Raw genomic sequence first — 57,671 nt, 5'->3', positions numbered from 1 at the left:
ATCCACAAGTTCGTCAAAATCGCCTCAATTTATTGGGCATTATCCGCAATTACAGTCGTCAGCTCGCAGACTTTAGCGCTATCTTAAAGTAAAAAACACAAAAGGACGCTTTGCGTCCTTTTGTGTTTTGGTTAAATTCCAGCAAAATACGACTAGATCTCAATTTGAATAGATTTAGGCGTTTTTAATGCTAAGTATAATTGCTTTTAATATTGGTAACTAAAGGATCGAGTAGTATCAAAAACAATTGATTAGTATCTCTGTACATCTTTAAACTATGGGCTAAACCATATGCTACGTATCCTTAATAGATGGTTTCGTAAATCCAGAACAGTTAATAATGAGCCAATCAACAAGGTCAGTTTAATTGTTATTATCTTGGTTGATATTTTTATCTTAATCAACGTTTTTACTGGACTAGCTGATATTAGTCAGTGGTATATAAATCCTTCCCTTGCCTATCCCTGTTATTCCGAATGGCAAAATTACCAAGTACAAACTATTCCAGATAAAGATTACCAAATCATTCGAGACACTCTTTTTTATCGTCAAGAGCAATCTATTAGTTTTCAAAAAAGTTATCAAGAAAATGAGATCGGGCATTTAGGCAATGTGTCGCCAACCTGTTTGCGATATGCAGATTACAAGGACAAAGTGAATGTTCTGCCTAATCAACAAATTTTGACGAAGATTACGAAGAATCAAACAGAGATTGATGCATTAAAAAGAACTAATGCAAATGTTCGCGCTCAATATGACTCAACGTTATTAGAAAAGATTGCTGATCAGCCGCGAGAGCAATCAATTAATCAAGTTGCTGCTGAAAAAGCGAAACAAACAATCGATCAAAACAATCAAAAGATTGCCGAGATTGAGAAAGAAGTTACTAAGGCAAAAACAGAACTCTTGGCAAAGCCAGAAAGCCTTAGTTTCATTGCTTTTCTCAATGAGAGTATTTCTTTTCGAGAAGTGGAATCAGTCTATAGGCAAGCTGCTTTCTGGTATCCCAGCATTCAATTTGTTTTGCAAACATTATTTCTTTTACCGCTAATCTTGATTGCTTTACTAGTCCATAAAGTTGCCCAGAGCAAGCAATATGGACTAATTTCCCTGATTAGTTGGCATTTGCTCGTCATCTTTTTGATTCCGCTAATCTTAAAGATTTTTGAGTTCTTGCAAGTCGGAATTATCTTCCAATTCCTCAGAAATATTTTGCAAGCTTTATTTGGTGGCTTGCTGTTCCTAATTAGTTATGTCTATATTCTCTTAGTTCCAGTCTTTGGCTTTGGAATAATTAAGTTTTTCCAAAAAGTGGTCTTTAATCCTAAAGTCCAAGCAGCAAAGCGCTTTCAGAAATCATGCTGTGTTAATTGTGGCAAGAAGATTCGGGAACATGATATTTACTGTACCCACTGCGGTTACAACCAGTATACGGAATGCCCAAATTGCCATAACTCAACCTATCAGGGTTTATCATTCTGTACTCATTGTGGTCATCCTCAAGATGCCCATAGCTAGATTGCGATTTTATACCAATTCACAAAAGTGTGGTTACACTTTCGTGAATTAAAAACTAAACCCAATAAGGGTTTTAAAAACAGAAAATGGCTACGCCATTTTCTGTTTTGGTATTACGAAGTAACTTTACTGGCGATGGGCATTCTCCAGCCAGAACCAAAGGCGCGATCGGTGATTTTCAGTCCGGGGGCAGCTTGGCGGCGCTTGAACTCCGCGATTTTAACTAGTCGCACTACTCGCTCTACGACAGCTTGTTCATGCCCTGACGCAATAATTTCTGTGGCAGAACGATGTTGATGGATGAGTTGATCCAAAATATCATCAAGAATATCGTAGGGAGGTAAAGAGTCCTGATCGAGCTGATCGGGCTTGAGTTCAGCACTAGGGGGCTTGGTGATAATATTCACAGGAATTACTTCCGTACTCCCTTGCTTAATTTCTAATGGGGAATTGGTGCGATTTAACCATTCGCAAATCGAGAATACTCTTGTTTTTGGGACATCAGCGATCGCAGCGAGACCACCATTCATGTCGCCGTAGAGGGTGCAGTAGCCGACTGAAACCTCGGACTTGTTGCCTGTGGAGATTAATAAATGTCCGAACTTGTTCGAGATTGCCATGAGTAGACTGCCGCGAATCCGTGATTGCAGATTTTCTTCGGTAACATCACTGCTGCGATCGGCAAACAGAGTTGCTAAACTTTGATCGAAGGCAGACATCATCGGCTGAATCGGGATGGTATGCGTTTTGATGCCTAAATTATGGGCGAGGGCGAGGGCATCGGTGATGGAATGCTCCGAACTGTAAGGGGAAGGCATTAGCACACCCAGTACATTATCTTTGCCGATTGCTTCGGCGGCGATGGCGGCAACTAGGGCGGAGTCAATGCCACCACTCAAGCCAATTACCACTTGACGGAATCGACATTTCTGAACATAGTCGCGCACACCGAGGACTAGCGCGGCAAAAATTTCGGCATCATTACTTTCATGATCTGAGGTAGCAGGAACTGCCCCACCTTTATCGAAGCGTACAATTAATAAATCCTCTGCAAAGCTTTTACCACGGGCAATTATTTCGCCTTGGCGGTTAAATGCCATACTCCGTCCATCAAAAATTAAATCGTCATTTGCACCGACCTGATTGGCATAAATCAAGGGCAAATTATGGACGATCGCACTATGTCTGAGCATTGCCTCGCGCAATTTTTGTTTGCCCACAGCATAGGGGGATGCGGATAGGTTCACCAGCAAGTCTAGTTGATGATTTTGGGTTAATTCGGCAACAGGATCATCGGCATAGTTGCGTTTTTCCCAAAATTTTTCATCGTTCCAGATGTCTTCACAGATGGTCACGCCCACCCGCAGATTTTCCCCGTCTTGAAGATGCAGTGTAAAAACTTGACTACCAGTACCCACGGCAAAATAGCGATCTTCATCAAAAACATCGTAGGTTGGCAAGAGACGCTTGTGAAAGATGTGTTTAACTTCGCCGTCCTGTAATAATGCGGCACTATTAAATAATGGCTTGCCACCCGTTTGATTTGCCAAGGGATTTGCGGAGGCAGTACCAACGATGACAGCGATTTTGGGAGGTAACTTTTGGGCAAGATTTACGATCGCAATGTCCATGTCTCGCACAAATTGCTGATTCATTAGCAAATCGCGAGGGGGGTAGCCACAGATTGATAGTTCAGGTGTCACCACTAGATGCACACCTTGAGTCGCTAATTTATTGACAGCATCCAAAATGCGATCGCAGTTTCCGACTAGATCACCAATGACTGGATTAAGTTGTGCGATCGCAAAAGTTGCAGAGTTTAGGCTCATCTCTAATTAGCGGAGGAAGCAAGCATGGAGCCACATTACCAAGAGAATGATTGCCATCTGAATAGGACTAGGAAAAAATCCATTGCTAGCCAAACGAGAGACAATCAGGATTTGATTGGTCAAAGTTGCCAAAAGTACGCCAAGGGTGACCCCTGATAGGGAAATAAGCAAAGAGCGTCCAAAACGGTTATCTTTGCGAGTGAGCCAATACACACTGGCAATTAAGCCAAAGGATAGCCAAGTGGTAACGGCGGCGGGAACAAAAAAGCTAATTGCACCAATTCCAGCGAAAATCCCTAGCGAAATATAAATATCTTTTTGACTAGGTTCATCTAGTAGTTTTGACAGCCAAGACGGCGCACGACGCTGGGCGTTACTAGGCAATGTCGGTGGTGCTGCGGTGGCTATACGTTCAGGATAGCGAATGCGATCGGGGACAGCGATTTTACCCTCTTTACGGGCGCGTAAACGATCCATAAGGATGGCATCGTAAGCTACTTCAATCGCTTCTTGCTGAGACTCATCCCCATCATATTCACGCAATAGGCGATCGCGTGCATCACGTACCTCTTCAAAAGAGGCTTCGTCGTTGACTCCTAATTTGTCGTAGGGAGTTGGTTCGCTCATTTTTCCAACTATGAATGTTTGTAAGGGGTAGTATGTATTCGCTGAGAAAGTGGCTAGGCAACTAATCAGTAAATAATATGCAGCTTAACGTTTAACCATAGTATAGCGTTTGCTTTCAAATACTTATCTAAACTTTTGGATATCCTCAAAGTTAGTCCCTTTGAGACAGACTTTTATTGATGATGGCTATATTTTTGGAGTAGCCATGCCCCAACTTCCGATTGCGATTTTTCACGGCTGAGTTTTAGGGCATCTTCAAGATCGGCGATCGCTAAACCATCCAATAAATTCGATTTGATATTCTCCCAAAAACTATACTTTGCTATATGTTATAGCCGATTGAGGCTTGAAGTTTTTCTCGGTTTGCACACAACTCTTTGCGTTGTGTTTCCAATAACGCATTTCCGATGGCGATCGCCATACAATTCTGTAGACTGTCATCAAGTATCGAATTGTTTTCTCAAAAATCTTTTACGTGGATCAGTCCCAATGGATTTAGACCTAATTGTCTCTAATGTTCTTAACCCGCCAATCCTGTTCTTTTTTCTGGGCATGATTGCGGTACTGATTAAATCAGATTTAGAAATTCCACCGCCAATCCCCAAACTATTTTCTCTTTACTTACTACTGGCGATCGGGTTTAAGGGTGGCGTTGAACTCGTCAAAAGCGGCATTAGTCAGGAAGTGGTTCTGACCATGGCAGCCGCCGTGCTGATGGCTTGTATTGTGCCTGTTTACTCATTTTTTATTCTCAAGATTAAGCTGGACTCTTATAATGCGGCGGCGATCGCCGCCACCTATGGCTCGATTAGTGCCGTCACCTTCATTACAGCTAGCTCCTTTTTGAGTCAACTAGGGATTGCCTTTGATGGCTACATGGTGGCAGCCCTTGCGCTGATGGAGTCCCCTGCGATTATTGTGGGATTGATCCTCGTGAGTCTATTTACTGCCGCCGACAAGGCTGCTAAGGGTGAAACCCGCGAATTTGCGTGGGGAGAGGTCTTGCGAGAGGCTTTTTTGAATAGTTCCGTATTCTTATTAGTCGGCAGTTTAATCATTGGGTGCTTGACTGGCGAGAGGGGCTGGCATGTGTTGTCACCCTTTACGCAGGATTTGTTTTATGGCGTGCTGACCTTCTTTTTGCTAGATATGGGATTGGTTGCAGCAAAAAGAATTAAGGATCTCCAAAAAACTGGTGTGTTCTTAATCGCTTTTGCGGTGCTAATGCCGATCTTAAATTCGGGTGTGGGCATTGCGATCGCAAAATTAATTTCGATGTCACAGGGTGATGCGTTGCTGTTTGCGGTGCTATGCGCGAGTGCTTCCTATATTGCCGTGCCTGCTGCCATGCGTTTGACAGTACCAGAAGCAAATCCTAGCCTCTATGTCTCGACAGCTCTAGCGATTACTTTCCCATTCAATATCATCATTGGCATTCCTTTGTATTTGTATGTGATCAATTTGTTTTGGGTATAGATTCGAGATCTTTTCAGTCAAATTTAAGAGAGATAAGATTATGCAAGCGGTCAAAAGAATCGAAATTGTGTCGGATTCGGTCGAATCCCACAAAATCATCAAGGTTTTAGAGAGTGTCGGCGTTTTGAATTACACCGTAATTCGTAATGTGGTTGGTAAAGGGGTAAGCGGTACTAATTCAGGCGATCTCGACATGAGTATGCTGGAAAATGATTATGTCATCGCTTTCTTTTTAGAGGACAAAACCAAGCTATTGGTGGACAAGCTGAAACCCGTCACTAAGAAATTTGGGGGAGTTTGCTATATCTCCGATGCGTTGGCAATTAATTCGTCGCAGAGCATGGCGACTTCCTAAACTAAAAAAGCTCCCCTTGGGGAGCTTTTTTGTAATCTATCGAGAAAAGCGGCGCTTGATTTGATTGGTTAAAGCCCTAATTTCAGGAATTTTCATCTGTATGGCAATCGCTCCAAAAATTGTGAAGCCAAGCCCACTTGCGATCGCAAGTCCACCCACCTTCGCGCCAAATTTGGCAACAGTGCCAAGGCTATCAAAGCTTTGACTGAGCAAATAATAGCTGCCCCAGCTCGCGCCACCTGCGATGACACTGGCGATGACTAAACCCAAGAGCGTAATCGTCCAACTTTTAAGGGGCATACCATTGAGGCGGCGATTGAGGAAATAGATCATGGCAAACATCGAGATCACATTCACACCAACCGTTGCCAAAACAATCCCTGCTGCCCCAAATCTTTGAACTAATAAATAATCAAATAGTCCATTCAAGAAAATATTGACAACGCTAATTTTAAAGGGGGTATCGCCATCACCAAGGGCATAAAACACCCGCACTAATACATCGCGCCCTAAGTACACAAACATCCCGACGGAGTAAGCCATCAGAACAACAGCAGTTAGCTGTGATGCTGCTGTATCAAAGGCATAGCGCTCATAGACCACCTGTGAGATTGGCAGAGCAAGGGCAACCATCACCGCACTAATCGGCAACATTGTTAATGCTGTGAGCATCAAGCCTTGGCGAATGCGTTGTTTCAGTTCATCCCAATTTTCAGGATCGGTGAGCTTGGATAGCACTGGAAATAACGGTACCAGAATCACATTTGACAAAATCCCTAAAGGTGTTTGTACAAGCAATCCTGCGTAGCCCATCGCGGACACTGCTGCTGCTGCATTGGGAATAAATGAAGCAAAAAACAAATCTGTCCAGACATTAATTTGCAGCATCCCCGATGAAAAGGTGGCAGGAAGCATAATTTTCATCACTTCCTTGACTTCGGGGCGTTGCCAATCAAATCTGAGTTTAAATCCACCCATGCCCGCCTTCATCTGTACAGGCAATTGCACCAGCCATTGCAAAACTGCACCCGCAAGGGTTGACCATGCCAGCACTGCACCGCCAAGCATCGCATTTTCTGGTAATAAAATTTTGCTACCCATCGTCCAGAACAAGCCACCGATGCCAATTAAGACAGTCATACTGGAAAAGATGGGGCTGACTGAGGGCAACCAATAGGCATCGGCGGCATTTAATGCACCAAAGCCAATGCCCACTAGTCCTGCTAGGACTGCCATCGGAGCCATGATCTGAAATTGTTGGATGGCAATATCTTTGGTGATCTTCAGATTTTGAATAGTTTCAGGAGTAATCCCTCTGGCTAATAATTCAGCTTCGGGGGTGAATAAACCAGGGGCAACGAGGTGCATCAATGGCTCTGCAAAAATCACGAGGGCGATGCTCACCAGCAATAAAATTCCTGTGACGATGGTGGTGATGCTATCGATGATGACGGCGACTTCTTTGCGATCGCGTTTTGCCAACACACTGACGATGGCGCTGTGAAATGGGCCATTAATCCCGCCTAGCAGGATCAATAAAAATCCCGGAATTACATAGGCAAAGTTATACGCACCATAGGCAGTACCGTTACCAAATGCTGCTGCGATCGCAACTTGACGCAATAGCCCAAATATTTTGCTGAGCAAAGTCGCAACTGCTACAATCGTCGCAATATTTAATAGCGATCGCTTAGCGGACGATGCAGGACTTGCTGATTCTGGCGTTGCGGTGACGCTATTTTCTTCTTCGTTGCCCGACAAAATTGGTACTGTCCCTTACAAATTTAGATTTTGAAAAATGTAACATCAAATCACAGCGTTATGGCAATTCCGATGCTGCTTCTATAGCTATAGTCACTTGCACTAGAACAAATTAAACCTAAAAAAGCGAGTGGCAGCGCTTTGCACCGCCACTCGCTTTTTTAGGTTTGTGTCATAACAAGACTGGCGGTAGCCATAGAAAAGCCCCGATCACTACACCTGATTAGCTAGCGATCGGAGCTTTTTCTACGCATGTACTGCTTACTTAGCAGTCATTACAAACCACAAATATCGAGAAGCTACTTAGTAAAGTTCTTCTTCTTTGTGGGTTTCGATGGTGACATCAGAGGTAGGCTTAGCAACGCAAGTTAGTACATAGCCAGCAGCGATCTGATCATCATCGAGGAAAGATTGATCCCCTTGATCAACAGAACCACTAGTTACCTTGCCTGCACAAGAAGAACAAGCACCAGCGCGGCAAGAGTAAGGAAGATCTAGACCTTGCTCTTCGGCAACATCAAGAATGTACTCATCATCAGGAACATCAATAATATTTTCAGTGCCTTCAGCGTTAATAAGCTTTACTTTGTAAGTAGCCATGTTGTTTTTAATTAAGTTTTAATAGTTTCAGCCCCAATCATAGGTGATATCTGGAACTCAAACAAGAGAAATTGATCATTAAAAAGCTCCGATCGCTGGACATAGGCAAATTGCGATCGGAGCTTTTAAAATATTTCTACCTGATATACAGAGAAGCGTTTAGTAGAGAGCTTCTTCTTGGTGGGTCAAGATTTCGCAATCAGACTGAGCATAGGTTACGCAAAGAAGAGCGTAGCCAGCTTCGATTTGCTCGTCATCCAAGAAGGACTGATCGCCTTGATCGATTTCACCCTTAACGATCTTACCAGCGCAGGAAGAACAAGCACCAGCACGGCAAGAGTAAGGAAGATCAATGCCTTGAGCTTCGGCAACGTCAAGAATGTACTCGTCAGAAGGAACTTCGATAGTCTTATCTAGACCTTCAGCTTCGTTAATTAGTCTTACTTTGTAGGTAGCCATGTATGTAATAAACCTCTTAAAGATTGCAGCCAAAAAAATAAACGAAGTCTTGAAGTTGTACCCAAGTATAGGCACTCAGCCAAGTTGCGTTTACTTTAATCACCCACAGGGGTATCAACACGCATCATATCGCTCTTGGCATCCTAGCGAACAAGTAGCTTTTTATTTCTACCATTAGTTATAGGTGATAGTTATCGATTGTTTTTTGATGTACTTAAATTAGTAAATCACTTATACAGAAAGGATTACAAGGGTTTGGATAGGTTGTAAAAATGATGAGTTTTCATTTAATTTTTGATTTGTCTAATAAGTTTTTTTTATCTTATCTGTAAGCATAATCACAGGCTCATTTTTGATATGAAAATCCAATCATTGAGCATTCCGTCTCGAATCTTAAAGATGCCCCTATTTTAACCGCCAATCTCCAAAAGACAAGCTTATAAGAACTCGCTACCAAGGGTTTTAAGCAATTTGTCTATACCTGAACCAAAAGTGTGACTGTTATACTACTGGTTCTAAAAAGATAAATGCAATTTACGAGATACTAAATTGCTAAAGTCAAACAAGCTGTTTGGATAAAAACTGTTTTTGATGAGCTAGGTTTGACGAATTCTTAGCAATTACAAGAAAATATAGGGAATGTGTTAAGCATGATACTTGTTACGGTTGGTACTGAGCAGTATCCCTTTGATGCCCTGATGGATTGGGTGAATTTGTTGATTAATGAGGGCATAATCGACGAAGAAGTGACGATTCAATATGGCTCATCAACCCGTCTGCCTGATAACGTCAAAGTTAATAAAGTTATTCCCGAAGCTATTTTTAAACGTACCGTTGAGCAAGCCAACGCAATCATTGCCCACTGTGGCGAAGGCTCTGCTCTGCTACTAGAAGAATTTGACAAGCCTTATATCTTAGTGCCACGGACAGTTAAATTCCATGAACATGTAGATGATCATCAACTGGAAATGGCAGAGGATCTAGAAAATCAGGGGGTGGCGATTGCACGTTCACCTGCGGATTTAGTGAAGTTCCTCAAATTAATCACGATGCCCCGTGCATCCCTTGAGTTTGGGAAGGATACGCCATTATGTGAATATTTACAGGCTCGCTATCCTAGCCAAGACTATCAAAAGCTATTGCTGGTTTGCTCTTCGGGCGGACATTTCAAAGGAATGCAAGGATTTCGGGAATATTGGCAAACGATTCCTCAACGTACTTGGATTACTTTCAAAACAGGGACAACCCAAGCGGAATTAAGTGGCGAAAAGGCGCTTTGGGCGCATAGTCCCACCAATCGCCATCTCCCTAATTTGGTGCGAAATCTCTTGCTTGCCATGTGGGTGATCAAACAGGAGCGTCCACAAATTGTGCTGTCAACGGGGGCAGGGGTGGCGGTTCCCTTTTTAGTGATTGCCAAGTATCTATGTAAAAGCAAAGTGATCTTTGTGGAGTCCAAGACCCGTCTCCGTGATTTGAGCCTATCGGCAAAATTATTGCGATCGTGCAAAGCTCTCGATCTTTTGATTGTGAGGGCGGAGGAAATTGCGCGGCAATATCCTGAAGCTGTCTATATTCCTACGGGGCAAGCTACTAACTCTATCCAAATGGGATTGAGAAATGTCAAAATCACTAACTTCCATGACACAGTGTTAATCAGTACACCCAGAAATATTTTCAATCCTGAAGCACGCACTCTTAAGGAAGATTTTGGACAGTTGTGCCAAGAGGAAGAAAGTTTTCGGAAGATTATTTTAGATATGTCGCAGACTGAATTTATGGATAGTTCAGGAGTTGGGGCTTTAGTTTCCTGCTTAAAGATGTTGCGTCAAGCGGACATTCAGGCTGGTAAGGAAGAACCGACGGAATTAGTGCTGTGGAGTGTTAATCCACAGGTGGTATCGATTTTAAAAATGACTAATCTCGATCAAGTTTTTAATATTGAAGTAGCTACGAATACGCACCGATCGCCCCGTCGTAGTATTCAGTCAAATAATGACCAAGTATCGCGCCTCGCTAAGGCTCTATACCGTACCTATCAGACGCTGAGACGTATACCTGTAATTTGTGCATTCGCCTATGTGATGTATTTTTTCTATCCTGCGATCGAGTTAGATCCGACTTTGCCATTGCATCCATCGGTGCGGAGTTTTCCCAAGCGACTGCTGGATATTGCTGGTGCTCTAGTTGGTTTGAGCTTCACGGCAATTTTATTTATTCCGATTGCGATCGCAATTAAATTAGAGAGTCGTGGCCCAATTTTGTTTAAACAAAGACGCGCAGGGCTGATGAGTAAACCCTTTGGGATCTGGAAATTTCGCTCTATGGTGAAAAATGCGGAAGCCCTGAAGCAAAAAGTAACCAATGAGATCGCCAACGCCGCTGATGGCACACCAAACAAGGATGATAGTGGTAAGTTTTTTAAAAATAGTAACGATCCACGGATCACCAAAGTGGGCAAATTTCTGCGTAAAACGAGTTTGGATGAGTTTCCTCAGTTTTGGAATATTCTGTCAGGGGATATGAGTCTGATTGGTACTAGACCCCCCACCTTTGGTGAAGTGGGACTCTATGAGCTAGAAAATGAATATACCGATGAAAAAATGACTGAGTGGAGTCGTTTAGATGTTAAGCCGGGGTTGAGTGGTGTTTGGCAGGTGAGTGGACGCTCGACGGTACGTAGTTTTGAGGAAGTGATGGGATTTGATCTCACCTATAAACGAAAGTGGAGTCTAAAATATGATCTATGGCTAATCTGGCGAACCGTGGCAATTTTATTTGAACGAGATAATGGTGCAGTCTAGCGATCTCAAACGCAAAATAGCGGATAAGTTTTGGGGAGTGACGATCCTTACAATTGTTGCGATCGCAATTCCTAATCATCAACCTGTCAACGCCTTACCTTTATCCCCTGGCGATCGGATTCGGCTCCTAATTCCCGAAGGCGAACTCTTTAACGGCGTATATGAAGTCAACACCGATGGCACAATTACTATTCCGTATCTTGCCCCCCTACCTGTCGTTGGCTTAGAAATCGCTGATGTTCAATCCCTGATCAAAACACAACTCATCAAGCAAAAGTATTTCCAACCGCAATTTCTTCAAGTCTCCGTCACCCCATTAGCCCTAGCTCCCGTTGCCGTTAATGTCTCAGGCGAAACCTTCCAGACGGGGCGCGTCCTCATCAACAATCGTAGCGCCGAAGTCCGCGCTCAGCAGCTTACCCAATCATCGGGAGACTATGCTCCTGATCGCTTTCTGACTACAGCCTTACGTGGTGCAGGTGGAGTCACGCCGACTGCCGATGTCACCCAAATCACCGTAATTCGTCAAGATCAAAAATTAACCGTTGATCTATTAGGAGTTTTCACAGGCGAACCCGTCGAAGATCTGCCATTGGTTGCAGGTGATATCATCATTGTTCCTAAACGCGAGACGATCGATCCTCGCATTGTCCGCCCTTCGCAAATTACGCCTCCCGGTATTACGGTTTTTATCTCCAACTTATCCAAACCTGCGGATAGTAATTCGCAGTCAGGCATTAACAAAGACTCCACAGGTTTTCCCTATGGTTCTCGTTTTTCACAGGCTGTATTTGCCGCTAACTGTGTTGGTGGCACTACTCCCACCAATACTCCCCGCCGTGCTGTTCTCATTCGTACAGATCGCGCCACAGGCGAAACCTTTGCCATTGATCGCGCCGTCGAGGATTTAGTTCGCAATTCCAAGGATCAGCCCACCAATCCATTTTTGATGCCACAGGATAGCATTGCTTGCTATGACTCCACGGTGACGGAAGTGCGCGATGTGTTGGGCTTTATCGGCGATATTCTCAATCCCATTAAATTAATTCGCGATATTTTTGGTGGGAGTAATCAATGACCAAAGAACTTAACCTAGAAAGCATTGAGCTAGAACCACCGATGCGATCGCAAAATCGGGGATGGTTGGCTTATTTGTTAATAGGAATAGTTCTGAATGGTGTGATCTGGGGTGGGGCAATCATGTACCTAAAAACCGCCAAACCCAAATATGTCAGCCGCATGGCAATTATTTTGCCAGGGGGCAATGTGGGTGCAAATGTCAATTTACCGAGCATTGGTCAAGCTTCTTCCTCTAGCTCCTCCGCTTCGGGCGGCTCATCCCTCGACCCAAGGGCAAATTATCAATATATTCTCACTGATGATCCTGTATTAGAAGAAGCTGCCAAATCCCTCAATATTAAAACCTCAGAACTAGGCAAACCCAAAAGTAAACTGATTGATAATACGTCAATTTTACAAGTGGAAATTGAAGGCCCAAGCGCTAAGGCTGCCCAAGAGCGTGGCTTTGCCCTTCATGAGACATTAATGGAAAAAGTAAATAAACTGCGTGCCGATGAAATTGCGCGACGGGATGATGGTACACAGACAACCCTTGACATGGCGAAAATTAAGTTGGCAGAGACACAACAAAAACTTGCCACCTATAAGAGCAGATCGGGACTGAGTACCAGCGATCAAGTTAAAGAAGTGGCGATCAGTTTAGAGCAACTCAGAAAACAAAGGGCAGAAATGCTAGCGCAAGACATCTTGTTGCGTGACCGTCTTCAGCAATTATCAAATAATTTAGGCTTAGACGTGAATGAAGCCAGTGATGCTTTCACGCTGCAATCCGATCCCATTTATCAGCAAAATCTCAGAGATTATAGTGACTCATCCGCAACTTTAACGGTTTTAAGTTCTAAGTGGGGCGAAAATCATCCTAATGTAGTCAAAGAAGCCGCTAGGCAAAAAAATGCCAGTTTAGCCGTCACCGCCCGCGCCAGTTTTTTGCTAAAGCGTCGTCCCAATTTACAAGAATTAGCGAGACTAAATTTGAACACAACGGGCAGTGCAGGTAAAGAAAGCCTCTATCGAGATTTAGTGGCGGTGCAAGCGGAACAAAGCGGCATCGCAGGACAAGCTGAGGAAATTAGCCGTCAGATCGAGAATTTCGATAATCGCCTCCGTGACTTAACCCAAAAACAACTAGAACTAGATCGCCTGCAAAGGGATGCTCAAGTTGCCGAAGCCGTATTTGCCTCCTCCCTTGCCAAAATTGACCTCAGCAAATCTGATATTTTTACCGCCTATCCGCTCGCTCAACTAGTGTCACCGCCAAGCCTAGCCGAGGAGCCTGCTTCGCCTCAGCCAAAGTTAGTCTTAGCAGGTGCTTTTATCGGTTCCCTATTTGTCTCCGTCGGTGCTTTTTTGCTATGGAAGCGCCAGTCGAAGAATCAAGGTGTAAAAGTCTCAGGAGATCGTAATGACATTGCCGAAGTAACGACGCTGCGGGCTATCCCTAGTAGCGATCGCAGTAAAACGGGCTAATAGTAAAACGGGCTAATAGTAAATCGGGATAACCATGATTAAGCTACCAAAATTTTTGCAGACCCCTGAGCAGTTCCGCATTACCCCAGAAAATTTTGAAGAAAAACTGGTGTGGTATTCGATTGTCTGGACTTTTGCAATTTATTTCATTGGTGGCTTGTATGTCTTAGGCGCAGTTTTGCCTTGGATTTTATGTGGTTGTCTCTGTTGGCGATGGTGGCAACAAACGCCGCATACCCCGATTAGGGAACGCCTTCGTATTCCTGTTGGGGTCTGGATGTGGATTGGGGGCATGGTGATGATGCAGGTGTCCTTAGTTGTGGGACATCTGGACTATTACTTAGATATGGGACAGATTATTAAATCTTCGATTGGCTGGGCAAAGGGATGGGCGATCTTAGCTTTATTCCCGCTAGCGGGTTGTTTACCAATTCGACCTAAATTGATGTATCGAGCCGCAGCGTTGATTTGCGCGATGGTATTTTTGTTCTCACCGATCTTCATCGCTGCATACTATGCCAAACTGCCCGAAAAATTATTTGTTTCACCATTACAAGCGATTGGGGGGCCAGGACCAGAATTTTTTGAATTCCGCCTCTATGAGATTGACCCAGGGGACAATACACCCCGCTGGCGATTGTTCACGCCTTGGGCTCCTGCGTTGGGGTTTGTGGCAAATATCTACTTTTTTATGATTTTGCGCGAGCCTTGCAAGAAATGGAAATATCTCGGCATTGCAGGTTGTATCATGATGTGCCAAATTTCTAAATCACGCTTAGCATTACTCTGCTTACCCGTTGTTTGGATTTTAGTAGAACTGCTATCACGCATTTCTCGACCACTTTCATTGATGATTACGGGGGTAATTGCGAGTACGGGGGGAGTGACTTTGCCGATGGCGCTAGAGGGTTTAGAAAAATTTTCGGAACAGTTTGCGGCGGCGCGAAAAGATTCTTCGCGAGTCCGTGCAGCTCTGGGGCGCATTGCGATTTACCGTTGGCAAACAGAAGCACCGATTTGGGGACATGGCATCGTCGAGAGTGGTCCACATATGGTGGAATACATGCCGATCGGTTCACACCATACTTGGTATGGTTTGCTCTTTGTCAAAGGGATAGTAGGTTTTGTAGCTTTAGCAATTCCGATGATCTATAGCTTTGTTGATTTGCTAATTAAATCCCAACGTAGCGATACGGCAAAATTGGGCTTAACGATGATACTGGTGATTTTTCTGTATACTTTTGGCGAAAATCTGGAAATTCTTGCTTATTTATACTGGCCGGGACTAATTGCGATCGGCATAGGATTTTTGGAAGTAACAGATCGGGACAAGTCTGAAACTACACCAATTTTAACAGTGGAAGTAGTTGAGACGATGAACAATGAAATGAAGGATGAGATTAGATCATGACAAATATTGATTTCACAGTCAGAAAGCCGAAGATTTTGCATTTGCTGAGCGATCGCAATGTTGGGGGCATTAAAAGCACTAGTAGTAGCCTGACTAATTCGCAACTTAAGGACAAATTTGAGTTTCTCTTTCTCTCCGAAACTGAAGCGCTGGCATCTTTGGCAGAGATCAAGCCTGATGTCATTATCTGGCATGATCCCTGCTCTTGGCGATCGCTAATACGTCTGTGGCGATTACGCATGAGCAGCAAATTATTAATCCATGAGCATCATTATTCTGAGAGCTTTGAAAAATGGAAAGTTCGATCGCAGTGGCGGTTTCATTGGATGCTAAGGTTTGCCTATGGTCTTGCCCATAGGGTTGTGGCAATTTCGCAAGGACAAAGAAAATGGATGCGATCGCAAAAGCTGGTCAATTCTAAAAAATTGACGATGATCACCCAATGTCGCACTTTAGATGAATTTTTAATATTGCCCTTGAAACCACTAGATACCCCGTTAGTGTTAGGAGCCTATGGCAGATTTAACCAACAAAAGGGCTTTGATACGCTCCTTAGAGCTATGCAAACAGTGCGTAATCCTGAAGTGCAGTTGCTGATTGGTGGTTATGGAGAGCAGGAAGAATTGCTCAAATCCTTGGCTGGCAACGATCCACGCATTCAATTTTTAGGTTCAATTACTGATGTACCATCGTTTCTAGAGAAATGTGATGTGGTTGTGATTCCTTCCAATTGGGAACCTTGGGGTAATGTTTGTCTAGAAGCGAAGGCAGCAGCAAAAGCCGTAATCGTCTCGAAGGTGGATGGCTTACCTGAACAGGTGCATGATTGTGGAATTGTGGTTCCTGCCCATGACCCAACCGCTTTAGCTAGCGCAATTGAGAAAGTTTACATGATGCCGCGATCGCAATTAGAAACCTTGGGGCTACATGGTCGTAACGATGTACAGGATGCGTGGGAAGAGTACATGGCGGCATGGGAGGCTCTGCTGTTTGATCTATGCAAAAAATAATTTTCTCTGCCATTGACTTTGTGAAAAGCAAACTCGCCAATCGGTTTGCCCGCAACGTTGGTTGGTTGGGCTTGTCCGAGATGCTCATTCGGATTTCAAGGCTTGCCGCCACGGTGGTACTAGCGCGATGGTTATCGGAATATGACTATGGACTGGCGGCATTGGTACTAACCACCAATGAGTTTGTGAATGTATTTACCCGCAATGGTATTTTCGATAAGTTGATTCAGGCGAAGGAAGAGGATATTGAAGAGTTATCGCAAACTGCCTACTACATCAACTGGTTTATCTGCGGTGGCTTGTTTTTGATTCAATCGCTAATTGCTTTGCCGATGTCATGGATTTACAAAGACACGCAGGTAATTTTGCCGATCTGTGCGATGGGATTAGTCTATTTGATGTTGCCGATGGGTTTAATTCAGGCGGCGCGATCGCAAAGGGAAAATCGCCTCCATGTTTCAGCCCTAGCCAACGCCTTGCAGATTTCTACCGATAATATTTTGACGATGATTTTGGCATGGCAAGGTTTTGGGATGTGGGCAATTGTTTTGCCAAAGGTGATTGTTGCGCCGATTTGGGTGATTGTGCATCGCACCAATAATCCTTGGCGATCGACAAAAGCCTTTACGCTGCATCGTTGGCAAGAAATCATTCATTTTGGACGTAGCATTCTTGGTATCCAAATGTTAGCCACCCTTCGCAATAATCTCGACTATTTAATCGCAGGACATTTATTGGGTATTAAAGCCCTTGGTTTATATTACTTTGCCTTCAATGCAGGACTAGGTATCAGTCTTAGCTTTATTACTGCTGTCGATGCGGCTCTTTATCCCCATCTTTGCGAAGCTAGAAGTGAGCCAGCCCAATTTCGAGAGCGATATCTCACTAGTTTTGCCACGATCACGAAAGTGATTCTTCCCATTGTTTCGGCACAGGTGCTACTTGCGCCGATTTATGTTCCGTTAGTCTTTGGGCAAAAATGGATTCCTGCCATTCCCCTATTAATTTTAATTTGTCTGTCGGCAGTTCCTCGACCCTATGCCAATGCTGCCTCTAAAGCACTCTGGGCAATGAATAAACCTAACTGGGATTTGCGATGGAATGTGCTGTTTACAGTGGTCTTTGCGATCGCAATTTGGATCGGCACAATTTGGCAAATCATCGGTGTCGCCGCTGCCGTCATGATTACCCATTGGGTAGCCATACCGCTATTTGTAAGTTGGGTGAAAAATTATATTACAGCGCCAAATTTGCAAGAACAAACATAAGTCAACAATCAAACTTCAAGCACCAGACAACAGTACAAAATCATGCCCAAAGTATCCGTAATTGTTCCCGTTTACAATGTAGAGCAGTTTATTCAAGAAACGATTGCATCCGTCTTGGCACAAACTTTTACAGATTTTGAATTAATCATCGTTGACGATCAATCTCCCGATCGCAGCATCGAGATCTGCCAACAATTTCAAGATCCGCGCATCAAGATTATCCGTCAACAAAATCGAGGTTTAGCAGGTGCTAGAAATACAGGTATTCGTCATGCTCAAGGGGAATATATTGCCCTCCTTGATAGTGATGATCTTTGGCATCCCCAAAAGCTCGAAAAACATATCGCCCATTTAGAATCCCGTCCGCAAGTAGGGATAAGCTTTAGTCGCTCTGAATTTATTGATGAAAATAGCAATTCCCTCGGTACTTATCAAATGCCTAAACTAACGGGAATTGATGCCCCCCATCTGCTCTGTCGTAACCCGATCGGCAATGGTTCTGCACCAGTGATTCGCCATGAAGCATTGGAGGGAATCAAGTTCCAAGATAATCTCTATGGTGAAGTGGAAGACTTCTATTTTGATGATCAATTCCGTCAATCTGAAGATATTGAATGCTGGATTAGAATCGCAATTCAAACCAATTGGCAAATTGAAGGTATCCCCGAGCCGCTAACCCTTTATCGTGTTAATTCTGGCAGTCTCTCCGCGAATATGACCAAGCAACTAGAGTCATGGGAAAGGGTGATCGCCAAAACCCGCACCTATGCACCTCAACTATTAGCGAAATGGGAATCCCTCGCTCGCGCCTATCAATATCGCTATCTTGCTCGTCGTGCCATTCGGAATAAGGATGGTAAGGCAGCTATACAACTAATTAATCGAGCTTTAGTCACTAATTGGAAAATTTTAATTTACGAGCCACAGCGTTCGCTCCTCACGATTTGTGCTGCCTATCTCATGGGCATACTACCAAGAAGCTTATATAACAGCATTGAAAATTTTGCCCTGAAACTCGCAGGTAAAAGTCAAAGCAATGCGATCGCAAAAAGTCAAAAATAAATCTCACGATTAATCTATTTTTGCTTGAGTATCAACAAAGTAATATCGTCATAGATTTTTTGAGTACCAATATGCGATCGCAGATCCTCAATCACCGCATGACGAATTGCGAGCGCCGACTCATGGACATGTTGACAAACCACCTCACAAAGCCGATCCACACCATAGAGCTGACGTGATTCATTCTCAGCTTCCGTAATTCCATCCGTATATAAAACGACCACATCCCCCGCATCAAGATGAATATGCTTATGGGATAAAAATTCCTCAATTTCTTCCTCTAGTCCAATGGGAAAACCTAAATCAACCGTATCAAATCGTTCTAAAGTGCCATCTTTTCGCACCACGATCATCTCCTCATGCTGACCACTGAGGGTAATCCTTCCTTTTTCATAATCAATCAACGATAGCGTCAAGTTTTTATCCGATGACATCCGTTGAACATTGCCATAAATAGTACGGTTGAGCGTATCAAGAAACCGCACAGGATCAGTCTCTTCATTTTGTAAAAGTGTCCGCACCGCTGTCTGCACCATGATCATCAACATCCCACTTTCCAAACCATGCCCCGTTACATCGCCAATCCCGATTTTAATCCTTCCATTCTGTTGCAATACATCATAATAGTCTCCACCCACCTCCGCCGCAGGTTCCATAAACCCTGAAATATCTAAACCAGTGATCATTGCCAATTCCTTATCCTTCGGCAAAATCATCTTTTGGAGCTTGCGGGTCACCTCTAGCTCGCTGCTCATTCGCATATTCTCCTGTTTGAGTCGTTCATTCAGCGCCAAAATCTGTTGATTAGCCTGTTCCAGTTGTAGCTCGGCAAGCTTGCGCTGACTGATATCCTCAACCGTGCCTTCATAATAGAGTAGCTGTCCTTGCTCATTCCTCAAGGCACGGACATTTTCACTAATCCAAATCGTACTGCGATCGCGCCGATAAACCTGTGATTCAAAGCCAGTAATCGTATCATTAGCTTCCATCAAATCCTGAAACTGTCGCCGCCGATTGGGGTCAACATAGAGCTGCGAAGATACATCGACAATCGCCATCAACATCTGCTCAACTGATTCATAGCCATAAATCCGTGCCAAGGCACGATTCACACTAATGTATTTGCCATCTATTGTCGTTTGGAAAATACCATCCACTGAATTCTCAAAAATCTCCCGATATTTAGTTTCCGAATCCTTTAATGCGATCGCAACACTATTAAATGAGCGCACCACCATCGACAGTTCATCTTTGCTATCTAGTCGCAACGACATTTCGCCACCCGATGTCATTTGTCGCGCTGCTATGTCCAACTGCTGTACAGTTCGCATCACCGACAAATAAAAACCAATAAATAGATAAATAATAATTGCCATGACCACAGCAACAAAATTCACAATAAATTGCTTGCGATCCTTAAAGCCTTGCACACGCTCCAGCAATAACTCATCAAGATGGTTCGATAACTTTTGCCAGAGTATAAAGCTATCCGCCAAGGTGCTTTCCATCTCTTGCTGATAAGATGCCTCATTCAAAAAAAAGTCATTGCCCTGACTCACCAATTGACTGGAATAGGAATTAATCTCACTCACGCGCACTCTAAAATTACGCAACGGCATACTTAGCGATTGACGGAGATTGTTGCGAGGGTTATTTTGAAATGCTCGTTCCATATTCAAAGACAAGTCTTCGTTATAGCCACTCAACAAACTAATTAGCGAAATCATGCCTGCCTTTTTTTCATTAGGAATTTCCTGCTTAAAAACAATCTCCGCCTCCGATTGCATCACCTTGTACAACAACTCCTGCATGGCAGGCAATTTAAATGCGATCGCATCCATTAAGTAGTAAGTATCTAAATCTGGATCAAGGATTAGATTCGATACATCAACCACATGGCGACGAAATAAGTTGATTTCATCAAGTACCGCGTCATGGGTACGAAAACCTAAAAACTCTTTGCTCGCTAATAAAATTTGCCATTTCTGCTTGACATCCTCTAACTTTTGAGTCGCCTGCATTTCTTTCCCAAGCTGACGATCCACTATTGTCAGTTTCTCAAACTCCTGCTCAATTTTTTGCTGTAAAGAATCTATTTCAGGTGAAAGTGAAGATGTCTGAGACTTCTGGGAATTTTTATAAAATTGCCGCTGCAAAAGTAACTGTCTCTGGGGAACATACTTCCACAACTGATTGATAGATTTCAAGTAAGCATTGCCATAAGATTCTTTCTGGGTAAACTCAATCCGACTATCAAGCTCTGAGATCAGAAAATTCATCACCAGCGCTAATGGCAACACAAACAATAAACTAATCAGAAAAAATTTCTGCGGATATTTCAAACGATTCATCAGTGCGATCGCAGGTTTAAATAGCGTCATATTCAGCCTTTAATCTTGTTCTAGATACAGATCCCATCGCTGGTTCAATTCTAATTGCAAAATCCTTCGTTTGCTCTGCACTATAGCAATTAAAGAGATGAAGGCATGATGTCGCGCTGTTTTCATCTCTTTGATTTTTTCATCTTGACAAAATGAGAAGATTAGTACCAACAGCTATACATCCACTAAAACTTAGGTTAAGATTGGGTTAACAAAGTTAATCAGACCAAAACACTATACCCATAGTCATCTAACTAATCACTCTGAGTTGTATTTACGAGGGAAAATAATGTCCAATGCCACCAAATGCCTGTTTCCCCAGTCCCGTTACTACGGAACTTTTACGCCAGAGAACCTAATGTTCAATGCTAATCTGCAAGAGTTCTCCCATCGCGTCAGTATCATCTGTAGTCTGGAGACAGGCGGCAAAATTTCATCTCAAGAAGCCTACCTACAAATTGCCGAGCTGTGGAATCAGCTAGAACAATCTAAACGTAATCTTCTGTGACCCAAACAAAATAAGCGTTGTGCCTATGATTTAAGTGGGGGGAATCACACGCTTATGTCTGGATTTGCCAACAATTCTTGTAATTACTGTTATAAATTCACGCTTAGTGCTAACCTTATATTTGGCTCGGATCTACGCGATCTCAACGCCCGAATCGTGTCAGGGTCGGAAGACAGCAGCACTAAGGGATGCTTGAGATAGGCGTAGTACCCGGGCTACTTTTTTAGGTTTAGCAATGGGTTTAGGAGAGATTCATGGGTCGGGCGAAAAAAGTCGTACTTGCGTATTCTGGCGGCGTTGACACATCGGTTTGCATTCCTTATCTCAAGCAAGAATGGGGCGTTGAAGAAGTTATCACCCTTGCCGCAGATCTAGGACAAGGCGATGAATTAGATCCCATCAAGCAAAAGGCTCTCGATTCAGGAGCGTCAGTCTCACTGGTCAGAGATGTCACCAAAGAATTTGTTACAGACTATGCCTTCCCTTCGATCAAGGCAAATGCACTGTATGAAAATCGTTATCCCCTCACAACGGCTCTCGCACGGCCATTAATTGCCAAAATTTTAGTAGAGGCTGCCGAAGAGTATGGCGCTGATGCGGTTGCTCACGGATGCACAGGTAAAGGCAACGACCAAGTAAGATTTGACGTATCGATTGCTGCCCTCAATCCCGACATCAAGGTGTTAGCGCCTGCCCGCGAGTGGGGCATGAGTCGTGAAGAAACGATCGCCTACGGTGAAAAATTTGGGATTGCTTCTCCCGTTAAAAAATCTTCACCCTTCAGTATTGATCGCAATTTACTTGGTCGCAGCATCGAGGCGGGCCCCCTCGAAAATGCGTGGAATGAGCCACCTGAAGAAATCTATGCCATGACCAAGGCAATTGAAAATACTCCCGATCAACCAACCTATACCGAAATTGGCTTTGAGAAAGGTATTCCCGTTTCGATTGATGGTAAAAAACTAGAGCCAGTCGAGCTAATCACTGCATTAAATGCGATCGCAGGAGACAATGGCGTAGGTCGCATCGACATGGTCGAAAACCGTCTTGTCGGCATTAAGTCCCGCGAGATCTATGAAGCTCCCGCGATGCTGGTCTTAATCCATGCCCACCGTGATCTTGAAACCCTTGCTTTGCCATCCGACCTTGCTCAATACAAGCGTGGCATTGAGGAAACCTACAGCAAAATGATCTACAACGGTCTGTGGTACAGCCCCCTCAAGACTGCCCTTGATGCTTTCATCGATAGCAGCCAAGAGCGCGTCACAGGCATTGTCCGCGTCAAATTTCATAAGGGTAATGCAATTATTGTCGGTCGTCAGTCGGTCAACTCACTCTATGACGAAGACCTAGCCACTTACACCAGCGCTGACCAGTTCGACCACAAAGCTGCCGAAGGCTTTATTTATGTCTGGGGTATGCCAATCCGTGTATGGGCGCAGAAAAACCGCTAAATTTCCCTCCAAAATTACCGCTAAAATTTAAGGGGAGCGCTTAGCGCTCCCCTTAAATTTTATTGAGTAACCTATGACAAAAGTACCTTTACCCGATGAACGCATTCTGTTCAAAGGTCATCCTGCGGTTATTGGTAGTGTAACAAGATTGCTAGTCTCTGTATTTACGTTAGGGATTGGCGCACTTTGGTATTGGCTGCGATCGATCAATACTCAATATCTCGTCACTTCGCAACGGATTGTCATTGAGAGGGGAATTTTTTCTAGAGAAATCGAAACCTTAGAAATTTATCAAATTGATGATATGCAGCTAGAAAAACCACTCAATCAGAGAATCATGGGTACAGGAAACATAAAGTTGCTCACCCGTGATATTTCTGCACCTAAGTTATTTCTAGAGCGCCTGCCCGTTGATGTCAGAGCGCTGTATGAGCAGATGCGCCCATGCATTCAGCAGGCAAGATTTCGCTTTCATGTCCGTGATGAAGAAAATCCTAGAGATGATTTGTAAATTCTAGATAACATCAAAACCCAAAAAGCGAGTGACGGTGCGAAGCACCGTCACTCGCTTTTTGGGTTTTGATGATAAATGGTGATCCCTCTAAAACTCAGGCTAAACTAGATAGAACGTCTTAACTATCGTCAAGTTTAGCCACAATGACTTCATCATCGATCTCAGTTCGTGAATTGCCTCTGTTTCCTCTACCTGAGCTAGTGCTATTTCCGGGACAGTCTCTACCACTGCATATCTTTGAGTACCGCTATCGCATGATGATTAATACGGTACTGGAAAGCGATCGCATGTTTGGGGTATTAATGTGGGACTCCGAGACAGGTAAACCTGCAAATATTGGTTGCGTTGCTCAAATCGTTCAGTATCACCGACTGCCAGACGATCGCTTTAAGGTTTTGACCATGGGGCAACAACGCTTCCGAGTATTAGAATATGTGCGGGAAACCCCTTATCGTGTGGGACTGGTGGAATGGATTGAAGATGAACCGAGCAACGACGCGCCATTTCTATTAGCCACCGAAGTCCGTGAACTGCTAAATGATGTGATCCGTTTATCGCAAAAGTTGACCGATCAAGAAATTGAATTACCAAAAATCCCCCGCAGTCCAATTGAATTGTCTTACTGGGTAGCCAGCAACTTCCAAGGCGCTAGTCTAGAGCAACAATCATTGCTAGAAACCTGTGATACGGCTGCTCGTTTGCGCCGTGAAGCCGAAATTTTATCTTCAACCAGAAGTCAGTTAGCTGCACGCACAGTTTTAAAGGATACTTTTAAAGAGTTATAGAGTCTGAGTTTCAGCTTTCCAGCACTTTTTCAAAATTTCCTCATGTGGGAAAACATCAATGAAGATCGGCGTACCAAATGAAATCAAAGACCGTGAGTTTCGTGTAGGTCTCACACCTGCGGCAGTGGAAACTCTCACTTTGCGATCGCATCAAGTTTTTATTGAGACAAATGCTGGACTTGGTTCAGGATTTAGTGATGCGGAATATGTGCAAGCAGGGGCAACAATTGTCAACACTGCCCAAGAAATATATAGCCAAGAAATGGTGGTCAAGGTGAAAGAGCCTTTGCCCAGTGAATATGAATTACTTCATCCCAATTTAATTCTGTTTACCTATCTGCATCTCGCGGCAGATCGACAATTAACCGAGGCACTGATGAAATCGGAGGCAACCTGTATCGCCTACGAAACGGTGCAACTAGACAATGGACAATTACCTTTGCTAGTTCCCATGAGCATTATTGCAGGACGCTTATCAGTGCAGTTTGGCGCACATTATCTCACCAAGCAGCAGGGCGGCAGTGGCGTATTGTTGGGTGGCATTCCGGGGGTGAAGTCGGGGCATGTGGTGGTAATAGGTGGCGGAGTGGTCGGCACTGAAGCGGCAAGAATGGCAATTGGGCTAGGGGCAAGGGTAACTATTTTAGATGTGAATCTCCATCGCCTTGGCGAACTAGAATCCCTGTTTGGGTCGCGGGTGCAATTGTTGTATAGCAATAGCAGCAATATTGCTGAGTCAGTTAAGGATGCTGATTTAGTGATTGGGGCTGTTTTAATTACGGGCAAACGCGCCCCAACCCTAGTCAAACGCGAACTTGTCAAAACCATGCGATCGCGATCGGTGATCGTTGATGTGGCAGTCGATCAGGGTGGTTGCATCGAAACGGTACGCACCACTTCACACACAAATCCTGTGTATTCTGAAGAAGGCGTTTTACATTATGGTGTGCCAAATATGCCAGGGGCCGTGCCTTGGACAGCGACTCAGGCTTTGGTGAATGCCACCCTTCCCTACATTTGCGCCCTCGCCGATTTTGGTTTGGAAGCGCTTAATCGCGATCGCAATTTGGCAAAGGGTGTAAATATCCAGAATGGCAAAATTGTTTATGGGGCAGTTGCGGAAGCTTTTCCTGATTTAGCCTGATGAATTGCTAATTTGCGGTGATTTCTTGATCAAATTAAATTTGTGTAGTGGTATTAGTTGGCTTAATGGGGCGACATATGCAGAAAAGAATAGGTGTTCAGCAACCGATCGCAAATCTTTTTAATACTGTCGCCAGAGGTTTAGCCGTCAATGCCATCAGTGGCTACCAACGATTTATCTCACCGCATAAAGGTTTTTCCTGCGCCCATCGGGTTTTATATGGCTGTGAGTCCTGCTCCCAATATTTTAAAAGAGTGATTGCAGAAGAGGGCATTACTACTGCGATCGCCAATGCGAAAGGACGCTTTCAAGAATGTCGTGAAGCCAATGAGATTTTAAAGACTCGACGTAGCCGATGCAGGCAAAATTACAATCAAAAATATAATCAAAAATATTATGCCAATCGCCTATCACCGCAACATCTGGCGATTGAATCTGGGAATCAGGAAAGTGACAATATAAATGAAAATCCTGATATCCCCGACAGTCCTGATGCCCCTGTCGATGGTCAAAGACCCAAATTAGGTGGAGCGCAGTGGGGACGCAAAACGCGATCGCAAAACGAAAATAATAATCCTAATAACAATGCCAATGATAACAACTGCAATCAATGGGATTATGTTGATTGTACTGACTGTGCTTATGGACTAGACTCCCTGTCCTGCGATGGTAGCGATCGCCAATGTGACAATCCCTTTGAATCGATGAGCTGTCCTGATCTTAATTGTGATGGTGCTGACTGCCTATCGGGAATGGATTGCAGTGGGCTAGACTGTGGCAGTCTAGATTGCCTGAGTTGTGGTGATTGTGGCAGTTGTGGTTAAAATTCACGACGCAAAATTTTGAGGAATCGAATCCTATGATTGATCATGATGTATTGATTATTGGTGGTGGACTAGCTGGCTCTAGAGCCGCCTTAGCAGTTGCCCAAAACTATCCCCATCTCAGTGTCGGGCTAATTTCTAAAGTCCATCCGATCCGTTCGCACTCCGTCGCCGCACAGGGTGGCATCGCCGCATCCCTCAAAAATGTCGATGATGACGACTGGCTGACCCATGCCTTTGATACCGTCAAGGGTTCCGACTATCTCGCCGATCAAAATGCTGTCCAAGTTTTGACCCAATCTGCCCCCGAAGTAATTATTGACCTCGAACATTTGGGGGTGCTATTTTCCCGTGCGGACAATGGCAAAATTTCCCAAAGGGCGTTTGGTGGACATACCAATAGTCGCGCCTGCTACGCCGCCGACAAGACAGGTCATGCAATTTTGCACGAATTGGTGATGAACCTATTGCGACTCGGTGGCAAAATTTACCAAGAATGGTACGTCATGGACTTGATCTATGAAGATGGCGAAAATTCTCAAGAAGTAAAAGGCGTTGTTGCCTATAGCCTCGAAACATCAGAAATTCAAATGTTTCGCGCTAAAGCGGTATTAATGGCAACGGGTGGCTATGGACGAGTTTTTAACACCACTTCCAATGACTTTGCCTCAACTGGTGATGGACTATGCCTAACGGCAAATATTGGCTTACCCTTGCAAGATATGGAATTTGTGCAATTCCATCCCACGGGGCTATATCCTGCGGGTGTGCTGATCTCCGAAGCAGTGCGCGGGGAAGGCGCATATTTAATTAATGATTTGGGTGAGCGCTTTATGGCAAATTATCCGATCAGCAAAAATAGGATGGAACTCTCTCCCCGTGACATCACCTCGCGGAACATTGCTTGCGAAATCATGGCAGGGCGCGGCATCAATGGCGGTAGTTATGTACATCTAGATGTGCGCCATTTAGGAAGAGAAAAAATTCTCAGTCGGATTCCCTTTGCCCGTGAAGAAGGTCTGCGGCTCGCTGGTGTGGACTGTATTGATCATCCTCTGCCCGTGCGACCCACTGCCCATTACTCCATGGGTGGAATTCCTACAAATATTGATTGTCAAGTCATCGGCACTGACAGTAAGCCGATCGCAGGTTTTTTTGCCGCAGGTGAATGCGCCTGTGTGTCTGTCCATGGCGCAAACCGTCTAGGAGCAAATTCATTATTAGAATGCGTTGTTTTTGGCAAACGCGCAGGGGAAAAGTTGGGAGACTATGTTTGCGATCGCAATCTGCCCAAACTCGTCTCGCGTTCCTACTTGATTGAAGCAGAAGCAAAACTGAAATCAATCTTAGCCAAGCAAGGTAAATCCCGTATTGCCGATATTCGTCAGCAATTGCAAGATACGATGACCGAGCATTGCGGCATCTTTCGCGATGATCAACGCTTAAGAGATGGGTTGCAAAAATTACAAACTATTCGCGATCGTTATAATCATGACTTATTAGTAGATGATCATAGTGATGTCTTTAATATGGAACTGATGCAGGCAATCGAATTAAAAAGTTTGCTGACCGTTGGGGAAATTATTATGTCGAGCGCCCTATCTCGTCAAGAAAGTCGGGGTGCACATTCTCGCGAAGATTATCCTCAACGCAATGATGTCAGTTACCTCAAACACACTCTTGGTTATTTAGAAAATAATCAGGTAAAAACTAGTGATCGTCCCGTGGATATGAGTTTGCAAGCAATTGACTGTGATCGGTTTACACCTCAAGAACGCAAGTATTAGCTCTATCTTCAAAAACTTATGAGTACCGATTAACCGTGGCAAGTGAACAGTTTTTACAAATGCTCCATCAAGGTGTGGATATTTGGAATCAATGGCGAGAGACCTACCCCGATCAGCGCGGCATTGACCTTAGCGAGATCCAACTAGCGGGGCTGAACTTAAATGGCATTGATCTAAGTATGGTCAATTTACGGGGAGCGCACCTGTCAGAAGTCGATTTATCATCGGCAAACCTACATGGTGTCGATCTCAGCATGGCAAATCTCAAGGGTATTGATTTAGGTAATGCCAATATTAGTTATGCCCATCTCAGCTTGGTCTGTCTTAGTGGCGCAAATCTTAGTAAAGCAAATTTTAATGGTTCTGACTTACGGGGAGCGGATTTAAGCGTTGCCAATCTCGATCTTGCCAATTTATCAAGGGTTAAGCTCAATCTATCTAATCTCCATGGCGCAAGTATGATCGGCGCAAATTTAATTGGCGCAAATCTCAGTCGAGCCAATTTAAGGGATAGTAATCTGGCTGGTGCAGACTTCAGTCGAGCCAATTTAAATGAAACTGACTTATCCCATAGTTACCTTGATGTAGCAAGTTTAGTGGGTACAGATCTGATCGGCGCAAATCTGAGTGATGCTGATCTTAGTGAAGTAAATCTGACTAGAGCGAATTTAATCGGTGCAAATCTCAATCATGCTAATCTACGGGGCGCAGATCTCATGGGTGCAGTGCTGCATGATGCTAACTGCCATAAGGCGAGTTTTGTCGGTGCAGATCTGAGCCGCACGGATTTAAGTCGCACAAACTTTGTTGGCGCAGATCTGCGTAAGGCGATTTTGAATGGTGCTAATTGGGAGACCGCTAATTTTCAGGATGCTATTTTTAGCGAAGATTAAAGATAATCAGCAGGGTCAATCGGTTCACCATTAGCCCGTAGTTCAAAGTGTAAGTGGGGGCCAGTGGAAAATCCTGTTGAACCAACGGCAGCGATCGGTTGTCCTTTTGCCACGACATCGCCATCTTTGACATATAGCTCACTACAGTGGGCATAGAGTGTCGTCATGCCATTGCCATGATCAATGATCACTGAGTTTCCATAGCCACCATACCAATCAGAATAGATCACCGTACCTTGGGCGCTGGCATAGATTAGTGTTCCATAATCTGCCCCAAAATCGATTCCTGCATGAAAACGTTCAGTTCCCAAAATTGGATGGGTGCGCCAGCCAAAGTTGCTGGTTACTGGCCCAATTGTCGGATACATTAGTTGCCCTGTGCCGGGGGGCATGACTAATCCTGAGTAGGGTTGTACTTTTGCCAAGATAATTTGCGAGAGACGGCGGGAATCTTCAGCTAAGCGGTCTTCTGCCAAGGCTAAAGCCTGTTGATCGCTTCGCAGACGCTCGATCGCATTTTGTTGGGCAACTGCCTCGGCTTCGATATTTGATTTTTGATACTTCAGCTTTTGCGTTAGTAACTCAATTTCATTTCTTTGGGCGCTGATCTGCTTACGTTGTTTTTCTACTTGCTCAGATTTTTGACTTAGTTCCGCTAGTAATTTGCGATCGCGATCATAAATACGTTCAACCTGACGACGACGATCGGCAAACTGGTTGAGGTCTTGACTGCTGAGTAATGTCACCCACCAGCGTTGTAGTTGTTGACGCTGCATATATCGCAGTCTCGCTGTAGTGGCATCACGCTTGCGATTGAGGTCATATTCCAGTTCTTGCAGCTTTTTACTCAGGACTTGCAATTGATTGCGGGCTTGGCGAATTTTTTTTTCGTTGTCCTTAATCTGAGTATCGGTAACGCGCACATTGCGACGCAGCGCTTCGAGTCGAGATTGGGCGGGCTTAGTGAGGGCGTTAATTTGTTCCTTTTGTTTTTGAATAATCTCGCGCTGCTGCTCCACAAAGTTTTGATAGTTCTTTAGCTCTTCTACCGATTGCGCTTTTACTGGCAGGATTTGCCCGAAAACTAAGCAAACGATGGCGATCGCCATCGTCACTATGCCTAACATTGACCAATGTTTGTCCTTGCTCTTGCTATTTATCTGTTGCCAATAGCGATCGCACATTCAGTCCACCACAGCTTTACAAACTAGGGCAAGATTTTAACCGCATTTTGGCATTTATCAAACCCTAAATTATTGCGATCGCTATTAAATAACCACAAACTAGGAAAATTTTAATTTTCAATAACATTTCTGTATTTTTAGATACTAAAATGGTTGCATATAGTGATTCTATGACACAATTTTTTTATTATGGAGCCTTCAATCCTCAATACTCCGCTTACGTGATTCTCTAAACAAAGCCATGAAAACCACCACACGCCAATCAGCATTCAAGACCAACAAGAACATGAGACAATCTGCTGCGCCTCAGTGTCTTATGCCTTTACCTTCAACATGGGTCACTTTGCTAGAGCCACCAGTATCAAGTTGTTACGACGAAGCATGGCTAATGTGCCAATATCCAGATGGTCATTGGGCAGCATGGATTCCAGACTTTGGGGAAGTTAAATTACATTCAGGACAGTTTTGCCGAATGGCATAGATTTTTTATGAGCTGCCATCTAAAATCAATATCCAGAATGAAAGAGGACTCATTTTTGAGTCCTCTTTCATTCTGGATAGCCATATTCCCAACTAAGCACTAAGATATTTGCAATTCGATTAGTCTATGTAAACTTTTTATAATCTGTAAATATTGAAATCAATTGGGATGGTGGACATATTAAGTTCTTTTCCGTAAAAACTTTAAAATCTTTACTCGCAAGTGAAGATTTTAAGGACATTCAATTTGAATTTGCGGGCAGATTTCCTTGTCTATGGAAATCAATGTTAGTCTCGTCAACTTTATAAGTTTTGCTAATTCACTCTTTTATCTGTTCGCCATTACAGTGATTGTAAAACAAGAAATTTATTTATCGACAATGCTAGATCAGATTACCCCGTTAATTCTTACTTATAATGAAGCCCCTAATATTGGACGTACTCTAGAGAAGCTAAGTTGGGCAAAAAGAATTGTTGTAATTGATAGCTTTAGTGATGATGAAACTATTGATATCCTAAATCATTATCCCCAAGTAGAAATATTTCAACGTCATTTTGATACTCATACAAATCAGTGGAATTATGGGCTAGAAAAAATAGATTCTACATGGATACTATCCCTTGATGCAGATTATGTATTGTCCAAAGAAATAATTCAAGAAATCCAAACATTGCTCGAAACTGATAGCTCGGAAATACTTGATGGTTATTTTGCCCCCTTTAGATATTGTGTATTTGGCAAACCTCTAAGAGCAACAATATTACCGCCACGTCAAGTCCTGTTTCGTAAAAATAAATCTGTTTATATTGATGACGGACATACTCAATTACTTAAGGTTTACGGAAAATCTGGCAGCCTCAAATCCTCTATTAATCACGATGATCGCAAACCTTTGAGTCGTTGGTTATGGGCACAGGATCGTTACATGAAAATTGAATCAAAAAAATTATTGAACTCATCTTCAAATCAATTAAGTATTGGCGATCGCATTCGTAAGAAGAAAGTAATTGCTCCTATTGTCATACTGCTCTATTGCTTAATTTTAAAAGGCGGAATTTTAGACGGGTGGGCAGGTTGGTACTATGCTTGGCAAAGAATGTTAGCTGAAATTTTGTTGGCAATTAGATTAATCGAATTAGAACGAGAAAAGCACCACAGTACATAAAAACAAAACAGCTTTAACCTTTGGTTAAAACTGTTTTGCTCATCTAATGATGATTAGATTAGGGATTTTTAAGATTATTTTGCTGCTTTTGCGCGGTTGTCGTTGTATTCGCTAATCCATCAGTATTAGGTGACGCAATTTCCGATGGATCGAGCAACTTGACCGTAACCTGATTGTTTTTAATCCAGCCCTGCTTTCTGACTGCCAATTCTTGAGACTTGCCAGAATTTAGAGTTTGTGGGAGCTGTTCGCGCAAATCATTTACCCGTTTCTCGGTGGAATTTACCTCTGTTGTAATGTCATCGAGACTATCTTTTTGTGAAGCTTGATAGGGAAGTAACTTGGCGATCGCAATGACTGCTGCCAAGGACAAAGCTACATTTACGGCAATGACAACAACAGCTTCAATTGCCTTAGTGCGACAAAACTGTTCTCTCTTATGCTGGACACTATGGGCAACGGCTTCACTGTAGCTAGACGACTTGTTTGCTGGCGACTGCTGATTGCCCAAGGTGGAACGGCTGCGCGAATTGATACTCACGACATCATTTTGCCTGTACTGTCTTTGCGATCGCAAAGGTTTTTTTTGTACTGGCGGAGAAAAACGTGGAGATAAGTCTCGTTTGGCAACCATTCGCCACCTCTAGGCTGTAAAAAGGTATAGATGAGGACTAGGAATTAGAAAGAGCAGAACCTAATAGAGCTGCCATTACTGCTGGGAACAAAGCAACTGCTAATGCTGTGAAAACTTGAGCATCTGTAAGATTCATACAATATCTCCTTAAATATATAAGTTTTTATTTTGATATTAACAATACACTGTCATATCAAAAATTGACTAGCAATTCTTAAGAAAAAGAGATATAAAAATTACTAGCTTATATCGTCCACTACGCAGACGATACCACCTCTGATTTTATGAAATTTGATGTTCGAGAATAAATGTGCGAATGCGATCGCAAGTTTCAGGACGAATCTCGTGGGACATTTCATATTCTGCATATTCCACGATTGCCCCTAAGTTCTCTAATACTTGTCGAGCATTACGCGCCGCCCCAATCGGAACTACAGTGTCCTCTGTGCCGTGGGCGATAAAAACAGGCGGAAATGCGGCCTTGGCAAACTCTTGCAATTCTGCTTCGGCAATATGTAAATAGCCGCTCAGCGAAATTAAACCTGCTAAGGGGAAACCTAAACCAACATCAAGGGTCATGGCTCCACCCTGCGAGAATCCTAACAAGAATGTCTTTTCTAAGGGAATACCCGTAAGTGCAGGTAAATCTTCGAGAAATTGACTGAGTAACTCACAGCTTTTGGCTAATCCTTCGGTATCCAGACTTTGGAGGTCGTACCACATTTTGCCATTGGGCATGGGGTGGTCAAAGGGAGCTTCAGGACAAATCCATTGATAATTTTGGAGTCCCACGAGTGGCGCAAGCGAAATTAAATCATCACAGTTTGCACCCCAACCATGCAGTGCAACGATCGCACCAAGTGCATTGGGATTAGGTAATTGTGCGGGAAGCGATCGGTAATTTAAGGTCATGAGCAAAATTATATATTTGTATAGCGATTGCCATATTTATGGCAGCTTTAGGGCAGCAACCCATAGTTCTTAGCAAAATCTAACGAAATATCTGGTAGGTTACGCAGCATATCATCCCATGTAGTTTGTGCTTGCAGTGCGCTTACAACTATCTGTAGTGGTTCCGCAAAAATTGTTGGAAAATCAGCTTCTTCTGGTAGCTGATTTTTATATGCCAGTTGTTCATACGATGGGTTGAAATTAGCGTTGACTCCTGCTTTGTTTCCTCTTGCATCAACACGATACCAACCAATTGTAGGTAAATAGATGGCATTGAAACCATGCAAACTATAAGGCGCACCTTGATCGTCAATACTCAATCGCTGATAGCAAAATCCTGTGGGAATCTGGTTAGCTCGTAGCAAAGCGGCTAGTAGATGACTTTTGGCGAAGCAATAGCCAGTTTTATGATGCAGAACATCAGAGGCTCGGCAGGTCACAGGATTCATCTGATAGTCACAGCTATGACAGATTTCGTCGCGCACCCATTCAAAGCAAGCTTTGGCGATCGCTTCTGGAGTTTTGTGTCCCAAGATAATTTTTTGGGAGCATTTAATGATTTCCGAATGCTGCCAATCAATAACTTCACTTACTTGCAAATATGCTTCCATATCAAAAAGCTTAGACTCTTTTGCTGGATTTTATGGACTTTAAGTGACAAATGGTAAGGCTTATCAACTTCGCTTACAATAAAAACGCATAGAATATGCATTTTTAAAATCCAAACCATAAAACTTCCTAAATATTGCTGGAGAATTGCCTGAATGCAACTCGTCGCGCTTCAGAACTTACTGGACAATTCATCATTTGCTGTCCTCTTTGCGACCATGCTCATTTTCTGGGTACATGTCGCCTTTCCTCAATTGCCCTATCTGCGATCGCTAGGTAATGCAGGTATGGCAATTGCTAATCTTTGTATTGCTGCATTACTGGGAGCGCGTTGGATTGATGCAGGCTATTTCCCACTGAGCAATCTTTACGAATCTCTGTTTTTCTTGGCTTGGGGGATTACCACCATGCACATTGTGGTCGATCGGATTGGCAACAAGAGCGCCAATGACACCGCCAAGCGTCTAGTTGGTGCATTTACATCACCTCTGGCGATGGGCATCACTGCCTTTGCCGCTCTTGCCCTGCCCTCTGGGATGCAGGTGTCAGAACCACTAGTCCCTGCTCTCAAGTCCAATTGGTTGATGATGCATGTTAGCGTCATGTTGCTCAGCTATGCCGCCTTGATGACGGGCAGTATTTTAGCGATCGCATTTTTAATTGTCACTCGTGGTCAAGATGTGGTGCTACAGGGCAGCTCCTTCGGCACAAATTTCCGTAGTGTTAATGATGCTAGCCCCAAGAATAACAACCCAGAAACATTTGCCGCCTTTGCCGTTGAAAGTATGGGTAGTGTTTTCAATGCTAATAATTTGCAAACCGCTAATGTGGCAACGATGACCACTGAGGCAATTGCCCAAAAAACTAATGACTCCAACATTAAGCCTTTATCTCTGCGTCGTCTCACCATTGGTGAGACTTTAGACAATCTGAGCTATCGAGCAATTGGCTTAGGTTTCCCTTTACTGACGATTGGGATTATTGCAGGTGGTGTATGGGCAAACGAAGCATGGGGTTCTTACTGGAGCTGGGACCCCAAAGAAACATGGTCTTTAATTACTTGGTTAGTATTTGCTGCCTACTTGCATACTCGCATCACCAAAGGTTGGCAGGGGCGTAAACCCGCGATTTTGGCGAGCATGGGGCTGTTAGTCGTATGGACTTGTTATCTTGGTGTAAACCTGCTTGGTAAGGGCTTACATAGCTATGGTTGGTTTCTTTAATCTCTCTCCAAGACCATAAAAAAAGCCTCGCTGAGCGAGGCTTTTTTTATGGTCTTAGCGTTTTCTGAGTTCTTCCTCTAGTTTCGGCAGATTATCAAGTTCAAACACTGTAATCTGTCCCGAATTGGCGCTGCCGCGATTATTTTGTAATATTTCGACCCAATAGGCGTACTTTTTGCCTTGTCGCAATTCCCCCTGCAAAGCCATCAAAATTGGTGAAGCATTTCTTTTTTGCGATCGCAGAGCCATGTCTTTGGTTGGATAGGCATAAACCTGTTTGGCAGTCGCATAGTCGCGCATAATCTCTGGCCCATAGATAGCGCGTAAAGATTCCTCTAGCCGCGACTTGGTGACCCCATTGACGATATCAAAAAAACGAATTTGCTCACTGCGAATTCTATTGGGATCGCCACGCATTACCGCAAAGCCAGGGATGAATACACTGGCTTGAAATTCAAACCGTCGTGAAGCTGTATCACTTTTGCGTACTAGCAAACGTTCATTACTTTTGGGGCGTAATACAGGATGCGCTTTAATCCAGTCCAACACTTGACTTGGTCTTTGTCCAGGGAGCGCCTGTGCCGATGGCATCATCTGCCATGCTGTCGGCAAGGCAATACTGGCAAGTTGGGTTAATAGTGTGGTTGCGATCGCAATCTTTGCGCTCTTCAAGCAATTCATGGGAGTCCTCTACACCAATTAAATCCTGATGGAAAAATTTAGCTGGCAAATAATGGGTGAAAGGATATCACGGAGTGACATGGTTGTAATGACTTTTTCAGCCTTTTTCTGATTTTTTACGATATTTGCTCAGGGGTGGCTTGAGCATAGTCTAGTTAAAACATCTAAAAGGGAGTAATGGCACTTTGTACAACCACTCCCTTTTTGGGCTTGAGCAGATCTGTAATGCTTGTATAGAGAAGATCTCAAGATTTACGATCTGTCTTTAGAAAAAAATTTCAAAAAAATGTGCAAAAACTATTGACAAGCTCTGGATAAATCTACATAATAAGGAGCGCTTAAATAAAGAAACAAAAAACGAGCTGCAAACCAACTGCAAAAGTTTTAAGTTTACTAATTTAAGAAGCTAAGTTTGGGTTCGTAGTTCAATTGGTTAGAGCACCGCCCTGTCACGGCGGAAGTTGCGGGTTCGAGCCCCGTCGAACCCGTTTTAGATGTAAAATAAAGTACCCAAAACCAAAACAGAGTTGCGGCGCTTAGCGCCGCAACTCTTTTCTGGTTTTAATGATGGAGCTTCAATTGCTGTGCAGGCGTAAAAAACTGTCTCGTGACTAGAGTTGTCAGAATCAAGGCTGTAATTAGATTTGCCGTGGTAATTGCAAATAAAATTACCAATTGATAGCGCACTGCTAGCAATGGTGACACACCGCCCAAGATCTGTCCTGTCATCATGCCTGGTAAAGACACAACCCCAGCCACCATCATCACATTGATTGTCGGAATCATCGCCGCCCTAATTGCGTCGTTTTGGTAATTTGCGATCGCTTGCTGTGGTGTTGCGCCCAAACATAGATGGGTCTCGATTTCTCGCGAACGCTTAACTAAATCCTGTGTGAATCGCTCCGCCGCAATCGCCGCCCCATTCATCGAATTTCCTAAAATCATGCCCGCAAGGGGAATTAAATATTGAGGTGAGTACCAAGTTGTCGGTTGTACCACCAAAAATGTGGTGTAGGCGAGAATGGCAAGCGTGCCAACGATCACCGATATCCACATGATTGGCAGCACATAGGGGACTTTTTCACGGACACGATTTTTGGCTTCACGAGCCGCCATCAGACTCATCAAGAGAATGATGAACAAAATTACGACTGGTTGTTTAATCTCAAATACGGCATCCAATAAAAAGCCCACCACAATCAATTGAATGATGCTGCGAAAGGTGGCAATGATCAGATTTTTGGCGATCGCCAGTTTTTGCCAAACCGAAAAACTAACTGCAATCGCCACCATACCCATTGCGATCGCCATTTTCGGAATATCAAGATCAATGACAGTATTCATAGATTAGCCAAGAGATTGGGCGCGATAAAAGCATGGTTCGCTCTTATTATCTATAGAAATCAGGAACTATGCCGAGAAAGTCCCTGATTTCTATAGCAGTTTTAAGACTGTAATGCGGCTAAAGTTTGGTTATTTAGCACTCCATCAATGGGCAATCCATACAATGCTTGAGCTTCGATGATTGCAGCAGTGGTCTTTGAACCTTGAATTCCGTCAATCTCGCCATCGTAAAAGCCTAGCTCACTCATTAAAATTTGTCCTTCTCTGACTCTCTCATCATGGGCTTCACTGCTAGTCGTGACGAAGGAAGCTTCTTGATAACTAGGATTATTTGTGGCTGCACTATTGGTATCTGCTTCTAACGCGGCAATCGTCAAACTACCTGCCACACCATCAGCGATAATGCCGTAGGTGTTTTGCGCCAAAATGACGGCTTCTCTGGTCATTGGCCCATTAATGCCATCAATTGCACCACTATAAAAACCGCGATCGCTAAGTAGTTGTTGCAAATTTACAACTGAGTCTGAGCCGCAAGTACAATCACTAGAACTCTCGGTGCTGACGGTCGTAGCCGTGTCAGCATTAGAGGAAGCATCGGCTTTATAGTCATCTGACTCTAGGGCGGCAAGGGTTGCTGCACCTAATACACCATCGGCTTCTAGTCCATAAAATATCTGGGCCGCAATGATGGCATCAGTAGTCGCTGTTCCATGGATGCCATCAATTGCCCCAGGGTTGAAACCCCGACGTACTAAAAGCTCTTGAACTGAGGCAACCTCTGGGGTGTAAGCAAAGGCGGCACTTGGTATGGTGTTGATTGTGATCGCAGTGGCTGCTAAACCAATACACAGCATTGATTTGGCGTGATGTGAAGAACTTGCGATCGCAGTTAGCATTTGACAGTCTAAGTTTTGTTCAATTGATTCGCCTTGCTGGAAAAGCTCACAAGTTGCTTCAGCGTGGAGATAGGCAGCAATTTCCATACAAATAAGCCTCTATATTTGAAAGGTGATAATGGGCTAAATATTTGGCTCTTAGCATGTTTAAGAGCTTAATAATTCATTGTATGAAAAAAACAAGTAAAAGCGATAAATTGCTACTTTTTGTAAGGTTTAAATCGCACTTTTTCCGAGTGCATAGATTGTTTCTCTGCTTCAGCAGAGAAACAATCTATGAGAAAACTTTGCTGATCGCAGTGGCTAACCCCTCTAGGGTATATTCCACAGCCTCACAATCAACACGCCCTAATAGCTCATCACAGGTTTGTGAAGTTTGGGGGCCAATGGACGCAATCTTGGTATTTCTAATCCATGTTTTCCAGATTTGGCGATCCGTAACGCGATCGAGCAATGTACAGAAGTGTCTGACCGTTTTAGAACTGGCAAAGCTGATCACCTCTAAACTTTGATTTTGAATTGCGGCTAGGGCAATCGGATCGATTACTTCAGGACATCCCGACTCATAGGCTGGAATCGCATCAACAATCGCGCCATGCTGTTGCAACTGCTCTACCAAAATTTCGCGTCCGCCCGACTGCACACGCGGAAATAACATTTTTTTGTCAGTTAAAACCTGCTCACCATTCTTTATAAATGCCTCAACTAAGGAGTCAGCAATAAAATCAGGTGGTACTAAATCTGGAGAAATTCCATAATTCGCCAAAACTTCGGCAGTTTTGCGCCCAACTACCGCTACTTTCAAAGCATGTAAAGCTCGGCTATCTTGACCAGACTCTCGCAACCGTCCAAAAAAACTCTCCACAGCATTCGCCGAGGTCAAAATCAACCAGTCGTAACTAGCTAGATTTGCGATCGCAAGATCAAGCATTTCCCAACTAGTCGGCGGCACAATCGCTAAAGTTGGCATCTCGATTACCTTTGCCCCTTGACTGGTCAACAGTTCTGTAAATTGGCTAGCTTGTCCTGCCGCCCTTGTCACCAAAATCGTTTTACCTTGCAATGCTAATTTTTCCTTTTCAAGATCTACACTTTGCTCAAAATTTTCTAACAGTTGATCGCTGTGGCGCGACAACTGCTCATGAAACTTTACGACTTCACCGACAATAATCACCGCAGGCGAGAGTGAGCTTGCGGGTAGTTTGCCCTTAATATTTGTCAGAGTTCCTATCCAACTCTGTTGATCGGCTCGCCCACAAGAACGCACAATTGCGATTGCAGTATCCGCAGATTTGCCCTCTAGCAATTTCGCTAACAGTCCCGCTAGATTATTTGTCCCCATCAAAATTACTAGCGTCGGAATTTTTGCGATCGCTTCCCAAGGCAAGCGTTCTAAGTTATGCCCAGTCATCACTGCAAAACAAGAACTTGCTTCCACTTCCGTAAGCGGAATCCCTGCTAACATCGGTGCGGCGATCGCGCTAGAAATTCCTGCGACGACTTCCCACGCACAATCTGCGGCTTGCAAGGCAAGTATCTCAGGCAATGATCTCCCAAATATCCAAGGATCACCACTTTTGAGCCGAACCACTCGCTTACCTTGCAAGCAATACTGCACCAACATTTGATTGATCTCGGCTTGCTTGATGCTCTCCTGTCCGCCACGTTTACCAGCAATAATGCGATCGCAGTCCTGTGGGGCAAGCTCTAATAATTTGCGATCGACTAACGCATCACAAACAATTACTTCTGCTTTTGCCATGACATCCCTAGCGCGAACCGTCAAAAACTCCGCGCCACCAATTCCTGCGCCAACTATAAAAACTTGACCTTTCATACAATATTTTCAGGATCTATGCCCATTTCGCGAAGCTTAGCTGCATATTTAGACATAGCATTTAGAGCCTGTTCTTTTTGCTGAACCTGTTCAAGATAAGTTAAAAATTTGCTTTCATCAGGATTAAAAATATTTAGGCTTTCATCAGTTAGCTCAAAGCGAATCCCTAAACGTGGGCTGATCCAATTTTGGACATCATCAATCGGCTCTAGTCGATGCTGTTCTTGATTTCTGATCCATATCGCCAAATCATTAGAAAGATGATCGTAGACATAATATTCCTCTACCCCATAGGTTTGATAAAAATCAAACTTGCGCGACATTTCTAAAATACGATTGCCCCTAGACAAAATTTCAAACACTACTTGAGGGGCTATTCCTGACTCTAGGTGTTGAATGTAAGAACCTCGCGCTCCCTTGGGTCTACCAAATACCACCATCGCATCAGGCGCACGGCGAATTTCAGGGCGATTTTCCATAGGATACCAAAGCAAATCTCCTGCTACAAATACATTCTCATCATTTTTAAATAGAGCTTCTAATCCACCCGTGATAGTCACAATCCATTGATAATGCTCGGTACTTTCTGCCATCGGCTGTCCGTCACTGCTAGGGTAGATAGTCTCTAGTTTGCTGATTGTATTAGCCATGGATTTTGACCTGTGCGATCGCCAAGCAACTGAGCTTAATTGTATCAATTTGAGATTTGACAAGACCTAAACGTTGCCCAAATTAATGATATATTAGTAAGCCTGCTAAAATATTGAACTAGATCACCACCAGACACTAGAGCCATAAACCCATGATGAAGTTGAGATTAAAGCGATTTGGCAAAAAATTTGAAGCCAGCTATCGCATCGTTGCCGTAAACAGCACCAGCCGCCGTGATGGTCGTCCCCTTGCTGAGCTAGGTTTCTATAACCCACGTACCAAAGAAACCACCCTTGATGTACCTGCGATCGTTACTCGCATTAAGCAAGGCGCTCAACCTACCGACACAGTACGTCGCATCCTCGAAAAAGCGAAGGTATTTGAACTCGTTACCGCTTAACTCTCTGAATTAATTCCTAATTTGTGCCAATCTAAACTTGTGCCAGACTACAACGCCTTAATTAGTTTTTTGCTAAAGCCATTGTTAGCCCATCCAGAGGCGCTGCGGGTAGATTTTGAGTCAAATAGCAAAAGCGATCGCGTCTGGATCAGAGTTGCTTTCGATCCAGAAGATCGGGGGCGAGTTTTTGGTAAAGGGGGACGGACAATCCAAGCAGTTCGGACGGTGGTGATGACTGCCGCCGAAGAGGCTGGGCATAGTGCGAGATTTGAGGTTTTTGACCCTAACCCCAGTGCAAGTTTTGAAGAACGTTCGGCATCGCAGCGTGGACAGCAAGATCAAGAAGCTGAGCGTCCACGCATTAACGTTGAAAAGCCCAAACGGCGCGAAATCATTAATTAAAATAAAAGGGTCGCTAAGCGACCCTTTTATTTTTTGTTTATTTATGTACTTCTAGAGCGAGATTAAATCTATGAACGTTGGTGCGGAAATTCTTTGCATTGGTACAGAGCTATTACTTGGTGAAATTCTCAATAGCAATGCTCAGTATTTAGCACAGCAATTAGCCTTATTGGGAGTGCCACATTTTTATCAAACTGTGGTTGGTGATAACCCCGATCGCATTCATCAAGCTCTAGAAATTGCCGCGAGTCGTTCTAATTTAATCATTACTACAGGTGGGTTGGGGCCTACTCCCGATGATTTGACGACCGATGCGATCGCAAATTTTTTCAACACACCACTCGAAGAACGTCCTGAAATTTGGGAACGTATCCAGCAGATGGCAGCGCAAACAGGCAGAACCTTGACCGCCAACAACCGCAAGCAAGCGTTACTACCCAAGGGAGCCGAAATTTTACATAATCCCGTTGGCACAGCTCCGGGGATGATCTGGGAACCGCAACCAAATTTATTGATCCTCACTTTCCCCGGTGTACCGAGTGAGCTTTATCCGATGTGGGAGCAAACCGCCGCGCCATTGTTGCAAGCCAGAAACTATGGACAGGGGACTTTTCACTCTAAGGTCTTGTTATATTGGGGGATTGCTGAATCTGCCCTTGCGACTAAGGTCAATCATCTATTTGATCTCAAAAATCCCACCGTTGCCCCTTATGCCAACTATGGACAAGCCAGACTGAGAATTACGGCAAGGGCAAGCACCCAAGAATCTGCGATCGCTATGATTGCGCCCGTCGAAGCGGAAATTCGTGAACTCACAGGTGAGTTTTGTTACGGTACTGATGACGACACGCTCGCAACGGTGGCAGGCAGGCTATTGCAAGAACGTGGACAGACCCTAGCTGTTGCTGAATCCTGCACAGGTGGCTGTCTAGGCGAGACGCTCACAGAGGTTTCAGGCAGTTCTAGTTATTTCCTCGGCGGTGTGATCAGCTATAGCAATGATGTCAAAGTTAATTTGCTCAATGTCGATCGCCAAGTGCTTGATCAACATGGGGCAGTCAGTGCCATCGTTGCCGAACAAATGGCGCAGGGAGTAAAAGCAAAACTGCAATCAGATTGGGCAATTAGCATTACGGGGATCGCGGGGCCAAATGGTGGCACGGAGGAAAAGCCCGTGGGCTTAGTTTATGTGGGGATCGCCCATCCCGATGGCAAAGTTGAGGCGATCGAGCTGCGTTTTAGTCCGTCTAGAGGAAGAAATTGGATTAGAAAGGCAACTGTAATGTCAGCTTTAGATTTGTTTAGAAAAAGATTTGTTATGATTGGGTAAATAAACCTAGATGATGATAGGGAGCCAAGCATAGTGAAAGCGATCAAGAAAGCACTGAAAGAGATCGGCGAAATTCTAAATCGCGTGTTGGAAGCCCTGTTGGGTCAAAATCAGCCCCAACCTGAGTTGATTCCTATACCAGTAAGAAATAACTCTCGGCGCAACCATCGCCATTAAGGTTATAAGACTCGCATCGCGAGTCTTATATTTTGTTAGGGGGAGATCAAAAAAACAGAGTCAGGGCTTTGCCCTGACTCTGTTTTTTGTGCAACAAATTTTTAACGGGTAACCGCTTTTTCATGCTGTCCCCTGAGTTGACCACAGGCGGCCTCAGCTTCGATCCCCCTTGTCCGCCTGACACTCACCGCAATGTTGTAATCCTCTAGAACCTTGACAAAGGTTTGAATTTCGCTTTCGCTGGGGCGTTGGTAATCAGAATCACTGACAGGATTGTAAGGAATTAAATTAACGTGACTTTGGAAGCCACGAATCAGGTGTGCTAGTTCTTCCGCTTGTTCTGCTGAGTCATTAATACCAGCGAGCAATGTATATTCAAAGCTAATCCGTCTACCTGTAATCTCCACATACTGGCGGCAGTCATCCATAAGGGCTGCCATCGGATAGCGATCGGCGGAGGGAATCACTTGAGCACGAACCTGTTGATTGGGAGCATGGAGACTGACAGCGAGGGTGACTTGGAGATGCTCTTGGGCAAAACGGGGAATTTGATTAGGGATGCCGACAGTCGATACGGTGATATTGCGTTGACCGATGCCAATATCTTTATTAATCACCTGAATTGCACCGACCAGATTTTCATAATTGAGCAATGGTTCGCCCATGCCCATAAACACAATATGGCTCACGCGCTGCTGCATTACTTCCTGCACTGTCAGCACTTGGTCAATAATTTCATGCTTTGCCAAGTTGCGACGAAAGCCGCCTTTACCCGTTGCACAAAAATCACATGCCATTGGGCAGCCCACTTGAGTCGAGACACATACTGTCAAACGCTTGCTAGTGGGAATCCCAACGGTTTCGACAATTTCGCCATCCGCCAATTTTAAGAGCAGTTTCTCTGTGCCATCACGACTTTGTTTATGGAGATGAATTTGCGATCGCCCTATTTCAATAGTTGGGTTCGCGGCAAATTCTTCTCTCCATGCCTTGGGGAAAACCGTGATATCTCCTAAATCTCTTGCCCCTCTTGTGTAGAGCCATTCGTAGAGTTGCTTGCCACGATAGCGAGGCTGTCCTTGCGATTCCACCCATTCCGTCAGTTCAGATAGTGAGCGCCCCAATAGTGGTAACACCTTGGAGTCAGATTTTGGCAGTGCGTTGACAGTCATGACAGATCGACAAATGGGACAGATAGGCTATTTTATCAAAAAATTAGAATCGTTGCCATAGCTCACCAACACACATAACCTGAGTGTGTCACACTACAGCGACCATAATGGTTTGTTGATATAGTGCTTTCAATGATCTTCTCTAGAAAGTTATGAAACGCCGTCAGCTTTTATTGAGGTTATTTGGATTACCACTAGTTGGTTCGCTAGTTTATGCGGCAGTTTCCCGATCTAAAAATGAATATGAACCAGTTTTAGCTAATTCGCCAATTAGTAATCTCCAAAATAATTTTCCTGAACCGAGTGAAGGAAGGTTGCTACGATTTGCTGCGATCGCCGATACGGGTGTAGGTAGTCGTGATCAGTATGCGGTTGCCAATGCCATGTTCCAAACCTATCAGGCACAACCTTTCCCGCTTGTGCTAATGGCAGGTGACAATATTTATCCCCACGGTGAAATTAGTTTAGTAACAACAGCCTTTGAGCAGCCCTACGAACCTTTGCTCAGGCGTAATGTGAAATTTTATGCAGTGTTGGGCAATCACGACATCATCAAGTCTAATAACGGTCTTGATCAAATTAATTACCCACTGTTTAATATGCGCGATCGCTATTATTCATTTCAACAAGGCGTTACCGATCAAGAATCCGTCGAATTTTTTGCCCTTGATACTAATCACAATGCTGCTTGGGATATACAACTAGCATGGCTCGATCAACAATTAGCCCAAAGCACTGCCCTTTGGAAAATCGTCTTTGGACATCACCCCATTTATTCATCAGGTAGACATGGCGGTAAACTAGACATCGAGGCTAAACTTGCGCCAATATTCGCCAAGCACCAAGTCTCCATTTATCTCTGTGGGCATGATCATGGCTATGAGCGATTTATGCCGATTGATGGTACAACCTATATTGTCAATGGTGGTGGCGGCGCACCCTTATATGTTTTTGGAAAGTCAAATTTAACGGCTGTGTCAAGTTCTCAGTTTAGCTTTATGACTTTTGATGTCTATCGAGATAAAATCATCACCAAGGCGATCGCCACCAATGGCAAAGTTTTCGATCGTGCCATCATCACTAAACCTAGTTAAACCTTCATGAGCCTTTACCTGTACGCAATTTTGCAAACTGACAATATCGAGTTAGTCAAAGATCTCGATCTTCAAGGTATGAATGCTCAGCCCGTTCAGTTTTATCCCCTACCACCTTTTGCGATCGCCTATAGTGAAGCTCAACAAGATCGCTATCTCGCCAGTCGCTCGAACCTGATCACCCACGAAACTGTCCTCGAATCACTGATGAAGGCGATCGATCCGCATCAAGCTGTACCATTACCATTGCAGTTTGGGCTGGTGGTCGATGAATGGGAAGAAGTGCAACGGGATTTGCTCATTCCCTATGAAACAAAACTCAAGGAGCTAATCAAAAACCTGATTGGTAAGCGCGAAGTTAGCATTAAATTATTTTGGAATCAAAATGAGGAGTTAAATCTTGCTGTTGCTGAAAATAAATCCCTACAGCAAAAGCGGGAATCGCTAATGGGTAAAATGCTCAGTATGGATGAGGCAATTGAAATCGGGCAAGAACTAGAATCTGCGATCGAGCAACGTCAGCAAGCGATTATTGATGCCTTTATTAATACTCTCCAACCATTAGCCCATGAATATGCTGAGGGTGAAATGCTGACGGAAAGCATGATCTATAACGGTTCTTTTCTAATTGACTGGGATCGGGAAGCTGAATTTGCTGCTGCCGTTGAAGATCTAGACAAGCAATTTGAAAATCGTCTCCGCATCCGCTACAACGATTTCACTGCGCCCTACAACTTTGTCAAAGTCGATCGCGATTCGTAATCGAAGTAAATAATCATGAATATACAGAACCATATTATCTTCACTCCTTAGCGTTGAATACTTTGACATTAGGCAGTAGAAATTCGATGATATTTAGTTTGATGAATATAGAGTAAAAGATGGAAATAGACAAAATATCTCAACCAATTCCAATTGTATTCATACACAAAGGAGATAGCTGGTATCTTCCTTATGTTTTACGCCAAGCGCTATTAGTTAATAACAATTCTCATGTAACTTTAATTAGTGATGTCAAAGCTAATTCTGACATAGAGGGATTACAGATATCTCTAATAAGTGATTTATATACTGATCTAGCACAAGAATTTACTCAAATCTATAAACACCTTTCTAGCAACTCTCCAAATTATGAAATGTTTTGCTGGCTGAGATGGTTTTACCTGCTTGAATATATGGAAAAAAACAATATTAATCAGGTATTTTACCTTGACTCAGATGTGCTCATTTTTACTAATCCAAATCACATATCACGCCTATATCCTGAAATTAAAGATAGCTGTGCTTTTCTAATTCCTAAACAGGAGCATACTTCTTATTATTGGTATTCGGGTGGTCATATATCTTATTGGACACAGGATATTCTAAGAAGATTTTGCGAGTTTACTATTGATACTTTTAAGCGACAAAATTTATTAAATATGTACAACCAAAAATGGAATTGGCATATTAACAATAAAGTTTCTGGTGGTATATGTGATATGACAACACTATATCTTTTTAGTCGAGAATATAGTGATTGTGTAATTAATTTTTTGTTAAATAATCGAGAAGGTTGTTTTGATGTAAATTTTAATTCGTCTTCTAACTTTTTAGAAAATGAATATGAATTACAAAATAATCATAAAAAAACAATTTTTCAGGATAATAAACCGTTAGGATTACGTAGAGATAAAACTATTATCCATTTTCATAATATCCATTTTCAAGGTTGGGCGAAAACCCTTATACCTAATTATTATCGTGGTAAATATTTTAAAGAAAAAAACAAACATTATCTAGATAGAGCTATGTACACACTACAAGCACCTTTAAAAACAATGATAAAGCCTATATTTCACAAAATTGAACTTCTTCTGAAAAGTTTTTGCTAATAAAAACTTCATTAAAAAACATGAGTTAGACGGAGTAGACAAAAACAAAAGAAAAGCTGAGACTAGGTTTGAAGAAATAAAAGCCTCAGCTTTTTTTTGCTTTTGAAGCTATCCATGCCTTGACTGATAGGCGATTTGCGCTTAAAGTCATGCTCTTAGAAAGTATTTGTAAAATAATTATTAATTCCCTGATTATCCCTAATTTGTAGAGGTTTCAATCTTTGGGTAGCATTTTTACAGAACTTTAGCTTAAATGTATACATAGCAATCATTTTAGCCACCCTAATGATTTATTTGCAAATACCTTCTAGTGTCAATCTTTGGGTAGCAATTTAGGTCATTTACTAAGTTACTATTGTAAAATTCTCTAGTTTTAGGATTTGAGATTTTTCACGAATATGCAACAAGGGAACTTTTCCATAAAAGGATGCCCACATTGAATAAGTACTTGGAGGACCTATTAAATAATCGCATTGAGCAAGAGAATACAAGTCTTCTATAATTAGACCTATTCCCAGCTGTATGTTTTTTTCTCTAAAATTATCTATCTCTATAGGTTCGTTTGAACATATCAAAAATAATACTCGCTTACCTATTAAATTGAAACATTTTTCTAATTGATTCATTTTATTTATATACACATCATCATTAAAGTAATATTTCCCATTTTCCCAAAGTTTATAATCACCTCTTCTTATATGAACGCCTACTATTATCTCACATCGATTTCTACAATCTAATATGAGTTGATTAATTGCCTCTAAAACTTCTGTATCAGGAGTAAAAAAACTTCTTATGATGTCACTGTGTTTCAAGAAATTTTTGTTGTCTCTAAATAACCATCCATTTACTATTGTAATTTTGGTTTTAAATTTGTTTAAGAAATTAGTATTGCTGAGACTAATTTCTTCATCTGTAGAACATTCTACAAATTCATGCCACCTAGATATAGGGAATATTTTTACAGCTAAATAAAAACATATTTTAAATAAAATGAATGGAATATTTATTGGAAATCTTGTGTAAATGAAATAGCTGCCAAAATCATTACTTCGAGTAGCGTAAAAATATTGACAATACTCATCAAAAGTCGGGTTTATTAAAAAGTATTCATTCTCGATCGCATTAGCAATAAAATGACTAAACAAAAACAATCTATTTGCAAGCTGCCCTGATTTATTTTGAATGATAACCATTATATTGATAAAAACATTAAATTAACGGATAATCATTTTAATATGAATTGTTAGTGCCGATGGGAGAGTTTAAGAAGATTTAAATAATCGTTGTCTATGAATAAATATTTGCAATTTTTAGTGACATACTTTGGACTAAAAAATTGGGAGGAATTATATCTCTAGCAGAAGTTGCAATATTTGTTAATATGTCTTTAGATTTGATGGTAAAGTTCATAGTTTCTTCAAGTTCTTCTACATTATTCAGTTTAACTAAATAGCCATTAACTTTGTCAGAGTAATGGTCAGTTAAAGTGTGATCAACATCACATATTTTATCATTAGAAAATATGTGTTTTATAACCTAGCCTCGATTATCTAACCCAATGCCATATGTATTGATTTGAAATCACATAATCTCAAGCTGAGAATCATCACCGACGAGAAACCTTAGAGCTTGGGGACGCTTGGGTGAGACTTGCATTTTAACGCGCTGACCGATGACACTATCGACGATAGGCTGGCGAATTCCCACAATTTGAGTGTCATTGAGAATCACACTATGTTCAATATCAGTATCGATGATTGTGACGCGATTGCAAATGCTGGTGTAGGGGCCAATGTAAGCATGTTCTAAACGACAATGATCCCCAATGATCACTGGCCCGCGAATTTTGCAGCCAATTACCTGAGAACCTACACCAATTTCAACGCGCCCACTGATATTGCTATCGGCATCAATTGTGCCTAAATTTTTGGATTTTAGCTTTGCGTCTAAGACAATTTGATTGGCGGTGAGAATATCATCTTTTTTACCTGTATCTAGCCACCATCCCTCTAGTTCTGAAGCTTCTACCTTTTGATTGGTATCAATTAAAGTTTGGATCGCATCGGTAATTTCTAATTCACCTCTGGCAGATGGCGTAATTTTTGCGATCGCAGCGTGAATTGTCGGCTTAAAGAAATACAAGCCGACTAAAGCCAGATTTGACTCAGGCTGTTGGGGTTTTTCGACTAGTTTTAGCACTTTGCCATCGGCATCAACGGTGGCAACGCCAAAAGCGCTGGGGTCAGCAACTTGCCGCAATAAAATTAGGGCATCTAATTGCTTTGCTGTGAAAGTTGCCACGAAACGATCAAGCTGTGACTCGATCAGGTTATCGCCGAGAAACATGATAAATGAGTCATCGCCGAGAAAGGGTTGAGCTGTTTGGACAGCATGGGCTAACCCTGCGGGTTTGTCTTGGAGAATATAGGTAATCTTTGCGCCAAAGCGATCGCCATTGCCTGTTTTACTTTTAACTTCTGGCCCAGTTTCAGGACTGATGACAATGCCGATGTCCGTGATTCCTGCGGCGACAATGCTTTCGATGCAATACCAAAGTATTGGTTTGTTGGCAACGGGAACGAGTTGTTTTGCGCCTGTATAGGTAAGAGGGCGTAGCCTTGTGCCTTTACCACCAGAGAGAATAAGTGCTTTCATGTTTTTGATTAAAGCGATGGGTTTTCTGATAAATAGGCGGCAAGGGCTTCTTGCCAAGTTCGCCTTGTGAAGGGGGTAATTTGACTAATGCGATCGCTAATTAAGGAGGAGTTAGGCGGACGAGTTGCCTTGGTGGGAAAGTCCGATGCGGGAATTGCGGCGATGGGATGCTGCATGTTAGAGAGACTTAGCACTTGGCTGGCAAACTCGTACCATGAGCAGCGACCAACATTTGCTCCATGGATAATTCCCGTTGCGCCTGCTTGCAACAGAGCATCTAACAAGCTGGCAGCATCTTTGGTATAGGTGGGAGACATCAAAATGTCATTAACCACTTTGAGCGGTTCTCCAGACTTGGCTTTTTTGAGGATTGTTTCTACAAAGTTACCACCCTTTCCACTTGCCCCAGCTTTACCAAACACGCTAGAGATTCGCAAAATTAGCGATCGCAAAGCTGTTTGTCGCACTAAATATTCACCTGTGAGCTTAGATGTGCCATAGATATTAATCGGATCTGGTTGATCCGACTCGGTGTAGGCTAAATTGCGATCGCCACGAAACACATAATCAGTGCTGATGTAAACACATAAGGCATTAGTCTCACGACAAGCGCGGGCAACATTTAACGCACCAAGGGCATTGACCTTAAAGGCTAAGTCTACCTCCTGCTCGCAATCATCGACCCGCACATAGGCAGCACTATTGATCACCACATCAAACTTTTGACTGGTTAGCACCTGAGTGACGGCTTCAGGTTGCGTAATATCGACATCAGCACGAGTGAGGGCTGTTAGTTGATAGCGATCGCAATTTACAAAGTGATGCACAATATCTGTGCCTAATTGCCCATTTGCGCCAATTAGAGCGACTTTGAGGGGGATACTCATCGGGCATACCACTGGTTGTAATGTTCTTGGAATACCTTCTTATTCTTGACAGCTTGCCACCAATCCGTATTTTGCTGATACCAAGACACAGTTTTCGCCATACCGTTTTCAAAGTTCCATTGTCTTTGCCAGCCTAAGGCTTCGGCGGCGCTAGGATCGACGGAATAGCGATAGTCATGGCCGGGGCGATCGCTCACGGATTGCATCAGAGAGTCGGGGCGTTCCAGTAAACCTAAGATCGTTTTCGCCACTGCGATGCCATTGACTTCCATCCGCGCACCGAGATTATAGGCTTTGCCGCTTGTGCCTGCGTGCAGCACTGTATCAATACCAGAGCAATGATCTTCTACATAGAGATAATCACGGACAGCCGAACCATCACCGTAGATCGGTAAAGATTTTGACTCTAGGGCATTGGTAATAAACAGGGGAATAATTTTTTCGGGATATTGATAAAGTCCGTAAGTATTGGAGCCACGGGTAATTACCACATCCATGCCATAGCTGATGCCGTAGGAAAAGACCAGATGTTCCGCTCCTGCCTTGGATGCAGCATAGGGACTGCGAGGCGACAGGGGATCGTTTTCGAGAGAATGGCGATCGCAACCAACCAAATCTCCGTACACCTCATCGGTGGACACATGCAGAAAACGTTTGATTTGATGATTGCGTGCGGCTTCTAATAACTGTAATGTGCCTTCGATATTGGTACGAATAAAAGGCAATGGATCGCGCAAACTACGATCTACATGGCTTTCAGCGGCAAAATTTAAGATGGCATCAACACCATTGACTGATTGGATTGCCTTCTCCACATCATTGGGGTTAGCAATGTCGCCTTGGATAAAGGTAATGCGATCGCAGATATCCTTGAGGTTGTCTAAATTGCCCGCGTAGGTGAGCTTATCTAAGACGACGATTTGCCATGTGGGGTGGTGCTTCAGCGCATAATGCACATAGTTAGAGCCGATAAACCCTGCTCCACCTGTAACCATTACCTTCTGAAATTGCTCGATTAAACTCATGCAAATAACTCCGCTTCGGTTAATAGTTTGCCAACTGCATCTTTAGCAGACAAAATTGGTGGTTCGTCAATCTGCCATGCGATCGCAAGGTTAGGATCATTCCACAATAAACAACGCTCTTCACTGGGGGCATAATAATCTGTGGCTTTATAGGCAACTTCCGCAAAGTCTGATAAAACCACAAAGCCATGGGCAAATCCTGCGGGAATCCAGAGTTGCTGATAGTTGTCAGCACTAAGAATATAACTTACAGATTTACCAAAGGTCGGTGAACTTTGGCGCAAATCGACGGCAATATCTTGGATTTTGCCAGCTAAAGCCCTCACTAATTTTCCTTGGGGTTTACCAATTTGATAATGTAATCCTCTCAGGATATTTTTTTGCGATCGCGAATGGTTGTCTTGGACAAAGCTGACATCTAGCCCAGTTTTTTCGGCAAAGGTTTGCTGATTGTAGGACTCATAAAAAAAACCCCGTACATCACCAAACACCCTAGGAGTAATTAGTAAAACATCAGGAATTGCCGTGCTTTCAACTTCCATATAAACATTTCATGATATCACTCAAAAATTATGTCGCATTATCAGCAACCTGATCATCAAAAATTGGATGTCTGTGACCAACTGCCCATTTCTGCGATCGCAAAGCAATTTGCCTCCAAATCCACTATTACCGAGGTCAAACCCTTTGGCAGTGGCAATATCAACGATACCTTTTTAGTGTCGCTGTCAAATAGTCAGCCAGATCATCAAAGCTTTATCTTGCAACGCATCAATACCAATGTGTTTCGTGAGCCGCAACTGGTGATGCAAAATATGCGACTTTACGCCGATCATGTGCGCGATCGCCTGCAAGAATCTCCCCTCGACCGACGCTGGGAAGTACCGCAAGTATTACTGAATCAGCAAGGACAAGATTATCTGCAAACTGAAGATGGTCAATTTTGGCGAGCGCTAAGTTTCATTGCCGATTCCCAATCCTTTGATGCGATCGCAACTTCTCAGCAATCTCGCGAAGTTGGCTATGCCCTTGGTACATTTCATTATTTAACCAGTGATTTAGCTGGCACTAGTCTTACGGATACCCTCGAAGGCTTTCACATTACACCACAATATTTTCAACAATATGAGCAGATTTTGGCGCAGGGAAATCTTCCCCAATCCCCTGAAGTTGAGTATTGCTTGCAAATTATTGGCGATCGTCAAGGATTAGCCCATATTTTAGAGGATGCCAAAGCCTCTGGTAAACTGCCCTTGCGGGTCATGCATGGCGACCCCAAGGTAAATAATATTTTGTTTGATCAAATTACTGAATTAGCGGTAAGTGTCGTTGATCTCGATACGGTCAAATCAGGACTAGTACATTATGATATTGGCGACTGTTTGCGCTCAGGTTGCAATCTGGCAGGGGAAGAAGTCGCGCAGTGGCAAAATGTCCAGTTTGAAACAGAACTCTGCTATGAAATTTTGCAGGGATATCGAGCGATTGCGCATTCATTTCTCACGGAAGCTGACTATGCCTATATTTACGATGCAATTCGCGTAATTACCTTTGAGCTAGGTTTACGTTTTTTTAGTGACTATTTGGCAGGAAATCGATACTTTCAGATACAGTACCCTGAGCAGAACCTTTGCCGAGCGTTAGTCCAGTTGCGCCTACTTGAAAGCATCGAATCGCAAAAGTCAGCTATCGATAAAATTATTTGCGATTTGCGATGAGCTAAACCGATGGAATCACCTCAACAAATTCTCGAATATTGCGATCGCAGTTTTGCTGCAATTAAAATGCCATGTCTTGGTAATTTGAATGTTGACTATCTTTCCTCGAGGCTTTTAGCCTTTCGTGATGAGCAGCAATGGCTGATTTTATTTAACTCAATTACTTGGTGTCCTGCGGGTGCGGGCTTAACGACGATTGTGGAATGTATTGGTAACTGCCGCTTGCAGAAAAATCATATGCAGCATGATTTTCATTTTGACAGTAATTGCTATCTGATCACGGGACAAATTATCCACGATGAAATCTTACAAACTTATGCGGTGACTGTACGCGGCAAGTCTATTCCCCTTGCGGAACTAAATATTAATGCGCGTCCCGATCTGTTTTCTGAGTATGAGCCAAATATTGCGATCGCACTGCTAGAAAACTACCGCGAAGACTTGCTAGCCAATCGCGAAGAATATGGAGTATTTATTCCTGACGGGATGAGTCCAGTTTTGCAGCTTGACGAATGGCATCATCCTGATTGGGACTGTCCACCTAGCCAGACTGAAAGTTTTCCCTTAATTGCCGAAGTTCTTTTTACTGGCAATGCTGATTTATACAATCCGCCCAGCCATCCCAATACTAGTTGGTGGCTGTGGTTTCCCAAATAGCGGGTTGCCGATCATCAATCGCATTGGTAACATTAATCCTTGGCAGACGATGCTTAAATCCGCAGAGAATTTCCCATGAAATTGTGCCTAATAAATTCGCCCAATCATCTGCCGTATTTTCGGAAGCGCCACCTAAAAATGTGACGACATCACCCACATGCACATTCGGGACATGGGTAACATCGATTGCACATTGATCCATGGTAATTGTGCCAATCTGGGCAACTTTTTGATTATTAACCGCCACGCGAATCCGATTCGATAAACCACGCGGAATACCGTCAGCATAACCAATCGCTACCGTCGCCATGGTCATATCCTGCGGCGCAATGAACGAGCGTCCATAACTAACGCTTGTCCCTGCTTTAATTTCCTTAACTTGGGTAATGCGAGCCTTGACCGTAAGGGCTGGACGTAAATCAACAGTATTTTTGAGATGGGGCGCGGGGTAAAGTCCATAAATGCCTAAACCTGTTCGCACGATGTCGTAATGGATTTTGCGATCGCATAACATCGATGCCGTATTACAAATGTGAATCCGTGGCGGATAAATCCCTTCGGATTTAAGTGCCGCGATTACCTGCTCAAATCTCTGGGCTTGCAGTTGCATAAAACTGCGATCGCTATCATCGGCTGTGGCAAAGTGCGAATACACACTCATAATTTCGAGATTTGGTAAATGCTGCACCAGTTGCACAAAGTCGATCGCTTCTTGCCAATTCACCCCCAGCCGTGACATGCCTGTATCAATTTTGAGATGGACAGGAACCTTTTCGCCAATTGTAGATAGAACGTCGTGATAGATTAACGCTTGTTTTGGATTGCAGATCGTTGGTTGTAAGCGATATTCAGCGATCGCTTTAATTTCATCGACACCATTAGTCGCGCCTAAAATTGCGATCGGTGCTGTAATTCCTGCACAACGCAACTGAATCCCCTCAGGAATTGTGGCAACCCCTAACCAAGCAGCTCCCGCTTCGATCGCAGTTTGGCTAACATCAATTGCCCCATGACCATAGGCATCCGCCTTAACAATTGCCATTAATTCTGTGGGCGCACCTAGCAAAGATTTTAATTGATGCACATTATGTTTAATTGCTGATAGATCAATTTCGACCCATGCACGATGGTTTTGCTTGAGCATGACAGCGCACTCCTGATGCGATAACCGTTCATTATCGTTAAGTATATTAATGGCGATTCGGCAAAAATACGCTTGCTGTGAACGCAAATTTTGTCACAAACTAGAAATAGCGATTAAATAAATGACTTTGCTATGCCCCCTAAAATCGCAGCAGCGCAACCAAATTTTGCTTTATAGAGTCTGATCCAATACCAAAATTGCTAACCAGAATCTCTATGACTAGAATTAGAATGGGGATCGCGATCAGTATTTGTACTTAGTTAATTATCTATACTTATGCGCCTAATGCAACTTTTACGGAGTTTTATGCCTCAAGATTGGCAGACAGATAATCTTAGACATAGCTTTAAGCAAAATTTGCGATCGCGCAAACGTTTTTTGTCATTTCTTTTTTGTACAACTTTTGCAACTACGCTCCTTCTGCATAGTTTCTTGCCGAGTTTGTGGGCAAACAATACTGCAATTGCCCAAGTAAGCCCGCCTACTCAAGCCGCCAATAGACCTGCACCTCCCGCACCAGCAATACCCGTTAGGCGACGAGAAGAAATTCGTGGCGTGTGGCTGACTAGCAATGACTTTTCGATGTTTAGCAATCGTCAAAGACTCGGTGAAGGACTACAACAACTTCAGCAACTTAATTTCAATACCATTTATCCCGTAGTTTGGAACTCAGGCTATGTCATGTTTCCCAGTGAAGTCGCCCAACGCGAAGGGATTCAACCATTTATCTATCGTGGCTCTGAGGGACAGGATATTGTTGCCGACATCATCGCCCAAGGACATCAGCACAATATGTTAGTAATGCCTTGGTTTGAGTTTGGATTTATGGCTCCGCAAATGTCGGAACTAGCAGTCACCCACCCCACTTGGCTCACTCAACAACGCAATGGAGCCAGAACTTCGATTACCGCCGCAGGTGAAGTTGCATGGCTAAATCCCTTTCATCCTGAAGTGCAGCAGTTTTTAACAGATCTCGTACTAGAAGCAGTCTCCAAGTACGATTTGGATGGCATTCAGTTTGATGATCACACCAGTCTCCCCAAAACCTTTGGCTACGATCAATACACCCTCAATCTGTATCGTCAAGAAACAAAAAAAGCTGCTCCTGCCGATGTCAATGATCCTAACTGGGTGCGTTGGCGAGCCAATAAAATTACGGACTTTATGACCCGTTTAAATAGAGCAGTTAAGCAAAGAAAGCCCAATGTGATCTTTTCGGTATCCCCCAACTATTATGATTTTGCTTATACCCAACAGCTTCAGGACTGGTTAGGCTGGGTACGCAAAGATATTGTTGATGAATTGCTGGTGCAGGTATATCGATCTGATCTCGAAGACTTTCGATCGCAAATTAGCCGTCCTGAAATCATTGAAACTCAGCAAAAAATCTCCACTGCGATCGCAATTTTATCTGGGCTTCGCAATAGTAATGTTCCGATCCGCAGAGTTTATTCACAGGCAGTGACCGCTCAAAATCGGGGCTTAGGGGTATCTTTCTTTTATTACAAGAGCCTATGGGGCTATGGGCCCGAATCAATTGAAGAGCGCCAGAGGGATTTGCAATATCTGTTCCGCAATCCTGCCCCAAGGTTTGCCAATAGAAATTGATAATTTATAAGCGATCGCTATTAAGCTTGCCAAATGATAGTGATACAAAGTAATGATTCGGCAAATCACTTACCCTGTAAAAATTATAGTAATTGGGTGAGATGTTTTATAGCGTGACAATATAACCAATGTGGTTTCTGACTTTGTTACGATTTAAATGCTTGCCATTACTCGATTCATAGAGAGCGAAATACTGGGGAAAATATCAGAGGCAATGAGATCATCTTCTCTATACACTTTCTCAATATAATTTCCATCTACCAAAGTTAAAACCGAAAACGTTCCCACCAAAAAATCAACAATCCAATATTCAGGAATCTCAAACTGAGCATATTCCTTCCGTTTCTCGACCGTATCCACTGAGCGACAAGTTGGGCTGACAATCTCAATTACCAGTAAACATGGCTCATGCAAAATATCTGGCTGATTTCCCAAACTTTTTGATTGAGCAGTGGTCATTACCAAGACATCAGGACGGCGAGTTCTTTTTCCCGTGAATATTTCTGTGCTATTCACACGCACACAATAGGGATGCTGAGATTGGTTAATTTCTAATTGCAGATGAAAAGCAAAAAACATCATTAGAACGTTATGAAGAGCGGTTGCTGGACTCATTTCAACCAATTCTCCATCGTTAAATTCATAACGCCGATCGCTACCGTCTTCATAGGTTAGATATTCCTCAAATGTCATTTTTTTCGCAGTGGTGACGGTCATAGCTTTCCATCCTTGCTCTTGAATTGTGAGTAAATCTATTGTATCTACCTAAATCTAAATAATCGCCTAAATCAACAATTAAATATAAAACCCAAGAAGCTGTGGCGCACGCGCAGCGTGCGCCACAGCTTCTTG

General features: G+C 43.3%; 55 protein-coding genes, 1 tRNA gene and 1 other RNA gene (1 of these 57 running past the window's edge). 33 read left to right on the top strand and 24 right to left on the bottom strand.

The features are described 5' to 3' along the window. Together glyS and H6F41_RS10865 are read left to right on the top strand one after the other, a co-directional pair. On the top strand, positions 1-92 hold the 3' end of the coding sequence (gene glyS, locus H6F41_RS10870) for a glycine--tRNA ligase subunit beta (protein WP_190403504.1). Its footprint begins 2,035 nt before the window's first position; the window shows 92 of its 2,127 coding nt (coding positions 2,036-2,127); its start codon lies off the left edge, out of view; the stop codon is at positions 90-92. Positions 93-291: 199 nt separating this feature from the next. Then, positions 292-1,518: a hypothetical protein gene (locus H6F41_RS10865; protein ID WP_190403503.1), complete on the top strand. Its 1,227-nt coding sequence runs from the start codon at positions 292-294 to the stop codon at positions 1,516-1,518. Positions 1,519-1,631: 113 nt separating this feature from the next. Here H6F41_RS10865 and H6F41_RS10860 read toward each other — a convergent pair whose 3' ends face one another. Continuing rightward, complete coding sequence (locus tag H6F41_RS10860; RefSeq protein ID WP_190403502.1) at positions 1,632-3,347, bottom strand: NAD+ synthase; 1,716 nt, start codon at positions 3,345-3,347, stop codon at positions 1,632-1,634. A 6-nt stretch (positions 3,348-3,353) separates the two neighbouring features. After that, positions 3,354-3,974 (bottom strand): CPP1-like family protein, encoded by a 621-nt coding sequence (locus H6F41_RS10855; protein ID WP_190403501.1) that lies wholly within the window; start codon positions 3,972-3,974, stop codon positions 3,354-3,356. A 489-nt stretch (positions 3,975-4,463) separates the two neighbouring features. Between H6F41_RS10855 and H6F41_RS10850 the strand changes: the two genes are divergently transcribed. Together H6F41_RS10850 and H6F41_RS10845 are read left to right on the top strand one after the other, a co-directional pair. Then, positions 4,464-5,450 carry a sodium-dependent bicarbonate transport family permease gene (locus tag H6F41_RS10850; protein ID WP_190403500.1) on the top strand — a complete coding sequence of 329 codons (987 nt, stop codon included), beginning with the start codon at positions 4,464-4,466 and terminating at the stop codon, positions 5,448-5,450. A 40-nt stretch (positions 5,451-5,490) separates the two neighbouring features. After that, positions 5,491-5,805, top strand: a complete 315-nt coding sequence (locus H6F41_RS10845; RefSeq protein WP_190403499.1) for a P-II family nitrogen regulator — start codon at positions 5,491-5,493, stop codon at positions 5,803-5,805. Between the two features lie 36 nt (positions 5,806-5,841). On the opposite strand, the gene murJ is transcribed toward H6F41_RS10845, so the two are convergent. From murJ to H6F41_RS10830, 3 genes are all read right to left on the bottom strand, one after another. Next, positions 5,842-7,566: a murein biosynthesis integral membrane protein MurJ gene (gene murJ / locus H6F41_RS10840; protein WP_190403498.1), complete on the bottom strand. Its 1,725-nt coding sequence runs from the start codon at positions 7,564-7,566 to the stop codon at positions 5,842-5,844. 303 nt (positions 7,567-7,869) lie between these two features. After that, a complete protein-coding gene (locus H6F41_RS10835) occupies positions 7,870-8,166 on the bottom strand; it encodes a ferredoxin (protein ID WP_190403497.1) in 297 nt (98 codons plus the stop codon). A gap of 159 nt (positions 8,167-8,325) precedes the next feature. Then, positions 8,326-8,625: a 2Fe-2S iron-sulfur cluster-binding protein gene (locus H6F41_RS10830; protein WP_094532658.1), complete on the bottom strand. Its 300-nt coding sequence runs from the start codon at positions 8,623-8,625 to the stop codon at positions 8,326-8,328. A gap of 650 nt (positions 8,626-9,275) precedes the next feature. On the opposite strand from H6F41_RS10830, the gene H6F41_RS18990 reads away from it, so the two are divergent. The 7 genes from H6F41_RS18990 to H6F41_RS10795 are packed head-to-tail and all read left to right on the top strand — an operon-like array spanning position 9,276 to position 18,727. Then, entirely contained in the window at positions 9,276-11,429 is a 2,154-nt protein-coding gene (locus H6F41_RS18990; protein WP_190403496.1) for a sugar transferase, read from the top strand. After that, positions 11,416-12,507 carry a polysaccharide biosynthesis/export family protein gene (locus tag H6F41_RS10820; protein WP_190403495.1) on the top strand — a complete coding sequence of 364 codons (1,092 nt, stop codon included), beginning with the start codon at positions 11,416-11,418 and terminating at the stop codon, positions 12,505-12,507. Before H6F41_RS18990 ends, H6F41_RS10820 begins: the two co-directional genes overlap by 14 nt. After that, the gene (locus H6F41_RS10815) at positions 12,504-13,976 is read left to right on the top strand and encodes a GumC family protein (RefSeq protein WP_190403494.1); all 1,473 of its coding nucleotides are present in this window, start codon (positions 12,504-12,506) and stop codon (positions 13,974-13,976) included. The genes H6F41_RS10820 and H6F41_RS10815 overlap by 4 nt, the downstream gene beginning before the upstream one ends. A 34-nt stretch (positions 13,977-14,010) precedes the next feature. Then, entirely contained in the window at positions 14,011-15,387 is a 1,377-nt protein-coding gene (locus H6F41_RS10810) for an O-antigen ligase family protein (RefSeq protein ID WP_190403493.1), read from the top strand. Next, positions 15,384-16,397 carry a glycosyltransferase gene (locus tag H6F41_RS10805; protein WP_190403492.1) on the top strand — a complete coding sequence of 338 codons (1,014 nt, stop codon included), beginning with the start codon at positions 15,384-15,386 and terminating at the stop codon, positions 16,395-16,397. The genes H6F41_RS10810 and H6F41_RS10805 overlap by 4 nt, the downstream gene beginning before the upstream one ends. A 20-nt stretch (positions 16,398-16,417) precedes the next feature. Beyond that, positions 16,418-17,665, top strand: a complete 1,248-nt coding sequence (locus H6F41_RS10800) for a lipopolysaccharide biosynthesis protein (RefSeq protein WP_322095905.1) — start codon at positions 16,418-16,420, stop codon at positions 17,663-17,665. A gap of 42 nt (positions 17,666-17,707) precedes the next feature. After that, positions 17,708-18,727, top strand: coding sequence for a glycosyltransferase family 2 protein (locus H6F41_RS10795; protein ID WP_190403490.1), 1,020 nt, complete (start codon positions 17,708-17,710; stop codon positions 18,725-18,727). A 14-nt stretch (positions 18,728-18,741) separates the two neighbouring features. Here H6F41_RS10795 and H6F41_RS10790 read toward each other — a convergent pair whose 3' ends face one another. Next, the gene (locus tag H6F41_RS10790) at positions 18,742-21,108 is read right to left on the bottom strand and encodes a PP2C family protein-serine/threonine phosphatase (RefSeq protein ID WP_190403489.1); all 2,367 of its coding nucleotides are present in this window, start codon (positions 21,106-21,108) and stop codon (positions 18,742-18,744) included. 289 nt (positions 21,109-21,397) lie between these two features. On the opposite strand from H6F41_RS10790, the gene H6F41_RS10785 reads away from it, so the two are divergent. From H6F41_RS10785 to H6F41_RS10745, 9 genes are all read left to right on the top strand, one after another. Further along, positions 21,398-21,616: a DUF7219 family protein gene (locus H6F41_RS10785; protein WP_190403488.1), complete on the top strand. Its 219-nt coding sequence runs from the start codon at positions 21,398-21,400 to the stop codon at positions 21,614-21,616. A gap of 123 nt (positions 21,617-21,739) precedes the next feature. Next, an RNA gene (gene ffs / locus H6F41_RS10780) (signal recognition particle sRNA small type) lies at positions 21,740-21,836 on the top strand. Between the two features lie 34 nt (positions 21,837-21,870). After that, complete coding sequence (locus tag H6F41_RS10775; protein WP_190403487.1) at positions 21,871-23,070, top strand: argininosuccinate synthase; 1,200 nt, start codon at positions 21,871-21,873, stop codon at positions 23,068-23,070. Between the two features lie 73 nt (positions 23,071-23,143). Then, complete coding sequence (locus H6F41_RS10770) at positions 23,144-23,581, top strand: PH domain-containing protein (RefSeq protein WP_190403486.1); 438 nt, start codon at positions 23,144-23,146, stop codon at positions 23,579-23,581. A 146-nt stretch (positions 23,582-23,727) separates the two neighbouring features. Next, positions 23,728-24,369, top strand: a complete 642-nt coding sequence (locus tag H6F41_RS10765) for an LON peptidase substrate-binding domain-containing protein (RefSeq protein WP_190403485.1) — start codon at positions 23,728-23,730, stop codon at positions 24,367-24,369. Positions 24,370-24,427: 58 nt separating this feature from the next. Next, positions 24,428-25,513 carry an alanine dehydrogenase gene (gene ald / locus H6F41_RS10760; protein WP_190403484.1) on the top strand — a complete coding sequence of 362 codons (1,086 nt, stop codon included), beginning with the start codon at positions 24,428-24,430 and terminating at the stop codon, positions 25,511-25,513. Positions 25,514-25,590: 77 nt separating this feature from the next. Next, positions 25,591-26,337: a membrane protein insertion efficiency factor YidD gene (gene yidD / locus H6F41_RS10755; protein WP_190403483.1), complete on the top strand. Its 747-nt coding sequence runs from the start codon at positions 25,591-25,593 to the stop codon at positions 26,335-26,337. A 35-nt stretch (positions 26,338-26,372) separates the two neighbouring features. Further along, a complete protein-coding gene (locus tag H6F41_RS10750) occupies positions 26,373-28,124 on the top strand; it encodes a succinate dehydrogenase/fumarate reductase flavoprotein subunit (RefSeq protein WP_190403482.1) in 1,752 nt (583 codons plus the stop codon). 35 nt (positions 28,125-28,159) lie between these two features. Next, entirely contained in the window at positions 28,160-29,017 is an 858-nt protein-coding gene (locus H6F41_RS10745; RefSeq protein WP_190403481.1) for a pentapeptide repeat-containing protein, read from the top strand. Here the strand turns inward: H6F41_RS10745 and H6F41_RS10740 are convergent. Next, the gene (locus tag H6F41_RS10740) at positions 29,014-30,201 is read right to left on the bottom strand and encodes a murein hydrolase activator EnvC family protein (protein WP_190403480.1); all 1,188 of its coding nucleotides are present in this window, start codon (positions 30,199-30,201) and stop codon (positions 29,014-29,016) included. The genes H6F41_RS10745 and H6F41_RS10740 overlap by 4 nt on opposite strands. Positions 30,202-30,442: 241 nt before the next feature. On the opposite strand from H6F41_RS10740, the gene H6F41_RS10735 reads away from it, so the two are divergent. Beyond that, positions 30,443-30,682, top strand: coding sequence for a hypothetical protein (locus H6F41_RS10735; RefSeq protein WP_190403479.1), 240 nt, complete (start codon positions 30,443-30,445; stop codon positions 30,680-30,682). Between the two features lie 379 nt (positions 30,683-31,061). Next, the gene (locus H6F41_RS10730) at positions 31,062-31,847 is read left to right on the top strand and encodes a glycosyltransferase family 2 protein (protein ID WP_190403510.1); all 786 of its coding nucleotides are present in this window, start codon (positions 31,062-31,064) and stop codon (positions 31,845-31,847) included. Positions 31,848-31,905: 58 nt separating this feature from the next. Here the strand turns inward: H6F41_RS10730 and H6F41_RS10725 are convergent, their stop codons facing one another. The 4 genes from H6F41_RS10725 to H6F41_RS10710 form a co-directional block, all read right to left on the bottom strand. After that, on the bottom strand, positions 31,906-32,481 hold the full coding sequence (locus H6F41_RS10725; RefSeq protein ID WP_190403478.1) for a slr1601 family putative cell division protein: 576 nt from the start codon (positions 32,479-32,481) through the stop codon (positions 31,906-31,908). A gap of 37 nt (positions 32,482-32,518) precedes the next feature. Continuing rightward, positions 32,519-32,617: a photosystem I reaction center subunit XII gene (gene psaM / locus H6F41_RS10720; RefSeq protein WP_190403477.1), complete on the bottom strand. Its 99-nt coding sequence runs from the start codon at positions 32,615-32,617 to the stop codon at positions 32,519-32,521. A 146-nt stretch (positions 32,618-32,763) separates the two neighbouring features. Further along, positions 32,764-33,393 carry an alpha/beta hydrolase gene (locus H6F41_RS10715; protein WP_190403476.1) on the bottom strand — a complete coding sequence of 210 codons (630 nt, stop codon included), beginning with the start codon at positions 33,391-33,393 and terminating at the stop codon, positions 32,764-32,766. 47 nt (positions 33,394-33,440) lie between these two features. Next, positions 33,441-34,043: a transglutaminase-like domain-containing protein gene (locus tag H6F41_RS10710; RefSeq protein ID WP_190403475.1), complete on the bottom strand. Its 603-nt coding sequence runs from the start codon at positions 34,041-34,043 to the stop codon at positions 33,441-33,443. A 153-nt stretch (positions 34,044-34,196) separates the two neighbouring features. On the opposite strand from H6F41_RS10710, the gene ccsB reads away from it, so the two are divergent. Beyond that, positions 34,197-35,264 carry a c-type cytochrome biogenesis protein CcsB gene (ccsB, locus tag H6F41_RS10705; protein WP_190403474.1) on the top strand — a complete coding sequence of 356 codons (1,068 nt, stop codon included), beginning with the start codon at positions 34,197-34,199 and terminating at the stop codon, positions 35,262-35,264. A 54-nt stretch (positions 35,265-35,318) separates the two neighbouring features. Here ccsB and H6F41_RS10700 read toward each other — a convergent pair whose 3' ends face one another. Then, positions 35,319-35,945, bottom strand: a complete 627-nt coding sequence (locus tag H6F41_RS10700) for a hypothetical protein (protein ID WP_190403473.1) — start codon at positions 35,943-35,945, stop codon at positions 35,319-35,321. A 414-nt stretch (positions 35,946-36,359) separates the two neighbouring features. Between H6F41_RS10700 and H6F41_RS10695 the strand changes: the two genes are divergently transcribed. Then, positions 36,360-36,433, top strand: a tRNA-Asp gene (locus H6F41_RS10695). 73 nt (positions 36,434-36,506) lie between these two features. Here the strand turns inward: H6F41_RS10695 and H6F41_RS10690 are convergent. The 4 genes from H6F41_RS10690 to H6F41_RS10675 form a co-directional block, all read right to left on the bottom strand. After that, positions 36,507-37,289, bottom strand: coding sequence for an ABC transporter permease (locus tag H6F41_RS10690; protein ID WP_190403472.1), 783 nt, complete (start codon positions 37,287-37,289; stop codon positions 36,507-36,509). A 101-nt stretch (positions 37,290-37,390) separates the two neighbouring features. Beyond that, the gene (locus tag H6F41_RS10685) at positions 37,391-38,272 is read right to left on the bottom strand and encodes a peptidoglycan-binding domain-containing protein (protein ID WP_190403471.1); all 882 of its coding nucleotides are present in this window, start codon (positions 38,270-38,272) and stop codon (positions 37,391-37,393) included. A gap of 187 nt (positions 38,273-38,459) precedes the next feature. Beyond that, on the bottom strand, positions 38,460-40,022 hold the full coding sequence (gene cobA, locus H6F41_RS10680; RefSeq protein ID WP_190403470.1) for a uroporphyrinogen-III C-methyltransferase: 1,563 nt from the start codon (positions 40,020-40,022) through the stop codon (positions 38,460-38,462). After that, the gene (locus H6F41_RS10675; RefSeq protein ID WP_190403469.1) at positions 40,019-40,672 is read right to left on the bottom strand and encodes a Uma2 family endonuclease; all 654 of its coding nucleotides are present in this window, start codon (positions 40,670-40,672) and stop codon (positions 40,019-40,021) included. Before H6F41_RS10675 ends, cobA begins: the two co-directional genes overlap by 4 nt. A gap of 152 nt (positions 40,673-40,824) precedes the next feature. On the opposite strand from H6F41_RS10675, the gene rpsP reads away from it, so the two are divergent. The 3 genes from rpsP (at position 40,825) to H6F41_RS10660 (ending at position 42,805) form a co-directional block, all read left to right on the top strand. After that, the gene (gene rpsP, locus H6F41_RS10670; protein WP_190403468.1) at positions 40,825-41,073 is read left to right on the top strand and encodes a 30S ribosomal protein S16; all 249 of its coding nucleotides are present in this window, start codon (positions 40,825-40,827) and stop codon (positions 41,071-41,073) included. Between the two features lie 39 nt (positions 41,074-41,112). Continuing rightward, complete coding sequence (locus H6F41_RS10665) at positions 41,113-41,475, top strand: KH domain-containing protein (protein WP_190403467.1); 363 nt, start codon at positions 41,113-41,115, stop codon at positions 41,473-41,475. A 70-nt stretch (positions 41,476-41,545) separates the two neighbouring features. Next, positions 41,546-42,805: a competence/damage-inducible protein A gene (locus H6F41_RS10660; RefSeq protein ID WP_190403466.1), complete on the top strand. Its 1,260-nt coding sequence runs from the start codon at positions 41,546-41,548 to the stop codon at positions 42,803-42,805. Positions 42,806-43,083: 278 nt separating this feature from the next. Here the strand turns inward: H6F41_RS10660 and rlmN are convergent, their stop codons facing one another. Further along, a complete protein-coding gene (gene rlmN / locus H6F41_RS10655; RefSeq protein ID WP_190403465.1) occupies positions 43,084-44,154 on the bottom strand; it encodes a 23S rRNA (adenine(2503)-C(2))-methyltransferase RlmN in 1,071 nt (356 codons plus the stop codon). Positions 44,155-44,306: 152 nt separating this feature from the next. Here rlmN and H6F41_RS10650 point away from each other — a divergent pair, with 152 nt between their 5' ends. From H6F41_RS10650 to H6F41_RS10640, 3 genes are all read left to right on the top strand, one after another. Next, positions 44,307-45,248, top strand: coding sequence for a metallophosphoesterase (locus H6F41_RS10650; RefSeq protein WP_190403464.1), 942 nt, complete (start codon positions 44,307-44,309; stop codon positions 45,246-45,248). A gap of 6 nt (positions 45,249-45,254) precedes the next feature. Then, positions 45,255-46,010: a GvpL/GvpF family gas vesicle protein gene (locus tag H6F41_RS10645; protein WP_190403463.1), complete on the top strand. Its 756-nt coding sequence runs from the start codon at positions 45,255-45,257 to the stop codon at positions 46,008-46,010. A 119-nt stretch (positions 46,011-46,129) separates the two neighbouring features. Further along, positions 46,130-47,122 (top strand): hypothetical protein, encoded by a 993-nt coding sequence (locus H6F41_RS10640; protein ID WP_190403462.1) that lies wholly within the window; start codon positions 46,130-46,132, stop codon positions 47,120-47,122. Positions 47,123-47,466: 344 nt separating this feature from the next. On the opposite strand, the gene H6F41_RS10635 is transcribed toward H6F41_RS10640, so the two are convergent. The 5 genes from H6F41_RS10635 to rfbC all read right to left on the bottom strand — a co-directional run bounded on the left by H6F41_RS10635 (position 47,467) and on the right by rfbC (position 52,234). Further along, positions 47,467-48,318 (bottom strand): alpha-1,2-fucosyltransferase, encoded by an 852-nt coding sequence (locus tag H6F41_RS10635; protein WP_190403461.1) that lies wholly within the window; start codon positions 48,316-48,318, stop codon positions 47,467-47,469. A gap of 388 nt (positions 48,319-48,706) precedes the next feature. Continuing rightward, the gene (locus tag H6F41_RS10630; RefSeq protein WP_190403460.1) at positions 48,707-49,780 is read right to left on the bottom strand and encodes a glucose-1-phosphate thymidylyltransferase; all 1,074 of its coding nucleotides are present in this window, start codon (positions 49,778-49,780) and stop codon (positions 48,707-48,709) included. Positions 49,781-49,788: 8 nt separating this feature from the next. Then, positions 49,789-50,667, bottom strand: coding sequence for a dTDP-4-dehydrorhamnose reductase (rfbD, locus tag H6F41_RS10625; RefSeq protein ID WP_190403459.1), 879 nt, complete (start codon positions 50,665-50,667; stop codon positions 49,789-49,791). Then, positions 50,664-51,692, bottom strand: coding sequence for a dTDP-glucose 4,6-dehydratase (gene rfbB, locus H6F41_RS10620; RefSeq protein ID WP_190403458.1), 1,029 nt, complete (start codon positions 51,690-51,692; stop codon positions 50,664-50,666). The genes rfbD and rfbB overlap by 4 nt, the downstream gene beginning before the upstream one ends. Continuing rightward, positions 51,689-52,234: a dTDP-4-dehydrorhamnose 3,5-epimerase gene (gene rfbC, locus H6F41_RS10615; RefSeq protein WP_190403457.1), complete on the bottom strand. Its 546-nt coding sequence runs from the start codon at positions 52,232-52,234 to the stop codon at positions 51,689-51,691. Before rfbC ends, rfbB begins: the two co-directional genes overlap by 4 nt. A gap of 30 nt (positions 52,235-52,264) precedes the next feature. On the opposite strand from rfbC, the gene H6F41_RS10610 reads away from it, so the two are divergent. Continuing rightward, positions 52,265-53,410 (top strand): phosphotransferase enzyme family protein, encoded by a 1,146-nt coding sequence (locus H6F41_RS10610; protein ID WP_190403456.1) that lies wholly within the window; start codon positions 52,265-52,267, stop codon positions 53,408-53,410. Between the two features lie 9 nt (positions 53,411-53,419). Then, positions 53,420-54,067, top strand: a complete 648-nt coding sequence (locus tag H6F41_RS10605; protein WP_190403455.1) for a DUF7003 family protein — start codon at positions 53,420-53,422, stop codon at positions 54,065-54,067. Here the strand turns inward: H6F41_RS10605 and alr are convergent. Continuing rightward, complete coding sequence (gene alr / locus H6F41_RS10600) at positions 54,039-55,211, bottom strand: alanine racemase (protein ID WP_190403454.1); 1,173 nt, start codon at positions 55,209-55,211, stop codon at positions 54,039-54,041. The two genes, H6F41_RS10605 and alr, sit on opposite strands and share 29 nt — an antisense overlap. 306 nt (positions 55,212-55,517) lie before the next feature. Between alr and H6F41_RS10595 the strand changes: the two genes are divergently transcribed. After that, on the top strand, positions 55,518-56,819 hold the full coding sequence (locus H6F41_RS10595) for a family 10 glycosylhydrolase (protein WP_242023013.1): 1,302 nt from the start codon (positions 55,518-55,520) through the stop codon (positions 56,817-56,819). Between the two features lie 153 nt (positions 56,820-56,972). Here the strand turns inward: H6F41_RS10595 and H6F41_RS10590 are convergent, their stop codons facing one another. Continuing rightward, positions 56,973-57,536 carry a Uma2 family endonuclease gene (locus H6F41_RS10590; RefSeq protein WP_190403452.1) on the bottom strand — a complete coding sequence of 188 codons (564 nt, stop codon included), beginning with the start codon at positions 57,534-57,536 and terminating at the stop codon, positions 56,973-56,975. Between the last annotated feature and the right edge of the window lie 135 nt (positions 57,537-57,671).

The organism is Pseudanabaena mucicola FACHB-723, assembly GCF_014696385.1.
Classification (GTDB): domain Bacteria; phylum Cyanobacteriota; class Cyanobacteriia; order Pseudanabaenales; family Pseudanabaenaceae; genus Pseudanabaena.
This window is presented reverse-complemented; position numbering and strand designations above follow the sequence as displayed.

Bases quoted from the DNA above. Each gene is read 5' to 3' on its own strand.
- H6F41_RS10765 (WP_190403485.1), top strand. From the start codon at position 23,728: ATGACTTCATCATCGATCTCAGTTCGTGAATTGCCTCTGTTTCCTCTA.
- H6F41_RS10830 (WP_094532658.1), bottom strand. From the start codon at position 8,625: ATGGCTACCTACAAAGTAAGACTAATTAACGAAGCTGAAGGTCTAGAT.
- H6F41_RS10815 (WP_190403494.1), top strand. From the start codon at position 12,504: ATGACCAAAGAACTTAACCTAGAAAGCATTGAGCTAGAACCACCGATG.
- H6F41_RS10690 (WP_190403472.1), bottom strand. From the start codon at position 37,289: ATGAATACTGTCATTGATCTTGATATTCCGAAAATGGCGATCGCAATG.
- H6F41_RS10735 (WP_190403479.1), top strand. From the start codon at position 30,443: ATGAAAACCACCACACGCCAATCAGCATTCAAGACCAACAAGAACATG.
- H6F41_RS10715 (WP_190403476.1), bottom strand. From the start codon at position 33,393: ATGACCTTAAATTACCGATCGCTTCCCGCACAATTACCTAATCCCAAT.
- ccsB (WP_190403474.1), top strand. From the start codon at position 34,197: ATGCAACTCGTCGCGCTTCAGAACTTACTGGACAATTCATCATTTGCT.
- H6F41_RS10605 (WP_190403455.1), top strand. From the start codon at position 53,420: ATGGAATCACCTCAACAAATTCTCGAATATTGCGATCGCAGTTTTGCT.
- rpsP (WP_190403468.1), top strand. From the start codon at position 40,825: ATGATGAAGTTGAGATTAAAGCGATTTGGCAAAAAATTTGAAGCCAGC.
- H6F41_RS10650 (WP_190403464.1), top strand. From the start codon at position 44,307: ATGAAACGCCGTCAGCTTTTATTGAGGTTATTTGGATTACCACTAGTT.
- yidD (WP_190403483.1), top strand. From the start codon at position 25,591: ATGCAGAAAAGAATAGGTGTTCAGCAACCGATCGCAAATCTTTTTAAT.
- H6F41_RS10790 (WP_190403489.1), bottom strand. From the start codon at position 21,108: ATGACGCTATTTAAACCTGCGATCGCACTGATGAATCGTTTGAAATAT.
- H6F41_RS10835 (WP_190403497.1), bottom strand. From the start codon at position 8,166: ATGGCTACTTACAAAGTAAAGCTTATTAACGCTGAAGGCACTGAAAAT.
- H6F41_RS10640 (WP_190403462.1), top strand. From the start codon at position 46,130: ATGGAAATAGACAAAATATCTCAACCAATTCCAATTGTATTCATACAC.
- H6F41_RS10725 (WP_190403478.1), bottom strand. From the start codon at position 32,481: ATGGTTGCCAAACGAGACTTATCTCCACGTTTTTCTCCGCCAGTACAA.
- H6F41_RS10675 (WP_190403469.1), bottom strand. From the start codon at position 40,672: ATGGCTAATACAATCAGCAAACTAGAGACTATCTACCCTAGCAGTGAC.
- H6F41_RS10685 (WP_190403471.1), bottom strand. From the start codon at position 38,272: ATGGAAATTGCTGCCTATCTCCACGCTGAAGCAACTTGTGAGCTTTTC.
- H6F41_RS10645 (WP_190403463.1), top strand. From the start codon at position 45,255: ATGAGCCTTTACCTGTACGCAATTTTGCAAACTGACAATATCGAGTTA.
- H6F41_RS10845 (WP_190403499.1), top strand. From the start codon at position 5,491: ATGCAAGCGGTCAAAAGAATCGAAATTGTGTCGGATTCGGTCGAATCC.
- cobA (WP_190403470.1), bottom strand. From the start codon at position 40,022: ATGAAAGGTCAAGTTTTTATAGTTGGCGCAGGAATTGGTGGCGCGGAG.
- H6F41_RS10805 (WP_190403492.1), top strand. From the start codon at position 15,384: ATGACAAATATTGATTTCACAGTCAGAAAGCCGAAGATTTTGCATTTG.
- H6F41_RS10700 (WP_190403473.1), bottom strand. From the start codon at position 35,945: ATGAATTGCTTGAAGAGCGCAAAGATTGCGATCGCAACCACACTATTA.
- H6F41_RS10820 (WP_190403495.1), top strand. From the start codon at position 11,416: ATGGTGCAGTCTAGCGATCTCAAACGCAAAATAGCGGATAAGTTTTGG.
- H6F41_RS10630 (WP_190403460.1), bottom strand. From the start codon at position 49,780: ATGAAAGCACTTATTCTCTCTGGTGGTAAAGGCACAAGGCTACGCCCT.
- H6F41_RS10710 (WP_190403475.1), bottom strand. From the start codon at position 34,043: ATGGAAGCATATTTGCAAGTAAGTGAAGTTATTGATTGGCAGCATTCG.
- H6F41_RS10795 (WP_190403490.1), top strand. From the start codon at position 17,708: ATGCCCAAAGTATCCGTAATTGTTCCCGTTTACAATGTAGAGCAGTTT.
- H6F41_RS10590 (WP_190403452.1), bottom strand. From the start codon at position 57,536: ATGACCGTCACCACTGCGAAAAAAATGACATTTGAGGAATATCTAACC.
- H6F41_RS10775 (WP_190403487.1), top strand. From the start codon at position 21,871: ATGGGTCGGGCGAAAAAAGTCGTACTTGCGTATTCTGGCGGCGTTGAC.
- H6F41_RS10810 (WP_190403493.1), top strand. From the start codon at position 14,011: ATGATTAAGCTACCAAAATTTTTGCAGACCCCTGAGCAGTTCCGCATT.
- H6F41_RS10635 (WP_190403461.1), bottom strand. From the start codon at position 48,318: ATGGTTATCATTCAAAATAAATCAGGGCAGCTTGCAAATAGATTGTTT.
- H6F41_RS18990 (WP_190403496.1), top strand. From the start codon at position 9,276: ATGATACTTGTTACGGTTGGTACTGAGCAGTATCCCTTTGATGCCCTG.
- H6F41_RS10595 (WP_242023013.1), top strand. From the start codon at position 55,518: ATGCCTCAAGATTGGCAGACAGATAATCTTAGACATAGCTTTAAGCAA.
- rlmN (WP_190403465.1), bottom strand. From the start codon at position 44,154: ATGACTGTCAACGCACTGCCAAAATCTGACTCCAAGGTGTTACCACTA.
- H6F41_RS10855 (WP_190403501.1), bottom strand. From the start codon at position 3,974: ATGAGCGAACCAACTCCCTACGACAAATTAGGAGTCAACGACGAAGCC.
- psaM (WP_190403477.1), bottom strand. From the start codon at position 32,617: ATGAATCTTACAGATGCTCAAGTTTTCACAGCATTAGCAGTTGCTTTG.
- H6F41_RS10865 (WP_190403503.1), top strand. From the start codon at position 292: ATGCTACGTATCCTTAATAGATGGTTTCGTAAATCCAGAACAGTTAAT.
- H6F41_RS10660 (WP_190403466.1), top strand. From the start codon at position 41,546: ATGAACGTTGGTGCGGAAATTCTTTGCATTGGTACAGAGCTATTACTT.
- alr (WP_190403454.1), bottom strand. From the start codon at position 55,211: ATGCTCAAGCAAAACCATCGTGCATGGGTCGAAATTGATCTATCAGCA.
- H6F41_RS10850 (WP_190403500.1), top strand. From the start codon at position 4,464: ATGGATTTAGACCTAATTGTCTCTAATGTTCTTAACCCGCCAATCCTG.
- H6F41_RS10750 (WP_190403482.1), top strand. From the start codon at position 26,373: ATGATTGATCATGATGTATTGATTATTGGTGGTGGACTAGCTGGCTCT.
- H6F41_RS10610 (WP_190403456.1), top strand. From the start codon at position 52,265: ATGTCGCATTATCAGCAACCTGATCATCAAAAATTGGATGTCTGTGAC.
- H6F41_RS10770 (WP_190403486.1), top strand. From the start codon at position 23,144: ATGACAAAAGTACCTTTACCCGATGAACGCATTCTGTTCAAAGGTCAT.
- rfbD (WP_190403459.1), bottom strand. From the start codon at position 50,667: ATGAGTATCCCCCTCAAAGTCGCTCTAATTGGCGCAAATGGGCAATTA.
- ald (WP_190403484.1), top strand. From the start codon at position 24,428: ATGAAGATCGGCGTACCAAATGAAATCAAAGACCGTGAGTTTCGTGTA.
- rfbC (WP_190403457.1), bottom strand. From the start codon at position 52,234: ATGGAAGTTGAAAGCACGGCAATTCCTGATGTTTTACTAATTACTCCT.
- H6F41_RS10785 (WP_190403488.1), top strand. From the start codon at position 21,398: ATGTCCAATGCCACCAAATGCCTGTTTCCCCAGTCCCGTTACTACGGA.
- rfbB (WP_190403458.1), bottom strand. From the start codon at position 51,692: ATGAGTTTAATCGAGCAATTTCAGAAGGTAATGGTTACAGGTGGAGCA.
- H6F41_RS10860 (WP_190403502.1), bottom strand. From the start codon at position 3,347: ATGAGCCTAAACTCTGCAACTTTTGCGATCGCACAACTTAATCCAGTC.
- H6F41_RS10740 (WP_190403480.1), bottom strand. From the start codon at position 30,201: ATGTGCGATCGCTATTGGCAACAGATAAATAGCAAGAGCAAGGACAAA.
- H6F41_RS10730 (WP_190403510.1), top strand. From the start codon at position 31,062: ATGCTAGATCAGATTACCCCGTTAATTCTTACTTATAATGAAGCCCCT.